Raw genomic sequence first — 54,253 nt, forward strand, 5'->3', positions numbered from 1 at the left:
CCCCGAAGGGCTTCATCGTTCGACTTGCATGTGTTAAGCACGCCGCCAGCGTTCGTCCTGAGCCAGGATCAAACTCTCCGTGAATGTTTTCCCGTAATCGGGATGACACCACGAGAGCGGAACGGTCGGGAGGAATAATCCCGGCCGTTCACAGCGTCCTCGCTGTGTTGCCTGCACGAAACCCGAAGGCCGTACAGGACTTTTTCAAAGGAACCTCCAACTCGCCGAAGCAAGTCGGGGTATCAACATATCTGGCGTTGACTTTTGGCACGCTGTTGAGTTCTCAAGGAACGGACGCTTCCTTTGTACTCACCCGCAGAACAGTGTCTGGGGTTTTCCTCCGGGCGCTTCCCTTCGGTATTTCGTGTTTCCAACCTTACCAGATCCGTTTTCCGTTCCGTTTCCGGTTCGGATTTCATTTCCGGTGGCCGTTGGAGGGCCTTTGCCTTTCGGCGTGTTCACTACTTTAGCGGATCCCCTCCGCAACTCATAATCGAGTTCCTCGAGTTCGAATTCAGGCATGCAAGCACGCTGAATAAGACCCCGCCGAGGGGAAGTTGTTTGGTAGTGGTTGGCCGCTTCCGTGCCGGCAGACTGCCGTGCCCGGTTCAGGCGACTCGGACCACATTACGGAGGGGCCGGGGCCGCGTCAAGTTCGACGGCGTCGGGGCGTGTGGGCCCGATAAGGGCTCACCGTAGGGTCGTTGGCCGTCCAGAAGCGCCACGGATGGACGCCGCCCTCCCCCGCCACTCCTGTACGCGGACCGTTCATGACCTGGTCGGAAGGGGTAGGTGTGCCCGTCAACACGGTGAACGGGGAGTCCGGGTCTCCGCAGACGTCGCTGCCGTCCAGTCGGCGGTCCACGTCAAGGGCGGTGGCCAGGCGTGCGGGGCCTTTGGCCAGTTCCCTGTCCTTTCGGGCCGAGAGTCGACGGGTGCGGGCCAGCTCGGCGCCCTCCGTGATCTCGCCCGCGCGCAGCAGGACCGCGCCGGCCTTGCCCTCCGGACCGCACACCAGATTCATGCAGTGCCACATGCCGTAGGTGAAGTAGACGTACATATGGCCGGGCGGTCCGAACATCACGCTGTTGCGGGCGGTGCGGCCGCGGTACGCGTGTGAGCCGGGGTCGACCTCTCCCGCGTAGGCCTCCACCTCTGTCAGGCGGACCTCGATCGGGCCGTCCGCCGAGTCTCGTACGAGGATTCGGCCGAGCAGGTCGGGGGCGACCTCGAGGACAGGGCGGTCGAAGAAGTCTCGGGTCAGGGGCGTACGGTCAGTGGCCACGATCATGCCGTACGAGCGTAGTACAGGTGGTATCGGAACGTCGGTGGCCTTCGGACCGCTCGGTCGTCAGGGTGATGCGCGGAACCGGGCACGGTCCCCTCGCGTTTGTACGGATCAAGGATGCAAGTCGAGACGAACCACAGGCGGCGGCCTGGGGCAGGAGAGTCATGGGGTTCAAGAAGCTGCTCGCGAGTCTGGGGGCCGGCGGTGCCTCGGTCGAGACCGTGCTGACCGAGGTCAACGTGGTGCCGGGCGGCGTGGTCCAGGGTGAGGTGCGGATCCAGGGCGGGTCCGTGGACCAGGAGATCGAGGGCCTGTCCGTCGGGCTGCAGGCGCGGGTCGAGGTCGAGGGCAACGACCAGGAGACGAAGCAGGACGTCGAGTTCACCAAGGTGCGGCTCGGTGGCGCTTTCACGCTGCGGGCCGGCCAGGTGCACGCGGTGCCGTTCGGCCTGGAGATCCCGTGGGAGACCCCGGTCACGAGCATCGACGGGCAGCAGCTGCGCGGAATGAACATCGGTGTGACCACCGAGCTGGAGATCGCGCGCGCCGTGGACTCCGGCGACCTCGACCCGATCAACGTGCACCCGCTGCCGGCGCAGCAGGCCATCCTGGACGCCTTCATCCAGCTGGGCTTCCGCTTCAAGAGCGCCGACATGGAGCGCGGTCACATCCGCGGTACGCGGCAGAAGCTGCCGTTCTACCAGGAGATCGAGTTCTTCCCGCCGCAGCAGTACCGCGGTCTCAACCAGGTCGAGCTGAGCTTCGTCGCCGACGACCGGGAGATGGACGTCGTCCTGGAGATGGACAAGAAGCCGGGTCTGTTCAGCGAGGGCAGTGACTCCTTCCGCTCGTTCAAGGTGGGTCTCAACGACTTCCAGGGGACGGACTGGGCCGCGTACCTGAACGAGTGGCTGTCCCAGGTCGGCAGCAAGCGGAACTGGTTCTAGGCTCGGGGCGGACAGCAATCAACCAGGAGGTGCCTACGTGACCGAGCTCAAGAGGCCGCCGCTTCCCCATGACTTCCACCCCTCCGTACCGTCCTTCACGGTCGTGAGCGAGGACTTCGAGCCGGGTGCGGTCCTGAAGGACGCTCAGGTCTACGCGGCCGGGAACACCTCGCCGCAGCTGCGGTGGGAGGGCTTCCCGCCGGAGACCAAGAGCTTCGCCGTGACGTGCTTCGACCCGGACGCCCCTACGGGGAGCGGGTTCTGGCACTGGACCGTCTTCGACATCCCGGTCTCGGTGACGGAGCTGCCGGGCGGTGCGGGCAGCGGCAAGTTCGAGGGGCTGCCCGAGGGCGCGGTGCAGGTGCGCAACGACTTCGGGACGAAGGACTTCGGGGGTGCGGCGCCGCCGCCCGGTGACCGGGCGCACCGCTATGTGTTCACCGTGTACGCGGTGGACCAGGAGAAGCTGGGTCCCGACGCGGACGCCGCTCCCGCGTTCGTCGGGTTCAACCTCCGGTTCCACACGCTCGCGCGTGCGCACGTGATCGCCGAGTACGCCGCTCCCGCGGAGAGCTGAGCGGTCGTGCACTGAGCATTCACCGATTGTTTGCCCGCCTCTGGTCATGGAAGTGATCAGAGGCGGGCATTTTTTATTGCGTTGTCCATCTCGGCGTGCCCGGCCAAAGTTGATCCAAGCCCGCCAGGCGGTGGGCCGGTGCATACGGGAGGTGGGCAGGTTGATGCGGGACACGCTGGTGCTGAACGCGAGCTTCGAGCCGCTCTCGACGGTGTCGCTCAACCGGGCCGTCGTTCTGGTGCTCCAGGACAAGGCCGTGGTCGAGTACGCCCACCCCGGGCTCCGTGTGCGCGCGGCGGCGATCGACATACCCGTACCGCAGGTGATCAGGCTCTGCAGGTATGTGCGGGTGCCGTTCCGAAGACAGGCTCCGTGGTCGAGGCGGGGTGTGCTGGTCCGGGACCGGCACCGGTGCGCGTACTGCGGCCGGCGTGCGACGACGGTGGACCACGTGGTGCCGAGGTCGCAGGGCGGCGCCGACTCCTGGCTCAATACGGTCGCTTCGTGCGCCCTGGACAATCACCGCAAGGCGAACCGGACTCCGGACGAGGCCGGGATGCCGCTGCTGCGGCAGCCGTTCGAGCCGACGCCCGCGGATGCGATGCTCCTGTCGCTGGGCAGGGACGAACTGGCGTCGCTGCCCGAGTGGCTCGCCCAGCCGGCCGCGTAGCGGTTCTTCTTCCACTAATCCGGTCTTAGTCGATTAATCCGGTCTCAGTCGATCGTCGGCTGTTCGCGGCGTTCCTTGCCGGACGAACCGCTGCCCGAACCGCCGCCCATGGGGCCGAAGTTGCCGAGGGCGCCGCCCAGGCCCTTGAGTGCGTCGCCGATCTCGCTGGGCACGATCCAGAGCTTGTTCGCGTCGCCCTCGGCAATCTTCGGGAGCATCTGGAGGTACTGGTAGGAGAGGAGCTTCTGGTCCGGGTCGCCGGCGTGGATGGATTCGAAGACCGTGCGGATCGCCTGGGCCTCACCCTCGGCGCGCAGGGCGGCCGCCTTGGCCTCACCTTCGGCGCGCAGGATCGCGGACTGCTTCTCACCTTCGGCGCGGAGGATCTCCGACTGCCGCACACCTTCGGCCTGGAGGATCGCGGCGCGCTTGTCACGGTCGGCGCGCATCTGCTTCTCCATCGAGTCCTGGATGGAGGTCGGCGGCTCGATGGCCTTGAGCTCAACGCGGTTGACGCGGATGCCCCACTTGCCGGTGGCCTCGTCGAGGACGCCGCGCAGGGCCGCGTTGATCTCCTCGCGGGAGGTCAGGGTCCGCTCCAGGTCCATGCCGCCGATGATGTTGCGCAGCGTGGTGACGGTGAGCTGCTCGATCGCCTGGATGTAGCTGGCGACCTCGTAGGTGGCGGCCCGCGCGTCGGTCACCTGGTAGTAGATGACGGTGTCGATGTTGACCACCAGGTTGTCCTGGGTGATCACCGGCTGGGGCGGGAAGGGGACGACCTGTTCACGGAGGTCGATGCGGTTGCGGATCGAGTCGATGAACGGGACGACGATGTTCAGTCCCGCGTTCAGCGTCCTTGTGTAGCGCCCGAACCGTTCGACGATGGCGGCGCTCGCCTGTGGGATGACCTGGATGGTCTTGATCAGGGCGATGAAGACAAGGACCACCAGAATGATCAGGACGATGATGATTGGTTCCATCGTGGCTCCCCGTACCCTTCATGCCTCGGCGTGTGTCCGCGAAATCTCAAAGATCTTGCTGGTCGAGTCTGTCAGACCGCCGTACTGCCCGTGGGGCATTCACATGACGACGGCCGTCGCTCCGTCGATCTCGACGACATCCACTGCCTGGCCCGCCTCGTAGGCACGGTCGGTGTCGAGCGCGCGGGCCGACCAGATCTCCCCCGCGAGCTTGATGCGGCCGCCCGAGCCGTCGACCCGTTCGAGGACGACGGCGGATCTGCCCCTCAACGCGTCGACCCCGGTGGCCAGTTCGGGGCGCTGGGCGCGGTGTCTGGCCGCCACGGGGCGTACGACGCCGATGAGGGCGACGGAAACCGCCGCGAAGACCACGACCTGCAGCACCGTGCCGCCGCCGAGGCCCGCGGTCACGGACGCCGCGACGGCGCCCACGGCCAGCATGCCGAACTCCGGCATCGCGGTCAGTACGAGCGGAATTCCGAGCGCGGCGGCGCCGATCAGCCACCACACCCATGCGTCGATGTCCACGAGGCCATCGTAGGACCGCCGGTCCCCTCGGGGACAGGGCTCCGATCAGCTGAGCGGAAGGCCCGTGGCGGTCCAGCGGTCGTTCCTCTGCTCGACGACCAGCGGGAGGCCGAAGCAGAGGGAGAGGTTGCGGGAGGTGAGTTCGAGCTCAAGCGGGCCCGCGGCGAGGACCTTGCCCTGCCGGATCATGAGGACGTGCGTGAAGCCGGGGGCGATCTCCTCGACGTGGTGCGTGACCATGATCATCGAGGGGGCGATCGGGTCGCGGGCGAGGCGGCCGAGGCGGCGTACGAGGTCTTCGCGGCCGCCGAGGTCGAGGCCGGCGGCGGGCTCGTCGAGGAGCAGCAGCTCGGGGTCGGTCATCAGGGCGCGGGCGATCAGGGTGCGCTTGCGCTCGCCCTCGGAGAGGGTGCCGAACCTGCGGTCCAGGTAGTCGCTCATGCCGAGGCGGTCGAGGAAGGCGCGGGCGCGCTGCTCGTCCACGTCCTCGTAGTCCTCGTGCCAGCCCGCGGTCATGCCGTACGCGGCGGTGAGGACCGTCTGGAGGACGGTCTGGCGCTTGGGCAGCTTGTCCGCCATGGCCATGCCGGCGACACCGATGCGCGGGCGCAGCTCGAAGACGTCCGTGCCGGGCTTGCCGAGGGTCTCGCCGAGGACGGTGGCGTTGCCGGTGCTCGGGAAGAGGTAGCTGGAGGCGACGTTGAGGAGGGTGGTCTTGCCCGCGCCGTTCGGGCCGAGGATGACCCAGCGCTCCCCCTCCTTCACCGACCAGGAGACCTGGTCCACCAGAGCCCGGCCCTCGCGGACCACAGATACGTCCTCAAGCTCCAGTACATCGCTCATGAGCGCGCTGTCTCCCATTGCAGTCTCGGTCGTCGCTCGCGTCGGTAAACGCGGCCCCCGGATAAAACCTACGCCACTGGTCGGACGTTCCTGTCGCGAGCCCGGTCCTTAGGCTGTGTGCATGCTCTCGGAACCACGCTCAGGACGCCTGGCCGCATGGGGAAACGCCCTTTTGGCCGGACTTGTTTCTCCGGATGACGCGGTGCTCGCGATGGTCGGTGACGACGCGGTGCACCGGGTCGAAGGACTGCCCGGGGAGTCGGGCCCGGTCGGGCTCACGCTCGCCCTGGGGCGGCTGCGCTCGCTGGGGGTGACCGGTCTGCGGGTGGCGCTGCCCGCGCCGGGGCATCCGCTCGGGCTGAGCGGCCCGCCCGAGTTCAACGCGCGTGCCCTGGAGGCGGAGGAGGCCGTCGTCGCGTTCGGCGCGCCGTACGGGCTCGTGCCCGAGGTGTACGAGGCGGGGCCCGAGGGCGACGTACACGTGGAGGTCGTCTGGCACTGCCTGCCCGTGCGCGAGGGGCCGCCCGCCGACGTGCCCTCGCTCGGTGAGGCGGAGCGCGAGCTCGCGGAGGCGCTGCGGGAGGCGACGGAGGTGCTGTCCCGGCTCGATGTCGCGGGGTCGGGTCCGGTCGCACAGGCGGCGCTCGACGCGTACCGGGCGCGGGCGGAGCGGGGCCGTGAGGTGCTCGCTCCCGGCTATCCGCCGCGTGCGGTGCGGGTGTTGGAGCTGGCGCAGCGGGTCGGTCTGCTGATCTCGCTGGCGTACGGGAACGGGCACGGCGGGGCCATCAGCGCGTCGGAGATGGCGGCGCGGGTGGAGGCTTTGCGGCCGGTGGAGCGGACCGCGCGGCGGGCGCAGGTGGCCGCGTACGACTCGGCCGTCGAGGAGCGGGAGCGGGGCGGGCGCTAAGAGCGCACCCTCGTCGCGGGCCGCACAACGCGTTGGGCCCCGCGGACCTCAGTGGTCCGCGGGGCCGTGCCGGGACCGGTGCCTCAGCGGTTCACGGTCGCGTTGGCGAAGGCGGGGTTGAGCACGCCCACGACGTTCACGCTGTTGCCGGTCACGTTGACCGGGACGTGGACCGGGGCCTGGACGAGGTTGCCGGAGCCGACGCCCGGCGACTTGGTGGCGGCGCCGTTGGCCTGGGCGTCGGAGGTGGCGGACGCGACTCCGGCGGAGGCGCCCGCGGCGAGACCGGCGGCGACGACGGCCAGGGCGGTCTTCTTGGCGATGCTGTTCATGGAAAGTGCTCCTCCTGCTGACATGGCGACCCCGGCTGCGGGGTCGAAAGGGTGCGCGGCGCGCTGAGGTTGCGGAGAACGGGACCGGCGGCCCGGAACCGGCCGCCCGGGAGCGGCCGGTGGATCGCGGGTGCGGTCAGACGTTCGTGCAGACGTTCCCGAACGTGGGGTTCAGGGCGCCGATGACGGTGACGGTGTTGCCGCACGCGTTCACCGGGATGTGGACCGGAGCCTGGACCAGGTTGCCGGAGACGACGCCGGGAGAGTTCTTGGCGACACCGTCGGCGTGCGCGCCGCCGTGGGCCGAGGCCATACCGGCGCCGGCCGCGACCAGGCCACCGGCCACCATCGTGACGGCGGTGGCCTTCTTCAGGTTCTTCACTTCTACGTTCCTCCTGAGCGGAAACTGCGGCCAGCCGCCGCAGCACGCACTGGAGAACGCCGGAGCACCCGGCGGGATACGCCAATCGGGGGACATCTACACGACGGTATGAATCTCAGTCCGGAAGGCGACGCTCCGTCCGCGGCCCTGTCAGCCCGCCGCACCGTGGCGGACGGCCCAGAGCGCGGCCTGGGTCCGGTCGGCCAGGTCCAGCTTCATCAGGATGTTCGAGACGTGGGTCTTGACGGTCTTCTCGGAGAGGACGAGGGCGCGGGCGATCTCGCGGTTCGAGCGGCCGTCGGCGATCAGGCCGAGAACCTCGCGCTCGCGCTCGGTGAGCGACCCTCCCCTGCCATGGCTGTTGCCCGCCTCCTCCTGGGACAGCAGCGCGCCCGCCACCTCCGGCTGCAGCAGGACGTGGCCCGCGTGGACGGAGCGGATGGCGCCGGCGAGGGCTTCCGGGTCGACGTCCTTGTACACGTACCCCGCGGCGCCGGCGCGCAGGGCCGGGACGACCGTGCGCTGCTCGGTGAAGCTGGTGACGATGAGGACGCGCGCGGGGTTGGCCAGTTCGCGGAGTTTGCGCAGCGCCTCCACGCCGTCCATGCCGGGCATCTTGACGTCCATCAGGACGACGTCCGGCTTCAGCTCCTCGGCCTGCACGACGCCTTCGGCGCCGTCCGACGCCTCGCCGACGACGTCGATGTCGTCCTGGATCTCCAGGAACGTACGCAAGCCCCGGCGGACCACCTGGTGGTCGTCGACCAGCAGTACCCGGATCCCTGTCCTCGTGTTGAGCACGGCGTCAGCCACCGGGGACCTCCATCTCGATCGTTGTGCCCTTGCCGGGCTCCGATTGCACGGTCAGCCGGCCGCCGACCCCGCTCGCCCGGTCGCGCATGGAGACCAGGCCCAGGTGCCGTCCCGCGCGGCGCACGCCCAAGGTGTCGAACCCCGTGCCGTCGTCGGTGACGCGCAGGACGGCTCCACAGCCGCGCTTGTCCAGGGTGACCATGACGTGCTCCGCGCCGGAGTGTCGCAGGGCGTTGTGCAGGGCCTCCTGGGCGACGCGCAGCATGGCTTCCTCCTGCGAGGCAGGCAGGGCCCGCACGCCATGGCTCTCGAAGGTGACCTGTGCGCCGTGCGCGCGGTGCAGCACCTGGATGTGGGTGCGCAACGTGGCGACCAGGCCGTCCTCGTCGAGCGCGGCCGGGCGCAACTCCACGACGGCCGCGCGCAGTTCGTCGGCGGCTTCGGCCGCGAGCACCGCCACCTGCTGCAGTTCGCCCTTGGCCCGGGACGGATCGCGGTCCACGAGGGCGGTGGCGGCCTGCGCGGTCAGGCGCAGCGAGAATAGCTTCTGGCTGACGGCGTCGTGCAGTTCGTGGGCGAGGCGCGAGCGCTCCTCGGCGATGGTCAGCTCACGACTGCGTTCGTACAGGCGGGCGTTGGTGAGGGCGATGGCGGCGTGCTGGGCGAGGATGGAGAGGAGCTCCGTGTCGTCCTCGGTGAAGCCGCAACCGCCCTGGGGCTTGGGGCAGTTCTTGTTGGCGAGGAAGAGTGCGCCGAGCGTCTCGCCGTCGGAGTGGATGGGCACGCCGAGGAAGTCGGACATCTCCGGGTGGGCGGAAGGCCAGCCTCCGAAGCGGGGGTCCTCGCGCACGTCGCCGAGCCGGACGGTCTCGCCCTTCTGCAGCATCGAGGCGAGGATGCCGTGCTGCCGGGGCAGGGGGCCGATGGCCTTCCACTGGTCCTCGCTGACGCCGTCGACGACGAACTGGGCGAACCCTCCGTGGTCGTCCGGGACTCCGAGCGCGGCGTACTCGGCGTCGAGCAGCTCACGGGCCGAGGCGACGATCGTCTTGAGGACGTCGCGCACCTCCAGGTGCCTGCTCATGGCGAGGAGCGCGGAACTCACCGCGGTCAGGCCGGATCGGGGTCCTTGACTCATGGTCACACCGTACCGGCGGGGTGTGACAGTGCGTATCCGACCTGTGGTGGCCTCCACCTAGGCCCCGGGCCCTAGTCCTCCCGGAGGAGGGTGCTCACTGAGAGCGTTGCGTCGGCAACGCGCGGTGAGACTGTTACCGGCCCGATGTGAGCCCGCGCATAGGACCAACGTCACGTACGAAGACCCCTAGTGGATGAGAGTCCCTTTATGGGGCAGGGATCCGGGCCTGCTGCGGGCCTCCCCGTGCCCCCTGATCCACTACCTGGCATCGTACGTCACGTCTTTGCCACTGAATTTTGCGCCCGCTAACAATTGCTCCCGTCGCTCGGCGCCGCGGTCTGACCACCGCGGCGTTTGTGCCGGAGAAGCAATCTGTCCCCCCGCCGGACCAGAGCGACCTCCGCTATTCGAAGAGGTCCATCTCGCATGTCCAAGCACACCACCCCTGGTCATAGTCGCGCTGCCGTGACCAAGACCCAGAAGTTCTCGATCGCCGGAGTCGCCACGCTCGGCGCCGCCGCCCTCGCGTTCTCCCTCGTGCCGGGCAGCGCCGATGCAGGAACCGAGACCCAGAGCCTCGATGCCGCCCCGGTGGCCTTCAAGCAGAACGTCGAGGCCGAGCAGGCCGTCCGCGCCGGTGTCATCAAGCAGCACAGCAGCGCCGACAAGCAGGCCAAGGACGCCGCCGCGAGGGCCGCCGAGGAGAAGAAGAAGGCCGAGGAGGCCAAGAAGGCGGCCGACGAGGCCGCCGCGAAGAAGAAGGCCGAGGACGAGCGCAAGGCCCAGGAGGCCGCGAGCCGCGCCGCCGCCCGCAAGCCGGTCTACGCCAACAACCTCGACGGCTGGATCCGCCAGTCCCTGGACATCATGAAGTCCAAGGGCATCCCCGGCTCCTACGAGGGTCTGCACCGCAACATCATCCGTGAGTCCGCGGGCAACCCGCAGGCCGTGAACGGCTGGGACATCAACGCCATCAACGGCACCCCGTCGATCGGCCTGCTCCAGGTCATCAAGCCGACGTTCGACGCGTACCACGTCGACGGCACGTCCACGAACATCTACGACCCCGTCGCCAACATCACGGCCGCGGCCAACTACGCCGCCGACCGGTACGGCTCGATGGACAACGTGAATGGCGCCTACTGAGCCTTGATCGCCTGATCAATGGACCTCTTCAGCCGAAGCTGAGGCCCACGGACGCCGAAGGGCGGCACCCCGCGCGGGGTGCCGCCCTTCTCGTGTGCCCGTCTCGTGTGCCCGTCTCGTATGCCCGAAGGCCACTACTTGCGCATGACCTCGGGCTCGTGGCGGCGCAGCAGGCGCGCGACCGCGACGCCGCAGATGATGCCGAGCGCGAGCAGGATCGTGATGTTGATGCCCCACTGCGTGGCCGAGTGCTCCCACAGAGGGTCGAGGTCGCCCGGCTTCTTCGGGTCCCACGGCGGCATCAGGTGGCCGAGGTCGAGCGTGGCGCCCGCGCCCGCGATGGCCCAGCGGGACGGCATCAGCCAGGCGAACTGCTCCAGGCCGGGCGAACCGTAGACCTGGAAGAGGACGCCGGTGAAGACGACCTGGACGATCGCGAACATCACCAGGAGCGGCATGGTCTTCTCGGAGGTCTTCACCAGCGAGGAGATGACCAGGCCGAACATCATCGACGTGAAGCCGAGCGCGATGATCGTCAGGCAGATCTCCGCGGCCGGGGGCATGATCAGGCCCTCTTCCGGCAGGTCGCGCGGGGCGAAGCCGATGCCGCAGATGATGACGCCCTGGATGGCCGTGATGACGCCGAGGACGATGACCTTGGACATCAGGTACGCCGAGCGGGAGAGGCCGGTCGCCCGTTCCCGTTCGTAGATGACCCGTTCCTTGATCAGCTCACGTACGGAGTTGGCCGCGCCGGAGAAGCACATGCCGACCGCGAGGATCAGCATGATCGTGCCGGCGTCGCCGTTGAACTTGACCGGCGGTTTCGGCGGGGCCAGGCCGAAGTCGGCGGGGATGACGACGCTGACGATGCCGAGGACCGCGGGCAGTATCACCATCAGGCCCATGAAGCCCTTGTCGGAGGCGATCACCGACACATAGCGGCGGATCAGGGTCCACAGCTGCGAACCCCAGCCCTGCGGCTTCGGCGGCTTCACCGCCTGGGGCGGCGGCATCTGTACGGACTGCGCGGCGACGGCGTCGATGTCCGCGGCGTACATCTGGTAGTGCTGCGAGCCCTTCCAGCGGCCCGCCCAGTCGTAGTCGCGGTAGTTCTCGAAGGCGGAGAAGACGTCGGCCCAGGTGCTGTAGCCGAAGAAGTTCAGCGCTTCCTCCGGCGGGCCGAAGTACGCCACCGAGCCGCCCGGCGCCATCACCAGGAGCTTGTCGCAGATCGCCAGCTCGGCGACCGAGTGCGTGACGACGAGGACCGTGCGGCCGTCGTCGGCGAGGCCGCGGAGCAGCTGCATGACGTCGCGGTCCATGCCCGGGTCGAGGCCGGAGGTCGGCTCGTCCAGGAAGATCAGCGAGGGCTTGGTGAGGAGCTCCAGGGCGACCGAGACGCGCTTGCGCTGGCCACCGGAGAGGGAGGTGACCTTCTTCTCCTTGTGGATGTCCAGCTTCAGCTCGCGCAGCACCTCGTCTATGCGGGACTCGCGCTCGGCCTCGGTGGTGTCCGCGGGGAAGCGCAGCTTGGCCGCGTACTTGAGGGCCTTCTTGACGGTCAGTTCCTTGTGCAGGATGTCGTCCTGCGGGACCAGACCGATGCGCTGTCGCAGCTCGGCGAACTGCTTGTACAGGTTGCGGTTGTCGTAGAGGACGTCGCCCTGGTTGGCGGGCCGGTAGCCGGTGAGCGCCTTGAGCAGGGTGGACTTGCCGGAACCCGAGGGGCCGATGACCGCGATGAGCGACTTCTCCGGGACGCCGAAGGAGACGTCCTTGAGGATCTGCTTGCCGCCGTCGACGGTGACCGTGAGGTGGCGGGCCGAGAAGGAGACGTCACCGGTGTCGACGAACTCCTCGAGCTGTCCGCCGACGAGGCGGAAGGTCGAGTGGCCGACGCCGACGATGTCGTTCGGGCCGATCAGGACCGTCGAGGACTTCGCGATCGGCTGGCCGTTGACGTACGTGCCGTTGTGGGACCCGAGGTCGTGGAGCTCGAAGCGGCCGTCGGGCGTCGCGGTGAACTCGGCGTGGTGGCGCGAGACCTGCAGGTCGGAGACGACGAGCTCGTTCTCCAGGGCGCGGCCGATGCGCATCTTGCGGCCGAGCGCCAGCTGGTGGAACGTCGTCGGGCTGCGATCACCGTAGACCGGCGGGGCCCCCGCGGCGCCGCCGGAATCCGGAGTCTTCTGCGCGTACGCCTCGGACGGGCCGCCCTGCTGCTGGGGCACGTGCGGCTGGTGCGGCGGCTGCTGCTGTTGCTGTTGCTGTTGCGGCCAACCCTGCTGCTGCGCCTGGTACGGGGCCTGCTGGTGGGGTGCGTGCTGCTGGGGTGCCTGCGGCTGAGCGGCCTGCGCGGCCCAGCCGGGTGCCTCCTGCTGGTGCTGCTGTTGCTGCTGGGGCGCGTGCTGCGGTGCGGCCTGCTGCTGGACGGGCTGCGGCTGCTGGGCGTGCTGCGGCGCGGAGACGGCGGCCGCGCCCGCGACGCCGCCGGACACGTTCACCCGCGGACCGTCGGTCGCGTTGCCGAGGTGCACCGCCGAACCCGGGCCGATCTCCATCTGATGGATCCGCTGGCCCTGCACGAAGGTGCCATTGGTGCTGCCGTGGTCCTCAATGACCCAACTGCGCCCGCTCCAGCTGATCGTCGCATGCCGCCAGGAGACCCTGGCGTCGTCGAGCGAGATATCCCCTTGCGGATCACGTCCGAGGGTGTACGGCCTGGACGCGTCGAGCGTCCAGGTCCTGCCATTCAATTCCAGTACGAGTTCCGGCACTCCATGCCCCACTGAGTTGTCCCCCGAGCTAGCCCCCATCGGTGGGGAGTCTAGGGATGTCGAACATCGGGAGGAACTATTTCAGGCGGAGGCCTCTGACCGAAAGTCGGGCCTTGTGAAGACCGCGTACGGGCGTGAAAGGTTGCCCCGTTGACGGGGAAGATACCGCCCCGGAGAGTGGTAAGAGCCCATCAGTGCATACGGATCATGCTCATTCGGCGCATTTCACCCATCGCGTTCCTCAAGGCCATGTGTCCCATGACTTCTGTGAAACGCATGAAACGCCTGCGCCGTGCGATGGGGTGGCGCACCGCGGTTCGGGGGGTTCCTCATGGCTACCGGCGCATACAAAAGTGAAGGTCGGGGCGTTCGTTGGGGCGATGTGCTGCTCTCCGCGATCGCCGCGGTGAGTTGGGCACTGATCGGTATGGCGGGGGCCGCCGCGCTCGGACTGCACCTGCTCGGCGCCGACGAGGTGGGCTCGCTCGGACCGATGACGGCGGCGACCGTCGCGCTGGGCGCAGGAGGTTCGGTCACCCCGTCCGGCGATGTCTCGGCATTCGGTCTGAAGGGCGCCGAGGCGACCACGACGATCGATATCGCGCCACTCGGCGTGGGCCTGGTGGGCGCGCTCCTCCTCGCCCACTTCTTCCTGCGTTCCCTGCGTGGAGCGGGGGTTGTGGTCACCCCCGCCGAACTCGTCGCGCGCGCGGCGGCGGTGATCACCCTCTTCGTGGCGATGCTCGCGGGGCTCGCCTGGGCCGGTCACGACCTCATCACGATCGACGGCGAGCAGCTCGGCGTCGACAAGGGGATCGAGGACGGGCTCGACCGGCTGCCGGGCGGCATCGGCGACAAGCTGCCCGGCGGGATCGGGGACATCGGCGGGCTCCTGCCCGACCGGCTCGGGGATCTGGCGAAGGCGAAGGCGTCGGTCGGGTTCACCGTGGACACCGGCCCGACGCTGCTCGGCGGCGCGCTCTGGGTGGCCGGGGTGCTGCTCATCGCGCTGCTCGCGTCGCGGCGGACTCCGCTCCCCTCCCGCCTCGGCGGACTGCACCGGGTGGTGCGGCCCGCCGCGTCCGCGCTGGTCACGGTGGTGCTTGTGGCGGTCGCCGCGGGGCTCGCCGCGGCGGCGTACGCGATGGCCGGCGACGACCACCCCAAGCGGATCGCGGGCGCCGCGCTCCTCGGGGCGCCGAACGGCGTGTGGCTGGGCGTCCCCGTCGGGCTCTTCGTGCCGTGGGACGGCAAGGCGACGGGCGCCCTCACACGGTTCCTGCCGGACCCGGTGGACGATCTCCTGGCAGGCCCGTCCGACAAGGCGCTCACGCTCGGCAGGCTCGCCGAACTCGACGGCAGGGTATGGCTGTTGGGCGTCGCGGCGGCCGTGATGATGCTGTTCGCGGGGGTGCTGACAGCGGTGCGGACGCCTTGGGTCCGTGGTGCGGTGTCCGCGGCCGGGCTCGCGGGGCGGTGCGGGGTGCGCCTCGGGGCCGTGACGGCGCTCGGGCTTCCCCTCCTGGCATGGCTGACCGAGGTGTCCGCCGACGCCTCGCTCTCCGTCCTCGGCTTCGACGCGTTCGGCGCGGGGATCGAGCTGCACGGGCGGCTGGGGGCGGCGGCGCTGCTCGGGGCGGCGTGGGGGCTCGGGGCCGGGGCGGCGGGGGCGCTCCTTGCGGTGGCCACGGGGGCGGCGGGGGGCCGGGCTTCGGTCCTCGCCGGAGCCGGGGCCGGGGTTGGGGCCGGGGCTGGAGCTGGGGCCGGGGGCAGGGTCGGGGGTCAGGCTCCGGACGAGGCGGTCTCCGGTGTTCCGTACGGTGCCGGGCCGTACGATCCCGGCGCCTCGGCCGGTCCCGGCACCCCTACCGGTCCCGGCACCCCGGCCGCTCCCGGGCCGTACCACCCCGGCGCCCCGCACCGGCCGCCGAACCCCGGCACCAACCCCTATCTGCGGCCGCCCCGGGACCTCTCAGGAGCGCCGACCGAGGTGGGACCGGTCGTGCCGCCACCGTCGCCACCGCCGCCCTCGGCGAAGCGGCCACGCTCCCGCTCGACGGACTGGCCTCCCCCGCCGCCCCCTCCTCCACCGCCACCCGGGCCACGCAGACCACGCTGACCCCGCCACCTCTGCCCTCCGCCCTCCGCCCGCACCGCTAGTGGCCTGCGGGAACGCCTGCCCACAACGGACAGAAGAGGCCACCACGGACAGAAGGGGCGGGACAGGGGCAAGCCGCGCCACGGCGGAACCCGTGCTGTCCGGCACGCGGACCGTGCCCGCGTCCGCGGGGAGCGTGCGGATACCGTAGGGATCACCATGAGTGCCTCGCAGCCCCCTCAGCCCGCCGACATCCCGACGCTTCTCGTCAAGATCTTCGGCAAGGACCGCCCCGGTATCACGGCCGGTCTCTTCGACACCCTCGCCGCCTACTCCGTCGACGTCGTCGACATCGAGCAGGTCGTCACCCGCGGCCGGATCGTGCTGTGCGCGCTCGTGACCGAGCCGCCCGCCGGTCTGGAGGGCGACCTGCGCGCCACCGTGCACAGCTGGGCGGAGTCCATGAAGATGCAGGCCGAGATCATCTCGGGCATCGGCGACAACCGGCCGCGAGGTCTCGGGCGTTCGCTCGTGACGGTCCTCGGCCACCCGCTCACCTCGGAGTCGACGGCCGCGATCGCCGCCCGCATAACGGCCACCGGCGGCAACATCGACCGTATCTTCCGGCTCGCCAAGTACCCGGTCACCGCCGTCGAGTTCGCGGTGTCCGGCACGGAGACCGAGACCCTGCGCACGGCCCTCGCGACCGAGGCCGCGAAGCTCGGTGTGGACGTCGCGGTCGTCGCGGCGGGCCTGCACCGCCGGGCCCAGCGCCTCGTGGTGATGGACGTCGACTCGACGCTCATCCAGGACGAGGTCATCGAGCTCTTCGCCGCGCACGCCGGCTGCGAGGACGAGGTCGCCGAGGTGACGTCCGCCGCGATGCGCGGCGAGCTGGACTTCGAGCAGTCGCTGCACGCGCGGGTGGCGCTGCTGGCGGGCCTCGACGCGTCGGTCGTCGACAAGGTCCGCTCGGAGGTCCGGCTCACGCCGGGCGCCCGCACCCTCATCCGTACCCTGAAGCGCCTCGGTTACCAAGTGGGCGTCGTATCGGGCGGGTTCACCCAGGTCACCGATGATCTGAAGGAACGTCTCGGCCTCGACTTCGCCCAGGCCAACACCCTGGAGATCGTCGACGGCAAACTCACCGGCAAGGTGACCGGCGAGATCGTCGACCGGGCGGGCAAGGCACGGCTGCTGCGCCGCTTCGCCACGGAGGCCGGGGTCCCCCTGGAGCAGACCGTCGCGATCGGCGACGGCGCGAACGACCTCGACATGCTGAACGCGGCGGGCCTCGGCGTCGCCTTCAATGCCAAGCCCGTGGTCCGCGAGGCCGCGCACACCGCGGTGAACGTCCCCTTCCTGGACACCGTCCTCTATCTCCTCGGCATCACCCGCGAAGAGGTCGAGGCGGCGGACATGCACCTGGACTGAGAGCCTGTCTTTGAACCCCCTACGTCGAGGGGCCCGGCACCGCCACGGTGCCGGGCCCCTTTCAGCATGGGAGGGGAAGAGCTACTCGGACGGCGCCCAGTAGTCGACGAGGGTGGCCACGCCGGGCTCCAGCGCCTTCCACGAGCCGGAGTACGTCAGCACGGCGAAGGCGGCGGTGGGGAATCCCCGGCGGTTCAGCCGCTCTCTGGCGTCGCCCGTGGAGTCCCCGGCGAGGACGTCCGTCAGACCCTGGACCGAGGGGTTGTGGCCGATCAGAACGAGGTTCTGCACGTCGTCCGGGATTTCGTTGAGCACGGCGATCAGCTCACCGGGAGAGGCCTCGTACAGCCGCTCCTCATAGACGGTCTTCGGCCGCTGCGGCAGCTCTTGGACGGCGAGCTTCCAGGTCTCGCGGGTCCGGACCGCGCTCGAGCAGAGGGCTTGGTCGAAGGGAATGCCGCTGTCGGCCAGCTTGCGCCCGGCGACGGGGGCGTCCCGGCGGCCTCGATCGGCGAGCGGCCGCTCGTGGTCGGAAACCTGCGGCCAGTCGGCCTTCGCATGCCGGAAGAGGACAATCCTGCGGGGTTCTGCGACGCTCATGCGTCCCAGCTTCGCATGAAACGTGCCATGGGGCGCAGGGAGTTGGTGCGGTCTCCCGCCAGGAGTGACGGCACCGGTGCCGGGGCCTGTGCCGGACGTCCCGTCACGGGGTCCGGCGGGCTCACGGGGCCGCGCGCAGGACCATCGCCTGTATCCGCTCCAGGAGGTTGGTGACGGCCGGGTCGCCGGCCGCGGCATGCGCGTCCACCGGGTTCAGGATGAGCAGGAGCAGGGCCGCGAAGGCGACGGCGGGCAGGGCGATCGCCCACCATGGGAGCTGGATCTCGATGCTGCCGGACTCCGCCGGGTCGCGCCGGGTGTGCGATCGGGCCGACATGCCGCCTCCGTGGTCCTCGAGTGTCCGTGCCGCGTCTTCGCGGGCACAACTCGAAGTTAGGTGGTCGGCGGCCCTCAGCCCATCCGGGGACCCACCCACTTGACCCTGACACTGACCCCCTAGGGGATGGGGGTGCTAGCCCCACCATCGGCGCCACCACCATCGGTGTCACCGCCACCGGCACCACCGCCGACGGCGCCGTCGGCGCGGCCACCGGTGCCGGAACCCGCCCCACGGAGGTCCGTTCGGGTCATCCGCGAGCCCCGGCTCACGGCGAGGCGATGGAGGCGATGATGCCGATGATCACGGTGATGGCCAGCATCGCGCCGAGCACGATGAGCAGTTTCTTCTGGCCGTTCTGGGGGTTCGGGTCGAGGACGGGCATACGGCCAGTCTCGCACCCATTGCCCGTCCCCCCGCCGTCGGGGTCAGGCCGCGGCGGTCCTGGCCGCCACCTCGTCCTCGACCGTGCGGTTGCGGCCCGCGAGGGTGCCGACGACGATCTGCGGCACCATCAGGCCCGCCATGAGGGCGAGCGGCAGACCCCAGCCGCCGCTGTGCTGGTAGAGCACGCCCACGAGGAGCGGCCCGGGGATCGAGATCAGATAGCCGGTGCTCTGCGCGAAGGCCGACAGCTTGGCCACGCCCACGCTGCTCTTGGCCCGCATCCCGACCATCGTGAGGGCGAGCGGGAAGGCACAGTTGGAGATGCCGAGCAGCAACGCCCAGGCCCACGCGCCGACCTCCGGGGCGAGGTAGAGGCCCGCGTAACCGGCGAGGCCGCACGCGCCGAGGACGACCACGACGGGGCCCTGGTTGGTCAGCCGCGTGGCGACCCTCGGGATGACGAAGGCCAGCGGCACGCCCATGGCCATCGTGACGGCGAGCAGCACGCCCGCCTCGCCCGCGGGGACGCCCGCGTCACGGAAGATCTGCGGCATCCAGCCCATCGTGATGTACGCGGCCGTGGCCTGGAGCCCGAAGAAGACGGCGAGCGCCCAGGCGGTGCGGCTGTGGGTGATGCGCAGTCCGGCGTCCTCCTGCCGCACGGTGGCGCTGATGTGCTCCGGGGCCGCGGCGGAGACCGGGCCCCGCTCGCGGACCAGCGGGATCCACGGCAGGACGGCGACGACGGCCAGCGCGGCCCAGACGACGAGTCCGCCCTGCCAGCCCTTGCCCAGCGCGTCGGCCGTCGGGACCGTGAGGGCCGCCGCGAGGGAGGTGCCGAGTGCCAGTGCCATCGAGTACAGGCCCGTCATCGAACCGACCCGGTCGGGGAACCAGCGCTTGACGATGACCGGCATCAGGACGTTGCTGACCGCGATGCCCATGAGGGCGAGCGCGGTGGCGGCGAGGAAGCCCGCGGTGCCGCCCGCGAAGGGCCGGATCAGCAGGCCCGCGGCGATCGCGGCCATGCCGACGCAGACCACCGCGCTGGGCCCGAAGCGCCGGGCGAACCGGGGGGCCATCACTCCGAAGACCGCGAAGCAGAGGGGCGGTACGGAGGTGAGCAGTCCGGCGAGGGTGCCGCTCATGCCGAGGCCGTCGCGCACGTCTTCGAGCAGGGCGCCCAGGCTGGTGATGGCGGGGCGGAGGTTCATGGCCGCGAGGACGATGCCGACGACGACGAGTCGCGTCGCCCACGCGCGCGTGGGGGCCTGTTTCTCCGCGGCCTCTGACCGTACGGGGGGTATCGCTGTCGGTGCTGTCGTCGTCCCGGTTTCCTCACTAGCCATGGAGCCATCATAGAATCATGGGATGATTGGCTGTCCAATCGGAATACGTCACACCCGGCCCTGCGCCCCCGCCCCACCCCGGCTCACCCCGCTCCGCCTCGCCCCGCTCCGCCTCATCCCACCCGCCCCGTACGAAGGAACGTCATGCCGCTGACCACTCCTCGCCGTTCGGCACTCTCCGAGCAGGTCATCACCGAGCTGCGCAACCAGATCTCCTCGGGCGAGTGGCCGGTCGGCTCCCGCATCCCCACCGAGCCCGAGCTGGTGGAGCAGCTGGGCGTGGCGAGGAACACCGTCAGGGAGGCCGTCCGCGCCCTCGCGCACAACGGCCTGCTCGACATCCGGCAGGGCTCGGGCACGTACGTGGTGGCGACGAGCGAGCTCGCGGGCGTGATGCAGCGCAGGTTCGCCGACGCGGACCCGCGCCACATCGCCGAGCTGCGCAGCACGCTGGAGTCGAGCGCCGCCGAGCTCGCCGCGGAGCGCCGTACCGAGCGCGACCTCAAGCAGCTCGACGCGCTGCTCGTGCGCCGCGAGGAGGCCTGGGCGTCGGGGGACGCGGAGGCGTTCGTGACCGCCGACGCGACCTTCCACATGGCCGTCGTTGCCGCGTCGCACAACGACGTCATGACGGCGCTGTACGCGGACCTCGGCGAGGTCCTGCGGGACTGGCTGCGCGAGGACATCGGCGAGGAGCTGACCCCCGAGTCGCACATGGACCACGCCCGGCTGGTCGACGCGATCCGCGTGGGGGACACGGCGGTGGCCGCCGCCGAGGCCGCGGGCTATCCGTTCCTGTGCCGCCCGGAGCGGTTCACCGAACCCGGCGCCGCTGACGCTACTTCTGGTGGCTGACCCAGACCGAGCGGACCTCTTTCCAGCACCGCCCGGAGAGCCGCACCGTCATCGCGGGCCCGGCCTCGACGGGGCGCGAGTCGCTGTCGATGTCCCACCACCGGGCGCACTCCACGTGCAGCCGGACCCGGTCGGTCTCGGGGTAGGGATTGTGGCAGTACGCGACGACGTCGGGGCCCGCCACGCCCGTACGGCACTCCGAGCCGAAGGGCCGGGGCCGGGGCTTGTCCGGCGCCCCGCGCGCGTGGGGCGCTCCCTGCGGCACGCCGCTCGGCGCGGCGACCACAAGAGCGAGAGCCACGAGCACCGCGGCACCGGAAGGACGCACACTCCAGAGTGCGCGCCGCTCCCCCGCCGCCGCCCGGCCAGGGGGCCGTACGGGTGAGGCCCCGCCTCCCGCGCGCTGCGGGGGACGGGGCCTCGAAACGTCCCGTATACCGGGCGAAGTGCCTGGTCAGGCACCCATCATGTGCACGCCGCCGTCGACGTGGATGATCTCGCCGGTGGTCTTCGGGAAGAAGTCCGAGAGCAGGGCGACGATGCCGCGGCCCGCGGGCTCCGGGTCGGCCATGTCCCAGCTCAGCGGGGAACGGGTGTTCCAGATGTCCGCGAGGTCGGCGAAGCCCGGGATGGACTTGGCGGCCATGGAGCCGATGGGGCCCGCGGAGATCATGTTGCAGCGGATGTTCTCCTTGCCCAGGTCGCGGGCGAGGTAGCGCGAGGTCGCCTCGAGGGCGGCCTTGGCCGGGCCCATCCAGTCGTACTTCGGCCAGGCGTACTGCGCGTCGAAGGTCAGACCCACGACGGAGCCGCCGTTCGGCATCAGCGGGCGGCAGGCCATGGTGAGCGACTTCAGGGAGAACGCCGAGACGTGCATCGCCGTGGAGACGTCCTCGAAGGTCGCCTCCAGGAAGTTGAAGGCGCCCTGCGGGGCGAAGCCGATGGAGTGGACGATGCCGTCCAGACCGCCGAGCTCGTCCTTGACCAGGCCCGCGAGGCGGTCCAGGTGCTCCTGGTTGGTCACGTCGAGCTCGATGACCTTGGCGGGCTTGGGCAGCTTCTTGGCGATGCGCTCGGTGAGCGTGGGGCGCGGGAAGGCGGTGAGGATGACCTCGGCGCCCTGCTCCTGCGCGACCTTGGCCGCATGGAACGCGATGGAGGACTCCATCAGAACGCCCGTGATCAGGATCTTCTTGCCGTCGAGAATTCCGCTCATGGTGATCAGTGACCCATGCCCAATCCGCCGTCAACGGGGATGACGGCTCCAGTGATGTACGAGGCGTCGTCGGACGCGAGGAACCGCACCGCGGAGGCGATCTCCTCGGGCTGCGCGTAGCGGCCGAGCGGCACCTGGGCGACGATGCCCTCGCGCTGCTCGTCCGTCAGCACCTTGGTCATGTCGGTGTCGACAAAACCGGGGGCTACGACGTTGAAGGTGAGGTTGCGCGACCCGAGCTCGCGGGCGAGCGAGCGGGCGAAGCCGACCAGACCCGCCTTCGAGGCGGCGTAGTTCGCCTGTCCCGCACCGCCGAGGAGGCCGACGACGGAGGAGATGAGGACGACGCGGCCCTTCCTGGCGCGCAGCATGCCGCGGTTGGCGCGCTTGACGACGCGGAAGGTGCCGGTGAGGTTGGTGTCGAGGACGGACGTGAAGTCCTCCTCGGTCATGCGCATCAGGAGCTGGTCCTTGGTGATGCCGGCGTTGGCGACCAGGACCTCGACGTTCCCGTGCTTCTCCTCGATCTCCTTGTAGGCCTGCTCCACCTGCTCGGGGTCCGTGATGTCGCACTTGACGGCGAGGACACCGGCGTCGGTGAGTTCCTGCGGTGGCTCACCCGAGCGGAAGGTGATCGCGACCTTGTCGCCGGCGTCGGCGAAGGTGCGGGCGATGGCGAGGCCGATGCCCCGGTTTCCTCCGGTGACGAGAACCGAGCGGCTCAACGGATCACCCTTTCGATAGCTGTCTGGTACCTCGAAAACCTATCGGTACCGTCCTCGATACGGAGAATCGACGACCGACAGTGGCGCAGAGGCCCCGCTGTCAGATCCCTACAGAAAGCCCTGACCTCAGCGCCGGGACCCCTGGCCCCCGAGCCGCCGGAGCGACATGATCGGACCCGACCGGTGCCGAAAGCAGGGGAGACACGCGTGCCTCGTTCCATCGATGAAGCCTTCACGGCGCTGCCGTTGCGCGCGCTCGCCGACGCCGCGCTGGCCCGCGCCCGGGCGCTCGGCGCCGACCACGCGGACTTCCGCCTGGAGCGGGTGCGCAGCGCGTCCTGGCGGCTGCGCGACGCCAGACCGTCCGGCTCCAGCGACAGCACGGACCTCGGGTACGCCGTGCGTGTGGTGCACGGCGGCACCTGGGGCTTCGCCTCGGGCGTCGACATGACCATGGACGCGGCGGCGCGGGTCGCGTCCCAGGCGGTGGCGATGGCCAAGCTGTCCGCGCAGGTCGGCAAGGCCGCGGGCACGGACGACCGGGTCGAGCTCGCGGACGAGCCGGTGCACGCGGACCGGACGTGGATCTCCTCGTACGAGATCGACCCGTTCACCGTGCCGGACGAGGAGAAGACGGGGCTGCTCGCCGACTGGAGCGCCCGGCTGCTCGCCGCGGACGGCGTCGCGCACGTGGACGCCTCGCTGCTCACCGTGCACGAGAACAAGTTCTACGCGGACACGGCGGGGACGGTGACCACGCAGCAGCGCGTGCGGCTGCACCCGGAGCTGACCGCGGTGGCGGTGGACGAGGCGAGCGGTGAGTTCGACTCGATGCGGACGATCGCGCCGCCGGCCGGCCGCGGCTGGGAGTACCTCACGGGTACCGGCTGGGACTGGGACGGCGAACTCGCCATGATTCCCGAGCAATTGGCCGAGAAGATGCGGGCGCCGAGCGTCCGGGCCGGCTCGTACGACCTGGTCGTCCACCCCTCCAACCTCTGGCTGACGATCCACGAGTCCATCGGCCACGCCACCGAGCTGGACCGCGCGCTCGGCTACGAAGCGGCGTACGCGGGTACGTCGTTCGCCACCTTCGACCGGCTCGGCACGCTCGCGTACGGCTCGTCGCTGATGAACGTGACGGGCGACCGGACCGCCGAGCACGGCCTCGCGACCATCGGGTACGACGACGAGGGGGTGGCCGCGCAGTCCTGGGACCTGGTCAAGGACGGCACGCTGGTCGGCTACCAGCTGGACCGCCGCATGGCGAGGCTCACCGGCTTCGAACGCTCCAACGGCTGCGCGTACGCGGACTCCCCCGGCCACGTGCCGGTGCAGCGCATGGCGAACGTGTCGCTCAAGCCGGACCCGGGCGGGCTCTCCACGGACGACCTGATCGCGGGCGTCGACCGCGGGATCTACGTGGTCGGGGACCGCTCGTGGTCGATCGACATGCAGCGCTACAACTTCCAGTTCACGGGTCAGCGGGCCTACGCGATCCGCAACGGCCGCCTCTGCGGGCAGGTCCGGGACTTCGCCTATCAGGGCATCACCCCTGAGTTCTGGGGCTCGATGCAGGCCGTCGGAGGCCCTCAGACCTACGTCCTCGGAGGCGCCTTCAACTGCGGAAAGGCCCAGCCCGGCCAGGTCGCGTCGGTGTCGCACGGGTGCCCCACCGCGGTGTTCCGCGGAGTGAACATCCTGAACACGTCCGAGGAGTCCGGGCGGTCCTGACTCAAGTGTTCTGGTGGATCCCTCTTCCCGGTGGTGGGAGGCGGGGGTTGGGAGGAAGACCCCGCCGGTGCCGCGGGCCGGCGCTACGGTGAAGGTGGCGGTCGGCGCTGCACCGTGGATACGACGCGCCGGGTCTGCTCGGGATGACCGAGGGGGAGCCTGTGTGAACAGTGGTGCGACTGTCCAGGAGTTGCTGGGCAGCCTGGATTCGGCGGAGAACGAGGAACAGCGCCGGACATGGGCGGTTGACTGTGCGCACGCCCTGGGACTTGATGGCGTGGCCGTCTCCTTGAGGGGCGAGCTGATCTGGTTCAGCGATCAGACCAGTGCGCGTCTGGAGGATGTGCAGTTCGTCCTGGGGCAGGGACCCGGTCTGCTCCTCCCCGCAGGGACAGAGGCGCGGGAAGTACCCGACCTCGACCGGCTGCTGATGAAGCACTGGCCGCAGTTCGTGCCCGAGGCACGGAAGCTGGGCGTGGCGGCCGTGTTCGTGTGGCCGGTGCGCGTGGGCGCGGCGCCCCTCGGGACGCTGACCGGCTACCGGCGTTCGGTGGGCGCGCTGAGCGAGAAGCAACGGGCGGAGGGGCGGCTCGTGGCCGACACGCTGGCCGCACATCTGCTGGTGCACTGGCCGGAGACGGCCAACGGGCAGGACGGCCCCGGGCACGCGGGAGCGGTGGACCTGCACCGGGCCGAGGTCCACCAGGCCACCGGAGTCCTGAGCGAGAGACTCGGTGTAGCGATGCCCGAGGCCCTCATCAGGCTGCGGGGACAGGCCTACTCCTCCGGCCAGTCCCTGACGGACACCGCCCGCGCCGTGATCCATCGGGAGCTGCCGTGGTGAGCGCCGGGAATTGTGGCCCTTCGGGGCAGCGGGCATCGTCCGAGGGGGATGTGGGAAGAAGGAGCATGAGCAGGGAAGAGCACATTGCACGCACGTTCGTGGAACTGGCCGACACCCTGGTAGCGGGCTTCGACCTCATCGAATTCCTCCAGCAGATGACCGTCCGCTGCACCGAGCTCGGGGACATCACCGATGCCGCGGTCCTCCTCACCCACCCCGGCTCCCCCCTCTACAGTCCCGCGCCCTGCGACCCCGGCATCGGTCTGCAGCGCGTACTGGAAGTGGCCCTTCAGGAGGGCCCGGGCGTGGAGGCGTACCACAGCGCCCGGCAGGTCGTGCCCGACGTCTCGGCCGACGACACGGCCGCGCGCTGGCCGCGGTTGGTCACGCAGGCCCGGCAGGCCGGTTACGCGCCGCCCAGCGCCGTGCCGATGCGGCTGCGCGAGGACAGCATCGGCAGCCTGCTCCTCTTGCACACCGGCGACCGGTCGCTGGCGGCCGACGACCTGCGGCTCGCCCAGGCGCTCGCCGACGCGGCCACCATCGGCCTGCTGCACGCCCGCACCGTCGGCCGGCAGGAGACCGTCAACACACAGCTGCACACCGCCCTGCAGAGCCGCATCACCATCGAGCAGGCCAAAGGCATCCTGGCGGCCCGCCGCAACATCCCCCTCAACCAGGCCTTCGGCGCCATGCGCCGGTACGCACGCCACCACCGGACCCTGCTCAGCCAGGTCGCCCTGGACGTCATCGACGCCGGACTGCTGCCCGACGTACCGCCCGCCCGGCCGGAGTCGGCAGCGGAGGGGTAGGCCCTGGGACAAGCCGCTGATGCCACGGATGCAGCCCCCGTACGGAGAACAGTCGTACGGAGAACAGAGGGGTCTTTCGCCGTGTCCGCGCCCATGGGCGGCTACGCTCACCGGCATGGCTGACCGCGTGCACATAGCGACCGCGACCGTACTGGTCCCGCCACATCCGTGTTCACCGCCGGGCGGTGCCCGCAAGGAGGCCGGCCGATGAGCCCGTCGATGCGCAAGCCCAAGCCCCACGAGATCGTCGAGCGCGCCCTCGAACTGTCCACCGCCGACGGCTGCGTGGTGATCGCCGACGAGGAGTCCACGGCCAATCTCCGCTGGGCGGGCAACGCGCTGACCACCAACGGCGTCACCCGTGGCCGCACCCTCACCGTCATCGCGACCGTCGACGGCAAGGAGGGCACCGCCTCCGGCGTCGTGACGCGCTCGGCCGTGACCGCGGACGACTTGGAGCCGCTGGTGCGGGCCGCGGAGAAGGCGGCGCGCGGCGCTGGTCCCGCCGAGGACGCGCAGCCGCTCGTGACCGGCACCGCCGCGTCCCCGGACTTCACCGAGGCCCCCGCCGAGACCTCCTCCGCCGTCTTCGCGGACTTCGCCCCGGCGCTCGGCGAGGCGTTCGCCCGGGCCCGGGCGGGCGGGCGCGAGCTGTACGGCTTCGCGAACCACAGTCGCGTCTCCAGCTACCTCGGTACGTCGACGGGGCTGCGGCTGCGCCACGACCAGCCGACCGGCACGTTCGAGCTCAACGCCAAGTCGCCCGACCGCACCAGGTCGGCGTGGGCGGGGCGGGCCACCCGCGACTTCAAGGACGTGGACCCGACGGCGCTAGACGCGGAGCTCGCGCGGCGCCTCGGGTGGGCGCGGCGGCGCATCGACCTGCCCGCCGGACGGTACGAGACGCTGCTGCCGCCGACCGCCGTCGCGGACCTGCTGATCTACCAGATGTGGTCGTCGTCGGCCCGCGACGCGGCGGAAGGCCGCACCGTGTTCTCCAAGCCGGGCGGCGCGACGCGCCTGGGCGAGCGGATCGCGGGGCTGCCGCTGACGATGCGCAGCGACCCGCACGAGCCGGGCCTGGAGGCGGCGCCGTTCGTGCTCGCGCACGCATCGGGCGGTGACTCCTCCGTCTTCGACAACGGTCTGCCGCTGGCCGCCACCGAGTGGATCCGCGCCGGTGACCTCGCTCACCTGGTCACCAGCCGGCACAGCGCGGGCCCGGCCGGGCTGCCGGTGACACCGGCCGTCGACAACCTCGTCCTGGACGGCGGCGGCGACCGCTCCCTGGCGGAGATGGTCGCGGCCACCGAGCGCGGGCTGCTCCTCACCTGCCTCTGGTACATCCGCGAGGTCGACCCGGCGACGCTGCTGCTCACCGGCCTGACCAGGGACGGCGTGTACCTCGTCGAGCACGGCGAGGTCGTGGGCGAGGTGAACAACTTCCGGTTCAACGAGTCGCCGGTCGACCTGCTCGGCCGGGCTACCGAGGCGGGCCGCACCGAGAAGACGCTGCCCCGCGAGTGGGGCGACTACTTCACCCGGGCCGCCATGCCCGCGCTGCGCGTCCCGGATTTCAATATGAGTTCCGTCAGCCAGGGCGTATAACCTCGGACCTTGCACTTCCGTGCGACGCACAGGCACACCCAAGGAGACACGAGACCGTGACGGACATCGTCGACGAGCTGAAGTGGCGGGGACTCTTCTCCCTGTCCACCGATGAAGACGCACTGCGCAAGGCGCTCGCGGACGGTCCCGTCACGTTCTATTGCGGCTTCGACCCGACCGCGGCGAGCCTGCACGTCGGGCATCTGGTGCAGGTCCTCACCGTCCGCAGGCTGCAGCAGGCGGGGCACCGTCCGCTCGCGCTGGTCGGCGGGGCCACGGGCCAGATCGGCGACCCGCGGCCGACCGCCGAGCGCACCCTGAACGACCCGGAGACGGTCGCGAACTGGGTGTCCCGGCTGCGCTCGCAGATCGAGCCCTTCCTGTCCTTCGAGGGCGAGAACGGCGCGACGATGGTGAACAACCTCGACTGGACCGCGGGCATGTCCGCGATCGAGTTCCTGCGCGACATCGGCAAGCACTTCCGCGTGAACAAGATGCTGACCAAGGACTCCGTGGCCCGCCGCCTGGAGTCCCAGGAGGGCATCTCCTACACGGAGTTCAGCTACCAGCTCCTGCAGGGCATGGACTTCCTGGAGCTCTACCGGCGGTACGGCTGCGTGCTGCAGACCGGCGGCAGCGACCAGTGGGGCAACCTCACGGCGGGCATCGACCTGATCCACCGCCTGGAGCCGGACGCCACGGTCCACGCGCTCGGCACGCCGCTGATGCTCAAGTCGGACGGCACCAAGTTCGGCAAGTCCGAGGGCGGCGCGATCTGGCTCGACCCGGCGATGACCACGCCGTACGCGTTCTACCAGTTCTGGCTGAACACGGACGACCGGGACGTCTCGACGTACCTGCGGATCCTGTCCTTCAAGTCCCGCGAGGAGCTGGAGGAGATCGAGAAGCAGACCGAGGAGCGTCCGCAGGCGCGTGCCGCGCAGCGCGCGCTCGCCGAGGAGCTGACCACGCTGGTGCACGGCGCGGACCAGTGCGCCGCGGTCATCGCCGCGTCGAAGGCGCTGTTCGGCCAGGGCGAGCTCGCCGAGCTGGACGAGGCGACGCTGGCCGCGGCGCTCTCCGAGCTGCCGCGCGTCGAGGTCGCCGAGCTCGGCCCGGTCGTCGATCTGCTCGCCGAGGTCGGCCTGGTGGCGAGCAAGTCGGCGGCCCGGCGCACGGTCAAGGAGGGCGGTGCCTACGTGAACAACGTGAAGGTCCCCGCCGAGGACGCCGTGCCGGACCGTACGGAGCTGCTGCACGGCCGCTGGCTCGTGCTGCGCCGCGGCAAGAAGAACCTGGCCGCGGTCGAGGTCACGGCCGGCTGACCGGCCCCGCGCACACGAGAGGGCCGGGTCCGTGCGGACCCGGCCCTCTCCGCGCGGTCAGGCCGTTCGTCGGTTGCCCCGGATCATCTTGTACGCCGCGTCACCCAGGCCGACGACGACCACCGCCGCCACCAGCTGCAGCGCGTGGCGGCCCCAGTCGATGCCCTTGGTCTCGTTGATGCCGAACTGCGTCGCGAGCCAGTTGCCCAGGACGGCTCCGATGATGCCGAACACCGTGGTCAGCCAGAGCGGACTGTGCTGCTTCCCGGGCAGGATCGCCTTGGCAATCAGCCCCAGCACGAATCCCACGATGATCGCCCACAACCAGCCCATAGCTGCCTCCTCGTAGCTCTACATGAGCGTTACGGACAGTGTCGTCCGGTCCGCCATACGGCGCATGTCGGGCACCGCCATACGTGGCACGGCGCAGGAGGAGCACCGAGGTGAGGGCTGCCCCGGTCTCGTAGGCTGCGCAGCCGCGGCGTAACGTTGAGCCGGTCGGACCGGGGCACGTCTCAGGGAGAGTCCGGCACAGCGGACAGGGCGGTGGAGCGTGATGCGGAAGCAGAGCAGCGGCCAGGTCTTCCGGATCACGGGGGCCCGGCAGGGTCTCGCGGAGGATGTCCGGGGCAGGCAGCGCCGGTATGTGATCTCCATGTCGGTACGGACCGTGTCCGTGGTGGCCGCGGCCGTGCTGTGGAACGTCGAGCGGCACGTCGCGCTCGTCGCCCTGGTCCTCGGAATCCTCCTGCCGTACGTCTCGGTCGTGATCGCCAACGCCGGCCGGGAGAACATACCGTCCCTGCCGTCGACGTTCGTGCCCGCTCCTTCTCGGCCAATGCTGGCGCCGCCGGTCGCGGCCGGTGCCGCGGAATCCGCCCAGGAAGATCCCCTGGAGCCCTCGCACGACCAGCGGCGGGGCGCCGCGAGCGAACAGAGCTGACCGTCGACGTTGCGCCAAGCTCAAGAAAACCTCAGATCAATCATGTAGTTCCGGTGCCAGTCACCGGGTCCCCCATGACATACTTCGTACGCGCTCCGCATCCCCCGTCGGAGCGACAGACCGACGCCGGGCAGCTCCCCCCGTGGCTGCTCGGCGTCGCCTTGTTGTGAAGCACTTGGACGCGACTGTGAGTGACGAAATCCCCATCTGTTCCGCCAAGGGCTGCCGCGTCGACGCGGTCTGGGTGCTCGCCTGGAACAACCCCAAGATCCATACGCCGGAGCGGCGCAAGACGTGGCTCGCGTGCGAGGAGCACCGCGAGCATCTCGCCCAATTCCTCGGTGTACGCGGCATGTTGAAGGATGTCGTCGCCCTTGAGGAGTGGCGGGCGCGCGAGGCCGACGGCGGCCAGGGCTAGGGTCCTGGCCGGGTAGTGTCCGTCAGCCGCCGATCGCCGACATCGGGCGCTCCGGCTGCAGGAACGACGGGTCGTCCAGGCCCGAGCCCGCCTTCTTGCCCCACATCGCGAGCTTCCAGATGCGGGCGATCGCCTCGTCCGAGCCGTCCGTGGTGTCCTCGGGGGCCGCCCGCAGCGCTCCGCGCAGGTCGGTCTCCTCGGTGGCGAAGAGGCAGGTGCGCACCTGTCCGTCGGCGGTCAGCCGGGTCCTGTCGCAGGCCGAGCAGAACGGGCGGGTCACCGAGGCGATGACGCCGACGCGGTGCGGGCCGCCGTCGACGATCCAGCGCTCCGCGGGTGCCGAGCCGCGCTCCGTGGAGCCTTCCTCGGTGAGCTCGAAGCGGGTGCGCAGGGACTGCAGGATGTCACCGGCCGTGATCATGCCGTCGCGCTTCCAGCCGTGCTGGGCGTCGAGGGGCATCTGCTCGATGAAGCGCAGCTCGTACTCGTTCTCGACGGCCCAGGCGAGGAGGTCGGGGGCCTCGTCGTCGTTCAGCCCCGGCATCAGGACGGTGTTGACCTTGACCGGGGTGAGGCCGGCGTCGCGGGCCGCTTCGAGGCCTTCGAGGACGTCCTTGTGGCGGTCACGGCGGGTGAGTGTCTTGAACACGTCGGGGCGCAGAGTGTCCAGGGAGACGTTGACCCGGTCCAGGCCCGCGGCCTTGAGGGCCTTGGCGGTGCGCTTGAGACCGATGCCGTTCGTCGTCAGGGACATCTTCGGGCGGGGCTCCAGCTGGGCGCAGCGCTCGACGATGCCGACGAGGCCGGGGCGCAGGAGCGGCTCGCCGCCGGTGAAGCGGACCTCGGTGATGCCGAGCCGGGTGACGGCGATGCGCACGAGGCGGACGATCTCGTCGTCGGTGAGCAGGTCGGGCTTGGCCAGCCACTGCAGGCCTTCCTCCGGCATGCAGTACGTACAGCGCAGATTGCAGCGGTCGGTCAGTGATACGCGCAGGTCAGTGGCTACGCGGCCATAGGTGTCAATGAGCACTGCGGCCCCTCCCCGGCGGTTGGTGCTGATGTTCCCGACTGCTTTCGACCTTACGCCAGACCTCTGACAACGCCATGGGCCATTTGCCACGAGGAACGCAGCGGCCGCGTCGTAGGACTCTACGACGCGGCCGCTACGAACGTGTGAACAAATGGCCGTCAGTGGGCTCCGACGCCGGTGAGGGACTTGACCTCCAGCTCAGCGTACTTGCCCTTGTCCGGCTCCTCCTTGGAGAGGAGCGAGCCGAGCCAGCCGAGCAGGAAGCCCAGCGGGATGGAGATCAGGCCCGGGTTCTCCAGCGGGAAGTAGTCGAAGTTCGCGTCGGGGAACATCGAGCTGGGTTTGCCGGAGACGACCGGTGAGAACAGCACCAGGCCGACGGCGGCGACGAGGCCGCCGTAGATGGACCAGAGCGCGCCCTGCGTCGTGAACCGCTTCCAGAACAGGCTGTAGAGGATGGTGGGCAGGTTGGCGGAGGCCGCGACCGCGAAGGCGAGGGCGACCAGGCCCGCCACGTTCAGGTCGCGGGCGAGGGCGCCGAGCGCGATGGAGACGACGCCGATGAAGACGGTCGCCCACCGGGCGGCCTTCATCTCCTCCTTCTCGGTGGCCTTGCCCTTGCGGATGACGTTGGCGTAGATGTCGTGCGCGAACGAGGACGACGAGGCCAGGGTGAGGCCCGCGACGACCGCGAGGATCGTGGCGAAGGCGACCGCGGAGATCACCGCGAGCAGGAGCGCGCCGCCGGTGGAGTCGCCACCGCCGCCGATCTCCATGGCGGTGAGCGGCGCCGCGGTGTTGCCCGCCTTGTTGGAGGCGATGATGTCGCCGGGCTTGAGCAGGGCGGCGGCGCCGAAGCCGAGGATGATCGTCATCAGGTAGAAGGCGCCGATGATGCCGATGGCCCAGTTCACGGACTTACGGGCGGCCTTGGCGGTGGGCACCGTGTAGAAGCGGATCAGGATGTGCGGCAGGCCGGCGGTGCCCAGGACCAGGGCGATGCCGAGCGAGATGAAGTCCAGCTTGGTGGTGCCGCTCGCGCCGTACTTGAGACCGGGCTCCAGGAAGGCGGAGCCCTTGCCGCTGTTGGAGGCGGCGGTGCCGAGCAGGTCGGAGACGTTGAAGTCAAACTTCAGGAGGATCAGGAAGGTGATGAGGATGGTGCCCGCGATGAGCAGGACGGCCTTCACCATCTGCACCCAGGTGGTGCCCTTCATGCCGCCGATGGTGACGTAGACGATCATCAGGACGCCGACGAGGGCGACGATGAGGATCTTGCCTGCGTCGGAGGTGATGCCGAGCAGCAGCGAGACCAGGACGCCGGCGCCCGCCATCTGCGCGAGCAGGTAGAAGATCGAGACGACGATGGTGGAGGTGCCGGCCGCGGTGCGGACCGGGCGTTGGCGCATGCGGTACGCGAGGACGTCGCCCATCGTGTACCGCCCGGAGTTGCGCAGGGGTTCGGCGACCAGGAGGAGTGCCACGAGCCAGGCGACCAGGAAGCCGATGGAGTAGAGGAAGCCGTCGTATCCGAAGAGGGCGATGGCGCCCGCGATGCCGAGGAAGGACGCGGCGGACATGTAGTCGCCGGAGATCGCCAGGCCGTTCTGGAAGCCGGTGAACTGGCGGCCGCCCGCGTAGAAGTCGGCGGCGCTCTTGGTCTGCCGCCCGGCCCACACGGTGATGAAGAGGGTCGCGACGACGAACACCGCGAAGAGGCTGATGATCAGCGTCCGGTGCTCGGAGGCGTCGGTCGCCGCCGCCAGGTCGATGACGGCGGGGTGCGCGTGGCTCATGCGTCGCCCTCCATGCGGGTCTCCATGCGGGACTTGATCGCCTCGCCCTTCGGGTCGAGCTTCGCGGCGGCGTACCGCGAGTAGAACCAGGCGATGAGGAACGTGGTCAGGAACTGCCCGAGGCCGAGGACCAGGGCGACGTTGATGTTGCCGAACAGCTTGGTGCCCATGAAGTCGCCCGCGTAGTTGGAGAGCAGGACGTACACGAGGTACCAGGCGATGAAGGCGATGGTGAGCGGGAAGGCGAACGAGCGGTGTGAGCTGCGCAGTTCAGCGAAGTCCGCGCTCTCCTGCACCTCGATGAACTCCTCCGTGGAGGGCGCGTGGGGAGCGGGTTCTTTTCCTGCGCCACCCTTCGAGGGGGGCGGTGCGTCGGTGGCCACGGAGTCTCCTCGTGGGGCGGGTGGGGTGGGGACGGACAGTTGTTCCATGAGCTCTCGGGCCTCACGTCCGGAGTGACGCGGATCACGTGGGCCACGGATGGCGATGCTAAGGCCACGGGACGTGATCCGACAGGGGGTTGATGTTGCTTCCGTTCTCTGCTCAACGTCCTGCCGGGGCCCGCGACGTGGCCGAACTCCCCCATTTCTTCGGTAAGTCATTGCTGGCCTGGGAGTTTCAGGGTTAGCTTCACCCTGAACCACCCGTCATGTACCTGCCCGAGCACCGGTCGTGTTCGGGCAGTTCCGTTTGCAATTCCGCATGCGGTTCTCGTCTCCGGATGATGTGGAGATCCCATGGCTCATCTGCGTTCCAGACGTCGTACGGCGCTCACCGTGCCGCTCGGCCTCGCCCTCGCCGCCTCGGTCGGCTTCATGCCCGGCTCCGCCACCGCGGCCCCGGACGACTCACCCGCCCCCGTGTCGGCGCAGGCCGCGCAGGACGCCCCCGTCTTCGCGTACGTCGTCAACACCCGTACGGACCCCAGGACGATCGCGTCCGTGAAGCGGGAGATAGCCAGGGCCGGCGGCACCGTCGTCGTCACCCACGAGAAGATCGGCGTCATCGTCGCCCACTCCGCCAATCCGGAGTTCGGCGAGCGGATACGCGGCGTCCGCGGCGTGCAGTCCGCGGGCGCGACCCACACGTCGCCGCTGAAGGCAGCGGGCACCACCGACGACGGCCCGGCGAAGCTCCTCGGCAAGGCCGCGGCCAAGTCCCTGAAGCAGCAGGCCGCGCCGGGCGACGAGCCCATGGAAGCGGACCAGTGGGACCTGCGGGCGATCGGCGCCGACCGGGCGGCGAAGATCAACCCGGGCAGCAAGAAGGTCACCGTCGCCGTGATCGACACCGGCATCGACGACACCCACCCGGACCTCGCCCCCAACTTCTCGGCCGCGCAGTCCGCGAGCTGTGTCGGCGGCAAGGCGGACACCTCGGCCGGGGCCTGGCGCCCGGCGACGAAGGACAGCTACCACGGCACGCACGTGGCGGGCGAGATAGCCGCCGCGCGCAACGGCGTCGGCGTGGCCGGTGTCGCGCCCGGCGTGAAGGTGGCGGGCATCAAGGTCGCCGACCCGGTCGACGAGCTGTTCTACCCGGAGAACGTGGTCTGCGCGTTCGTGTTCGCCGCCGAGCACAGCGTCGAGATCACCAACAACAGCTACTACGTGGACCCGTGGCTGTACAACTGCAAGGACGACCCGGACCAGAAGGCCATCCTCGACGCGGTCAACCGCGCCCAGCTGTACGCCCAGAAGAAGGGCACCCTCAACCTGGCCTCCGCGGGCAACTCCAACCACGACCTGGACTCGGACGCGATCGTCGACTCCTCCAGCCCGGACGACTCCACTCCGGTGCCCCGCACCATCGACCCGCACGAGTGCTTCGACGTGCCGACCCAGCTGCCCGGTGTCGTCACCGTCAGCGCGACCGGCGTGAAGAACCTGAAGTCGATCTACTCCAGCTACGGCAAGGGCGTCATCGACATCGCGGCCCCCGGCGGCGACAAGTTCCAGATCCCGGCCGACACCCCGTCGAAGAACGGCCGCATCCTCTCCACCATGCCGGGCGGCGAGTACGGCTGGCTGCAGGGCACCTCGATGGCCTCGCCGCATGCCGCCGGCGTCGCCGCGCTCATCAAGTCCACGCACCCCAAGGCGGGCCCGGCCGAGCTCCAGCGGCTCCTGAAGAAGCAGGCGGACCGCCTGGAGTGCCCGTCCGCGTACGACCCCGACGGCGACGGCGACATCGACGCGGTCTGCCAGAGCGGTGGCAAGGGCAAGAACGGCTTCTACGGCAGCGGGCTCGTCGACGCGCTCGACGCCGTGAAGAAGAAGTGAAGAGGAGACAGCTCGTGACCAGGTCCCACACCACGGCCGCCGCCTTCCTGCGCTCGCGCCGCGCGCTCGCCCTGCCGCTGGGCGGTGCGATGGTCTGCGCCGTCGCCTTCCTGCCGGGCACGGCGTCGGCGCGACCCGCGGCGCTGCCGGACGCCCCGGCCGCGGCCTCCGCCCCGGCCTCCGCGTCCGACGCCGCCTCGATGAGCTACGTCGTGAACGTCCGTCCAGGCAAGGGCACTTCGGCACGCGTCGAGAAGGCCATCGCCAAGGCCGGCGGCTCCGTCGTCATCGCGTACGACCGCATCGGCGTCATCGTCGTCCACTCGGCGAACCCGGACTTCGCGAAGACGATCCGCAAGGTCAAGGGCGTCGACTCGGCGGGCGCGACCCGCACCGCGCCGCTCTCCGCGCAGGCGGACGACGCCCTGGAGTCGGAGCGGCCGCTGACCGCCGCCGAGGCGAAGGCCGCGGCCGGCAAGGCATCGGCGGGCCAGGACGAGCTGGAGCCCCTGCAGTGGGACCTGCCCGCCATGAAGGCGGACAAGGCGCACGAGATCTCGCTCGGCAGCCGAAAGGTCACCGTCGGCGTGCTCGACTCGGGGGTCGACGACACGCACCCCGACATCGCGCCGAACTTCGACCGCGGGGCCTCGGCGAGCTGCCTGGGCGGCATACCCGTCCAGAAGGGCGACGCCTGGCGTCCGGTGTCCGGCGAGAGCGACCACGGCATGCACGTGGCGGGCACCATCGCCGCCGCGAAGAACGGCACCGGCGTCACGGGCGTCGCGCCCGGCGTGAAGGTGGCGAGCCTGAAGGTGGCCGAGCCCGCGACCGGCATGTACTACACGGAGGCCGTCGTCTGCGGCTTCGTGTGGGCGGCCGACCACGGCGTCGACGTCACCAACTCCAGCTACTACACCGACCCGTGGCTGTTCAACTGCACGACCGACGACGACCAGAAGGCCCTGGTCGACGCGGTCGGCCGGGCGACCAGGTACGCCGAGCGCAAGGGCGCGGTGAACGTCGCGGCCGCGGGCAACGCGAAGACCGACCTCGCCCAGGACGAGATCCTCGACGACTCCAGCCCCGACGACACCACTCCGGTGCCGCGGACCGTCAAGACCAAGGACTGCTTCGACATCCCGTCGCAGCTGCCGGGTGTCGTGACGGTCTCCGCCACCGGCGCGAAGGGCATCAAGTCGTCGTACTCGAACTACGGCAAGGGCGTCATCGACATCGCGGCGCCGGGCGGCGACTCCACCAAGTACCAGCCCCCGCAGGCACCGGCCGTCGACGGCCGGATCCTGTCGACGCTGCCGGGCGGCAAGTTCGGCTACAAGGCCGGTACGTCGATGGCGTCCCCGCACGTCGCGGGCCTCGCCGCACTGGTCAAGTCCACGCACCCGCACGCCTCCGCGGCGCGGGTGAAGGAGCTCATGTACCGCCAGGCGGACCGGATGGCGTGCACCGATCCGTACGACTTCGACGGTGACGGCAAGGTCGACGCGGTCTGCGAGGGCGGCCGGAACAAGAACGGCTTCTACGGCGTGGGCATGGCCGACGCGCTGGACGCCGTGCGCAAGTAGAGCCGCTTCGCGGTGGTTCGGGCCGGGCGGTCGCAGGCCGCCCGGCCCTTCGCGAGCGGCGCGGGAGAGGATGTCGAACCATGTACGAATACAGGGACGGTCAGTTCGTCGGATCCGGCACGCAGGCGTGGGTGGCCTGGCCCGTGCGGCCCCGGTGGCAGTTGATGCTCCGGTTCGCCGCGACCGTGGTGTTCATGCCGTTCTGGATCGCGTTCGGGATCGTGGTCTTCTGCGCCACCCTCGCCATCGGCCTGCTCACCGAGGTCGTCGCCGCCGTGAGCTCCTCGTACGAGAAGGGCTTCGACCGGTTCATGGACAGCGCGATGGGGCGGATCACCACGCTCCCCCGCTGGTGCGTGCTCTGGTCCGAGGCGCGGTACGAGGGGGACACCGAGCACTACCGTGCCGAGGTCGACAAGCAGCTGGCCCGGTGGACCGCCAGGGCCTCGGCCCCGCGCGAGCCCAGGAAGCCGCGGCCGCCCACCGAGTGCGAGATCCCGCGCCGCGTCTACCGCGGTGTCGGCGGCCACTACGTCGTGCGGGCCGCGGCCGCCCAGGGGTGGGAACTGCGGCCGTCGGAGCCGGAGAAGTCGATCAGGCTGTGGTGGTCGGCGGCCTCCGCGCCGGAGGGAACCGCGCACTCGGCCTAGGTGTCCCGTCCGAACCTTTACGTCTGTTCGCAACGGTATTGCGCCGGTTGTCCCTCAGAACTTGCCCGTCGCGGGGCCCCTGGTGAAGATCCTGTGGTGAGCTCCGTACGACCGTCCGTCGAGCCCGGAGGCGACGCCACCAGCGGCATACCGGCCCCCGCCCCCGTCTCGCACCGCGCCCCGCGCCGCCGCCCGTCCGCGGGACGCGCCGCCGCCGTCCTCGTCCTGGTGGTCGTCGCCGCGCTGATTCCCCTGTTCGGCCCCTCGGCGGCGCTGCGCGGCACGGGCGAGGCCCAGGCGCCCGGCACGGCCGTGATCACGTTCCTGCGGGCGGTCCTGTTCGCCGCCCTCTCCGTGCCCCTTGGCGAGGTGTTCGCCGTCCGGCTCGCCCGTCGGGTGCCGGGCGCGCCGCTGAACCGGGCGCCGCGCGGCTGGGCGTCGCAGGCGGCGTGGGCGGGGAGCGCCGCGGCCCTCGGGCTCGCCGCGATCGTGGCCAACGGCAACCTCGTCCCGCGGGAGCTCTCCGACCTGGACATCGGCCGGCTCTACGACACCCGGGACGGCAGGCTCGCCCTCCTGGAGGTGAACGCCTTCATCGTGGCCGCGCTCTGCGCACGCTCACGGCGCCCGGCCTGCGCGGCGCTCCCGCTGGCCGCGGTGATCGTCGCGGAGGCGCTGCGGGCCCACCCTCCGGTGGAGGACTCCCCGCTCGTCGGCAGCGGCCTCACCCTGGTGCACCTGTCGTGCGGCGCGCTGTGGGCGGGCGGCCTGCTGTACGTCCTGCGCCTGCTGCGCCGGTGGCGGACGTCCGCTCCGCAGGAGGCCGCCGCGGTACTGGGCCTCTACGCGCGCGTGGCGGCCGTCCTGTTCGCCGCGATCACGGCGACCGGCGTGTGCAGCACGCTGCGCCGCATGCCGCCGGGCACGGTCGTCGACCAGCTCACCGACACGGCCTACGGGCGCGCCCTGGTCGCCAAACTGCTGCTCGTCGCCGCCGTCGCGGTGCTCGCGCTGCTGGCCCGCCGCCGGCTGCGCCGCACGGCGGACCGCGTATCGGCGTACGTTCCGGCGCGCGCGGAGGTGATCGCGCTGGGCCTCGTCGTGGCGCTCTCGGCGCTGCTCACCGCGGTGCCGGTACCGATCCGCTGGTGACTTCCACCGGGCGCGGTTCCGCGTCGGCGCCGGTCCGGAGCACCGCTCGGGCCAGCAGGAACTGGGCCGCGATGTACGTGATCATGATGGCGAAGTCGGGGCGGGGCACCTGTGGCCAGTCGGCGACACCGGTCGCTATGAGGGTGTCCGAGAGCAGGAACAGTGCCCCTCCGGCGGCCGCCGTGGCACCGAGTGTGGTCGCGCCGAAGGCCATGGCGGTGAGCAGCAGGCTGTAGCCCGCGACCGGGCCCCGCATGTCGGCCGGCAGGTCGGGCCAGAGCAGGGTGACGGTGCCGGCGAGGGCGAGGGCGTACGCGGAGACCAGGCCCGCGCCCCGCGCGCGGGGCGAGCCGGCGCCGCCTCCGTATGCCGCGTACCGCTGGATGTCCCCGTACCGCCTGAAGAGCACGAGGTAACAGACGTGTCCGGCGGCGAAGGAGCCCATTCCGGCGAGGAAGGCGGGCTCGGCGTCGAAGAGCAGGAACGTATCGCCGCCCCAGCCGAAGAGGAGGGCCACGATCAGCAGCCGGGGGCCGCCGAGCGCGGCGGCGTACCCGGCGAGCAGGGGCATGAGCAGCGGCTTGAGGACGGCGTGGCCGGGGCCGGAGTCCGCCAGGAGCGCGACGAGGTCGCCGGCCGCGGCGACGCCGAAGGCGGCGAGCAGGAGCCCCGGCGCCGGCCGGCGCGTCACGCCGCCCGCTCCGGGACGCTCACGCCGGGGGCGGGCACGGCTGACGGGGGCGCCTCGGGGGTCTTCGGCTGCCAGCCCGGGCCGCCGAAGACGCGCCCGGCCCGCTCGCGCCAACCGGTGGCCGCCTTCAGGTCCTTGGCGATGGCCGCGTACTCGTGGGTCGCGACGCGCAGCGGGTTGTACGTGTCGATGTTCTTCGTCAGTCCGTACACGGGGCGGTCGGTCTCGGCGACCCAGGAACCGAACATCCGGTCCCAGATGATCAGGATGCCGCCGAAGTTGCGGTCCAGGTAGCCGCCCTGGGACGCGTGGTGCACGCGGTGGTGCGAGGGCGTGTTGAAGACGTACTCGAAGGGGCGGGGCAGCTTCCCGATGCGCTCGGTGTGGATCCAGAACTGGTAGACCAGGTTGGCCGATGAGCAGAACGCGAGCGCCGCCGGGTGGACGCCGCAGGCGATGAGCGGCAGGTAGAACGGCCACACCGTGAGGCTCGTCCAGGGCTGGCGCAGCGCCGTCGTGAGGTTGAACTTGCGGCTGGAGTGGTGCACGACGTGGCAGGCCCAGAGGATGCGGATGACGTGGTGGCCCCGGTGCGACCAGTAGTAGAAGAAGTCCTGGGCGAGGAGCATCAGCGGGACCGTCCACCACAGGACCGGCACGCGCAGCGGGGTCAGCTCGTAGACCAGCGTGTAGATCGCGACGATCGGGATCTTCCACAAGAAGTCGAAGACGAGGCTGCCGAGCCCCATGCCGATGCTGGTGGCGGCGTCCTTGGTCTCGTACCCCGCGGCGTCGTCGTCGGGATGGATCCGGTGGCTCACGATCTCGACGACGGTCAGCAGCACGAAGGCGGGGATGGACCACAGCACGACATCGGGCAGGTTCGGGGACATGCGTGCACCGTAGAACGGCTATTCGTCCACGACTAGAGGTTGTTACCCACAAGTATTACCGGCGGTACGGGAGCGGTTGTTGGTGATCCTCACCAAACTCCTGGCTTCAAACGGCGAGAATCCCGCCGGTGGGATCTCACACCCCGGCCGCCCGGGCCGGGAGGACCGCACGCGGCACGCCGTCCGGTGCCCTCGGCCACCGCAGGTCCGGGGCGGCGCCCCCGTCACCAGACCCGCACCGACCCTCCCGGCGCGAACACCGGGCTCGTCGCGGCGGCGGGCGGCTCCTTGAGGGGTGCGTCCAGTTCCTGGACCGTGGGTCCCACGCGCGCGGCGATCTTTCCGAGCCGCTCCAGGTCGAAGCCGTAGACGCGGGCCGCGTTGCCGCCGACCATGGCCGCGATCTCCTCTCGCGGGAGGCCCGCGTAGGAGATGCGCAGGCCTTCGCGCGAGTAGGGGTACGTCCCCTCGTCGTGCGGGTAGTCGCTGCCCCACATGATCTTGTCGAGGCCGATCCGCTCGCGCAGGGCCGCCTCGTGGGGCCGCATGAAACTCGCTCCCACGAAGCAGCTCTCGCGCCACACTTCGGAGGGCCCCTTGCCCATCGCGTCGGCGAGGCCCGCGCCGAACTTGGCCTCGGCGGTGTCCGGGGCACCGGCCTTGCGCGCCGCCGCGACGAGCCGCTCGTGGTAGTAGTCCAGCATGTCGAGCACGCCGGGTATCCACCCCGAGCCCTGTTCGGTGAGGACCAGCCTGAGCTCCGGGTGGCGGCGGAAGGCGCCGCCGAAGACGAGGTGCCACAGGGCCCGGTGCGAGAACCACGTCGTCTCGACCATGAACACCGCGCGCGCGGCCGGCTCCTCACCGAGCGGCGGCGAGGCCGAGCCCGCGTGGTGGTTGACCGGCACGCCCAGCTCGGCGCAGGCCGCCCAGATGGGGTCGTACGCCGCCGAGTGGAGCTCGGGCAGGCCGGAGCCCGGCGGTGTGCCGGGCAGCATGAGGCCGCCCGTCAGGCCCGCCGCCACCGACCGGTGGATCTCCTCGACGGCCCGGTCGACGTCGTTCAGGAGGATCTGGAAGACGCCCGCCCTGCGGCCGGGGGCGGCCGCGCAGAACTCCGCGAGCCAGCGGTTGTGGGCGCGCAGGCCCGCCCAGCGCTGCTCGAACTCCTCGCGGGTCGGCGCCGGGGCCATCAGGGACGCCGAGGGGAAGAACGGCGGGATGGTGTTGGGGAAGACGACCTCGGCGACGATGCCGTCCGCCTCCAGTTCGGCGACGCGGCGGTCCGAGTTCCAGTTGCGGTCGGCGGTGTCCGCGAGGAGGTCCTCGTACGGGTTGACGTAGGTGGCCGCCCACGCGTCGAACGCGTCGTAGTGGCGCGACTCCAAGTAGGGCCGGTAGTCCAGGAGATCGGCGCCCGCGTGGCAGTCCGCGGAGATGACGGTGTAGCGGTCCTCGGTCGTGCGCCGTGCGCTCATGTGTCCGCCCCCAGTACCGGGAAGTCGTGGTCGGTCAGCCAGTGGCGGCCCACGTCGCGCGAGCGCGCCCAGGAGGCCTCGACGGCCCGCTGGTCGCCGTCCTGGCCGAGGTCGGCCGGTGTCGGGCCGATGCGGCGGGCCAGCGGCGCGAGTTTCCGCGTGTCGAAGCCGAAGACCTCGGCGGCGGCGAGGCCGAGCATGCGGCGGGTCTCCGCCACCGGGATGTCGTGGAAGGTCTTCCGCAGCCACGCGCGCGTGTCCGGCCAGGTGCCCTCGGGGTGCGGGAAGTCGCTGCCCCAGAGGAGGTTGTCGACGCCGATCTCGTAGCGCTGGGCGAGCTCGCGGCGCTTGGTGTTGGTGGCGCAGACGAAGATCTGCCGGTCGAGGTATTCGTGCGGCGGGCGCTTCAGCTCCGCGAAGGGGGAGAGCTTCTTGCCGCCGTGGGCGCCCAGGTAGAGGCGGTCCATGAACCACAGGAGGTTCGGCAGCCACCAGCAGCCGGACTCCGCGACGCCGAACCTCAGCCCCGGGTGGCGCTCGAAGACGCCGGACCAGAGCATGAACCACAGCGGGCGGGCGGGCCACCACGTCACTTCGGAGACGTAGATCCCGAGGTGGTCGCCATACTCATGGCGGGGCGCCGCCCCGGAGTGCGTGACCACGGGCATCGCGCACTCGGCCGCCGCCGCCCACACCGGGTCGTAACGCCGGTCGTGGTAGGGCGCCTTGTCGACCCACATGGAGGGGATCATCAGCGCGCCGAGCCCGGACTCCTTGGCGCGGTGCACCTCGGCGACGACGCGGTCGACCTCTCCGGTGATGGGCAACAGGGCGACGCCGCAGTGCCGTGCCGCGTTTTCGGCGTGCCCGCCAACGAAGTCGGCGAGCCAGCGGTTGTGCGCCTGGGCGCCCGCCATGCCGAGCTCGGGGTCCTGGTCGCCGGAGAGGCCGAGGCCCACTCCGAAGGGGGCGGCCGTCCGGCTGTCGACGGCGTCCGCGTCGGGGAAGACGACCTCGGCGGCCACGCCGTCGCCGTCCAGTTCCTTGAGGCGCTGCGCGGTGTCCCAGCCGCCGCGCAGGCCCTCTTCGTTGTCCTGGAACCACTTGGCGGCGAAGGCGTCGTTGCGGATGCCGAGCCGAGTCGCCTCCTCGCGGCGGGCGTCGCGCTCGCCGAGGAAGGCGTCGAAGTCCCGGTGGAAGCGGCTGTCGAGGTAGGGCCGGTACTCCTCGGTGGGGAGCCCGGCGTGGCAGTCGGAGGAGATGATCAGGTAGGGGTCCTGGTCGTGGTCGGTCATGGCGTGCCCTTCAGTCCAGAATGAAGCTCTCCAGATACGCCGGGTTCGCGCGCTCTAGCATCGAGCGCGACCTGGCCTCGATCTGCCGGTCACTGTGCTCGCTCTCCGGCAGGAGCCAGAAGCGGCCGGCCGCGATGCCCTCCGCGACGAAGTCCGCGACCTCCTCGACCGGCGTGAACTCCACCTCCTGGCCCGCCTCCCGCATCGCGGCCTCCCACTGGTCGAGGCTGCGGTAAGGGGTCCTGCGGGGGCGGGACTTGGCGTAGCGGCCGGGGCGGTTGCGGTGCGACTCCCAGAGGCCGGTACGGAGCATGTGGGGGCCGGGGAAGAGCACGGAGGCGCCCACGCGCGCGTGCTCCGCCTTCAGGTGGGCGTACAGCGACTCGGTCATCGTCACCACGGCCGCCTTGGTGACCGCGTACACGGAGGCGGTGGGCAGCGGCGCGATGCCGCCGTCCCCGGAGGAGGTGTTGACGACGTGGCCCGGCTCGCCGCCCGCGATCATCCGCGGCACGAAGGCCTGGATGCCGTGGAAGACACCCCAGACGTTGACCTCGAAGGCCCACTTCCAGTCGTTCGGCTCGTGCTCCCACATGCGGCCCTCGGCGCCCGAGCCGACCCCGGCGTTGTTGCACAGCACGTGGACGGCGCCGAACTTCTCGTACGCCTCGTCGGCGAGGGCGAAGACCTGCTCGCGCGTCCCGACGTCGACCACGCGCGCGTGCACCGTCGCGCCGTCCTCCCGCAAGGAGGCCGCCGCCTTCTCCAGGGCGCCCTCCTCGACGTCGGCGAGGACCACCTTCAGGCCGTCCGCGGCGAACCGCCGTGCCATGGCGAGTCCGATGCCGCTCGCCGCGCCCGTGACGACGGCGACCTGTCCCGCGCGCAGCTCCATCTCAGGCGCTCCCCTCGGGCGGCCCGTCGAGGATCTGCGCGGGGTCGTCGTAGCGCTGGTGGATGTAGGGCAGCAGGGACTGGGCGTCGACGCGCTCGACGACGCGGCCCTGCTGGTCGGTGGTCTTCTCGCCGATGGTGATCTCGACGAGGGCGAGCACGGGCAGGTCGGCCACCGGGTCGTACATCGACTCGCGCAGGACGACGTCGCCGGTGACGGCCTCCAGCTTGCGGACCTTCTCGTTGCGTACGCAGTGCACGAGCACCGGGTCAGCGTCGAAGCCCGAACCGTCCACCGCGGGCAGGAACTTGAAGTAGAAGTCGGTCTTCCGGGTCGGCTCGGGCAGCGGCAGGGCGCCGCTGACCGCGCCGCGCACCTCCACGAACGCGATGCCGTGCCGGGCGAGGAAGGCCCGCACCACCAGGCCGTCGCGCTCGACCTCCACCTCGCCGAGCTTCTTCGGCTCGCCGAAGACCTCGCGCCCGCCGATCAGCGCCCGCTCGTGGGTCATCGGCATCACCAGCGGATACCAGCCCCGCACTCCCCCGTGCTCGGCGGCGACGGCGACCGAGCCCGCGCCCAGCGGATAGCCGGGCAGGTCGACCTTGCTGATGTTCGCCCGCACCAGCGGGCGCCCGGTGGGTTTCAGCGGCGGTGGCAGGACCGCGGCGACCGCGTCCGGATCGCTCTCCCAGACGGCCACCACCCCCGTCGACCAGATGTCGGGGAGCTTGGAACTCGCCGTGCGCGCGGCGGCGATCTCCGTCTCGTCGCGCGCTCCGTAGCGAATGCGTGCCATGTCGTACCACCCTTCGTCAGCGCGGAATCGGGTCCGCGGCCGGGACTTGCGGCGGTTCTGTAACACAGTTACAACAGGACTCGTGAAGGGTAAAGAGACAGAGCGCGAAGAAGCGCGGACCCGCCCGTCCAAGGAGGCCCGCGGGCATCTGGACCGGGAGCGGGTTCTCGCCACCGCGGCGCGCCTCGTCAAGCGGCACGGCCCCGAGGCCCTCACGATGCGGGCGCTCGCCGCCGAGCTCGGCACCGCCGTCACCTCGATCTACTGGCACGTCGGCAACCGCGAGTCGCTCCTGGACGCCCTCGTCGAGCGCACGCTCGCCGACCTCGGGGAGATCCGCGCCACCGGCCGCACCCCCGCGCAGCGCGTCGCCTCCGTGGCCCGCGCCCTGCGCCACCAGCTCCTGGACCACCCGCACCTCGTCGCGATGGTCCACGAACGGGGCCTGACGGAACGGATGTTCCTGCCCGCCCAGCGGACCCTCGTGCACGAGGTGCACGGGGCGGGGCTGCGCGGCGCCCGTGCCGCCGATGCCGTACGCGCCGTCCAGGTCCATGTCGTCGGCCACATCCTGGTCGAGCGCAACCGCGAACGCGCCCCACAGCAGCACCCCGGCGAGGAGGAGCTGTGGACGGCGCGGACCGCGGAGGAGGACGGCGCGCTCGCCCGCGCGCTCGCCGGACCGCACGATCCGGCCGCGTTGTTCGACGTCTCCGTCAAGGCTCTGGTGACCGGACTGCTCGGACCGGCGCCCTGACTGTCAGTCGCGGCCCGTATCCTCATGGACCATGCTCGAAGACCGCACGACCGCAGCGTCCGCAGCCCCCTGGCCGGCCGCGTACCCAACGGGGTACGCGGTCGTCGACGTGGAGACCACCGGCCTGGCCCGCGACGACCGCATAGTGTCGGCCGCCGTCTACCGCGTGGACGCCCGGGGCGAGATCGAGGACCACTGGTACACGCTGGTCAACCCCCAGCGCGATCCGGGCCCGGTCTGGATCCACGGCCTCACGACCGCCATGCTCGCCGACGCCCCTCTCTTCGGGGACATCGCCGAGGAGTTCGCCGCCCGCCTCGACGGCCGCGTCCTCGTCGCGCACAACGCCGTCTTCGACTGGTCGATGATCTCCAGGGAGTACGCACGCGCGGAGCGCACCGCCCCGGTGCGCCAGCGGCTGTGCACCATCGCGCTCTCCAAGGAGCTGGCGCTCCCGCTGCCCAACCACAAGCTGGAGTCGCTGGCCGCGCACTTCGGTGTCGAGCAGCGCCACGCGCACAACGCACTGGACGACGCGCGCGTGCTCGCCGAGGCGTTCCGGCCCAGTCTGCTCGCGGCGGCGGGCGGCAATGTCCGCCTGCCGCTCCTGGAGTGCCGGCCGCTCACCGAGTGGTCCGACGGCGCGCCCCGCATCGGCCGCCAGTCGGCGGGCCCGGCGCCCGCCTCCTCGTACCGGCCCGGGAGTTGGCGCCCCTCGCGCAAGCGGCCGCCGTGCCCGCACCCGAACCCGGGGCGGTACGAACCGGGCAAACCGCTCAAGCAGGGCATGCGGGTGGCCTTCTCCGGAGACACCTCCGTGGAGCGCGAGCTCCTGGAGGACCGGGCGGTGGAGGCCGGGCTGCACATCGCGACGAGCGTGTCCCGCCTCACGAGCCTCCTCGTCACGAACGACCCGGAGTCCGGCACCTCCAAGACCGTCAAGGCGCGCTCGTTCGGCACGCCGGTGATCGACGAGGCGGCCTTCGGACAGCTCCTCCAGGACGTGACGCCCGCCACGGAGTCGTAACCGCACAGGCGTTCCTCGACGGGGCACGCCGCCCGGCGTCAGACGGGTGATTGCCGCACGACTCGCCCGCCGACCGCTCGCCCCGCACCGCCGCCGCGCCCCACCCTGTGGCGCATGGCACGTTGCGAGGTCTGCGGAAACGACTACGGCATGTCCTTTGAAGTGCACGCACAAGGTGCGGTGCACGTCTTCGACTGCTTCTCCTGCGCCATCCACCGCATGGCGCCCATCTGCGAGCACTGCCGGTGCCGCATCATCGGCCAGGGCGTCGAGGTGGAAGGCCACTGGTACTGCGGCGCCCACTGCTCGCGCGCGGAGGGGCGGGTGGGCATCGTCGACAACGTCTGAGCCGGTCCCCCGGCGGCCCGGCTCCGCGCTCATCCCGACCCCTCTCCCAGCACCCCACGACCCTGGATGTACGGTCGTGGGGTGTACCGCTTCCTGTTGACCCGGCAGTGGGTGATCCTCACCCTCATCGCCCTCGTCCTCATCCCTGTGATGGTCGAGCTGGGGTTCTGGCAGTTGCACCGTCACGAGCACCGCGTCGCGCAGAACCAGCGCGTCACCGAGGCGCTGGCCGCCGACCCGGTGCCCGCCGAGAAGATCACCTCGCCCGGCCACGAGGTGCCCAAGGCGGACCTGTACCGCCGGGTGAGCGCCAAGGGGACGTACGACACGAAGCACGAGGTCGTCGTCCGCCGCCGCACCAACTCCGACGACGAGGTCGGCTTCCACGTCCTGACGCCGTTCGTCCTGGACGACGGCAAGGTCCTGCTCGTCAACCGCGGCTGGATCCCCGCGGACGGCCCGCAGACCGCCTTCCCGAAGATCCCCGCGGCCCCCAGGGGCGAGGTCACCATCACCGGGCGGCTGAAGGCCGACGAGACCTCCGCGGCCAGCGGCATCAAGAACGTCCGCGGCCTGCCGGACCGTCAGATCATGCTGATCAGCAGCGGGCAGCAGGCCGACAGCCTCGGCAAGCAGGTCCTCGGCGGCTACGTCGAGCAGACCTCGCCCGAGCCGCCCGACAACTCCCCCCAGCTGATCGCCGAGCCCGACCACAGCGGCATCGGCCCGCATATGGCGTACGCGGTCCAGTGGTGGCTGTTCGCCTCCGGCGTGCCCGTCGGCTGGGTCATCCTGGTCCGCAGGGAGCGGCGCGACCGCGCGGCAGCCGCGCAGGCCACCACCGACGATGCCGTGCCCGCCACCGCCTGAACCGGCTGCCCGGCACCCCCGCGGGGCCGGATCACCGCCCGGATTGGCCGGGCCCCTTCCCGGGAAGCCGTTCCCCGTGCATCACCCCATCGAGGACTACGCGCTCATCGGCGACCACCAGACCACCGCCCTGATCGGCAGGGACGGCTCGCTGGACTGGCTCTGCCTGCCCCGATTCGACTCCCCCGCCTGCTTCGCCGCGCTGCTCGGCGACGAGGAGAACGGCCACTGGCGCCTCGCGCCCAAGGGAGCGGGCCCCTGCACCCGCCGCGCCTACCGCCCCGACTCCCTCGTCCTGGACACGGAGTGGGAGACCGAGGACGGCTCCGTCCGCGTCACGGACTTCATGCCGCAGCGCGACCGCGCCCCCGATGTCATCCGCATCGTCGAGGGCCTCAAGGGCACCGTCACCCTGCGCAGCACGCTGCGGCTCCGCTTCGACTACGGCTCGGTCGTGCCGTGGATGCGCAAGAGGGACGGCCACCGCATCGCGGTGGCGGGCCCCGACTCCGTATGGCTGCGCAGCGAACCGGCCGTGCACACCTGGGGCCGTGACTTCGGCACCCACTCCGAGTTCACCGTCGAGGAGGGCGAGAAGGTCGCGTTCGTCCTCACCTGGCACCCCTCGCACGAGCCGCGCCCGCCGCTCGTCGACCCCTTCGAAGCGCTGCGCGACAGCCTGGCCGACTGGCAGGCCTGGACGGCGCGCTGCCACTACGACGGCCCGCACCGCGACGCCGTCGTCCGCTCCCTCATCACTCTCAAGGCCCTCACCTACGCCCCCACGGGCGGCATCGTGGCCGCCCCCACCACCTCGCTCCCCGAGGAGCCCGGCGGCGTCCGCAACTGGGACTACCGCTTCTGCTGGCTGCGCGACTCCACCCTCACCCTGGGCGCGCTCCTCGCAGCCGGCTACTCCGAAGAGGCCGAGGCGTGGCGCGACTGGCTGCTGCGCGCGGTCGCGGGCGATCCGGCCGACCTGCAGATCGTGTACGGCCTCTCCGGAGAGCGGCGCCTGCCCGAGTACGAGCTCCCCTGGCTGCCCGGATACGCGGACTCCACCCCGGTGCGCATCGGCAACGAAGCCGTCGAACAGCTCCAGCTCGACGTGTACGGCGAGGTCGTCGACTCCCTCTCCCTCGCGGACCGTTCGGGCCTCGACACGCCTGCCCACGCGTGGCACCTCCAGCTGTCCCTGCTCGAATTCCTGCACGAGAAGTGGCGGGAACCCGACCAGGGGCTGTGGGAGGTGCGCGGCCCACGCCGCCACTTCGTGTACTCGAAGGTGATGGTGTGGGTCGCCGTCGACCGCACGGTGCGCTCCCTGGAGGAGAACCCGAAGCTGCGCGGCGACGTCGAGCGCTGGCGCCGGCTCCGGGACGAGGTGCACCAAGAGGTCTGCGAGCGCGGCTACGACGCGGCCCGCAACACCTTCACGCAGTCCTACGGCTCCGCCGAACTGGACGCCTCGCTGCTCCTCATCCCGCGCGTGGGCTTCCTGCCGCCCGACGACCCGCGCGTCATCGGCACCATCGACGCGGTCCACGCCGAGCTCGGCCACGACGGTTTCCTGCGCCGCTACAGCGCGGACCAGACAGCCATCGACGGGCTGCCCGGCCAGGAGGGCGTCTTCCTCGTCTGCTCGTTCTGGCTTGCGGACGCCCTGCACATGACGGGCCGCACCAAGGAGGCACGCGAGCTGTTCGACCGCCTCCTCTCGCTCCGCAACGACGTGGGGCTGCTCGCCGAGGAGTTCGACCCGGTGGCCGGCCTGCAGCTGGGCAACTTCCCGCAGGCATTCAGCCATATCGGTCTCGTCAATACCGCCCTCGCGCTCTACGGGGAGAACGCGGGAGGATAGGGGCCATGGATCTTGGACTGAAGGACCGTGTGTACGTAGTCACCGGCGCCACCCGCGGCCTGGGCAACGCCACCGCCCGCGAACTGGTCGCGGACGGCGCGAAGGTCGTGATCACGGGCCGCGACGAGAAGACCGTCGCCGAGGCGGCCGCCGAGCTCGGCGAGCGGGCCGTGGGCGTCGCCGCGGACAACGCCGACCCGGCATCGGCGGCCGCGCTCGTCGCCGCGGCCCGCGAGCACTTCGGCCGCTTCGACGGCGTACTGATCAGCGTCGGCGGGCCCGCCCCCGGCTTCGTCGCGGACAACACCGACGAGCAGTGGCAGGCGGCGTTCGAGTCGGTCTTCCTCGGCGCCGTGCGGCTCGCCCGCGCCGCGGCCGCCGAGCTCGGCGAGGGAGGCGTCATCGGCTTCGTGCTCTCGGGCTCGGTGTACGAGCCGATCGCGGGCCTGACGATCTCGAACGGCCTGCGTCCGGGGCTCGCCGGATTCGCCAAGTCCCTCGCCGACGAGCTCGGCCCGCGCGGCATCCGTGTCCTCGGCGTGCTCCCCGGCCGGATCGGCACCGACCGCATGCGCCAGCTGGACGGTCTCTCCCCCGACCCGGAGGCCACCCGCGCCGCGAACGAGGCGGGCATCCCGCTGCGCCGCTACGGCACGCCCGAGGAGTTCGGTCGCACGGCGGCGTTCCTGCTCTCGCCCGCCGCGTCGTATCTGACGGGGATCATGGTGCCGGTGGACGGCGGCTCGCGCAGCGGCTTCTGACCCCGGCTTCCGACCGCGGCTTCTGGCCGCGCCGGGGATCCGCTGCGGTTTCGGCTGAGAGGGCTCAACTCACGCGTTCGGCGCGGTGCTTGACCCCGCGCAGTCGCACCGTGGCCGGCAGGGTCGCGAGCCCCGCCGAGTCACGGGCGTGCGCGAGGGCCTGGGCGGAGAGCCGGTGCAGCGCGTCGGACGGTGTCGCGTGGGGTTCGAGGACGAGCTCCACGCGCGCCTTCGGCGTGCTGCGCCGCCCGGTCAGGGCGACCTGGGCGCGGTCGACGCCGTCCAGCGCCTCGGCCTCGCCGGCCAGTACGTTCTCCATGGCCCGGCCGCGCAGCAGCGCGCCCTCGCCGTCCCCGGTCTCCACCAGGACCTCGGCGAGACGGTGCCTGCGCAGCTGGGCGGAGAGCCACCAGAGCGCGAGCAGGACGACCACCGCGAGGGCGGCGATGACCGTGGGCCAGAACCAGCCCTCGTCCCGCCAGCGCGCCCGGTCGGCGGCGCTGACCAGCACGTCGTGCCGACCGTCGTGGATCCACCACGAGGGCGGGGACGCGCCGAGACCGACGGCGAGCACGGAGCCGCCGAGGACGAGCAGCGCGAGCCCGGCGAGGGCGAGGACCACGCGGTTGACGGTGCGCAGCATCGCGCTCACCCCTTCCTGCCGGGCCGGGCCACGTGGACGGAGAGGCCGGGGGCCCGCGCGAGACCCAGCTCGTGGATGCCGTCGGTGAGTGTGGTGTCCAGATCGCCGCGTACGTCGTCGAGTTCGCGGAAGTGCGACACAGCGTGCACGTCCACCTTGGAACGCCTCATGCGGACCCGCACCGACTGCACGCCCGGCACGTCCATGGCCCGGTCGCGCAGCACCATCGCGGCCGCGCCGCGGTACAGGCCCGCGCGCACGTCGGAGTGCGTGCGCCGCATCGGCAGGACGGCGCGCTGCCCCGGCGTCACCGCGAGCACCAGGAGCCAGAGCCCGACGAGGGCGGCCACGGCGGCGCCGACGAGCACGGCGGTGTCGTCCAGCGGCCGCTCGCCGAGCTGGTGGGCCAGTTCGCGCCGCCACCGCATCGCCGGATGGTCGGCCCTGACGGCGACGATGTCGTACAGGAGCAGCCCGCAGCCGCCGAGCACAAGGAGCGCGAGCACGGCCGCGGTCACCCGGCGGGCCGACCAGAAGCGGCGGGCCTTCTCCCCCTCGGGGAGCGTGGGCAGCGGCTGGTAGACGGAGGCGGAAGCCGACTGGTCGAGGTCGCTCCCGGCCTGTTCGACGACCGGGAGCGGTTGCGTGCCGCCGCCCTGGGGTTCGCTCATCGGATCCTCCCCTGTGCCGCGGCGCGTACCTGCGCCGAGTGCAGCCGCTCCACCTGGACGGCCACCTCCGGCACGTCCATCCCCGCCAACGCCTTTACCTGCTCGGCGACATGGCGACGCACCGCACCGCACTGACCGCCGATGTCGCAGGGATAGTCCAGTTCGAGGCTGACCCGGATGCGGGCCGCCTCATGGCGGACGGAGACCGTGGCGCGCGGCGGCGGGCCGTCGGGCGGGGCCGCGTCCACCGCCTCGCGGGCCGCCTGCGCGGCGATCTTCGCGACGACCCGGTCGGCGATCCGGGTCGCGCCGCGCTCGCCCGGTGCGACCTGTGCCGCCACCGCTCACCGCCGCCGGTCGCCGCGGCCGCGGAAGAAGTCGCCGGGCTCCAGGTCCCCCTCCAGGAACCTGCCGGCCACGAAACCGATGGCGCCCAAGGCGGCCACCAGCAGGAACGCCCCGAATCCGCCGAAGTATCCGGCGAACCCGAGGGCCATTCCGGCCACCATGCCGATCACGGCCATGCTCATCGTGCGCTCCTTAAGCGGTGCGTCAGCGGTACGTCCTACTGGAGGCGTCCCTGGGACTCGTCGTCGTCCTCGTCGGGCAGTTTCACATCGCTGACGGCGATGTTGACCTCGACGACCTCGAGCCCGGTCATGCGCTCGACGGCCGCGATCACGTTCTCGCGTACGTCCTGTGCGACGTCCGCGATCGATACGCCGTACTCGACGACGATCTCCAGGTCGAGGGCGGTCTGTACCTCGCCGACCTCGGCCTTGACCCCGCGCGAGACGGACTTCGAGCCGCCGGGGACCCGGTCGCGCACGGCCCCGAAGGTCCGTGCGAGGCCGCCGCCCATGGCGTGCACGCCCTCGACGTCGCGTGCGGCGAGCCCGGCGATCTTCTCGACGACGCCGTCCGCGATGGTGGTGCGGCCCCGGCTCGCGGGATCACCGCCGCCCCGTCCCGGCGCGGACTTCGCCGCGCTCTCGTCGGGGGAGTTCTTCTCCAGCGTCTGAGACGCCTTGCGCTGTCCGGTGTCGGTCATCGCCGTCCCGTTCCTTTCGACAGGGGGATCTGCTCCGTCGAATGAGGCTGCTTCTGTGCCCACATTAAGCGCGGCCCCGCGCCCGCGCGCTCGGGATGGGGCAGGCTGAAGCCATGACGGGCGAGGGATGGACCCAGGCGGTACGACGACAGCTGGGGTTCGGCCGTGTGCTGCCACTGGGCGGCGCGCAGGACGGCGCGTGGGTGACGGAATCGGCGGTGGACGCCGCGTTGCGCCAGATGGCTGACGGGGTCTTCGGCGTACGCCTTGGCATCGTCCGCATCGCGTCGGCCCGGCCGGACCGGGTGTACGTGGCGGCGGTGCCGGCCCCGCCAAGCGCGCTGCCGCCGGGGCCGCTGCGGATCACCGCGGAGTTCGCGGCCGCGGCGACCGGTCCGCTCCCCGCGGCGGCGGACCGGCTGCGGGCCGCGCTGAGCGGAGCGGCGGACCAGCTCGGCCTGGTGACCGAGGCGGTGGATCTGAAGGTGACGGCCCTGCTCGACGAGGGCGTCGGCAACCGTCCGGGTGAGGCCCCCGCGCCCCCGAAGCCGCCCGTCGGCGACGACATGAGCGACGGGACGAGCGACAGGCTGGACGAAGGGCCGGACGACGGGCCGGACGAAGATTTGAGCGAAGGGTGGGGCGACGACACGGACGACAAAGACGCGGCCCGCGTCGGGCAGAGCGCCCTGTCCGTGCCCGGAGTGGCCCGGCTGACCGGCGTACTCGGCCGGGCGGTCCACCTCGAGGAGCGTCCGGCGACGGGCGCACTGCCGCGCCGCCACGCGCGCGTGGAGCTCGCGACGGACCCCGGGCACCGCGCTCTGGACGTGGCGCTCGCGGTGCGCGCGGCGGTCGGCGCCGCCCTGCCCGACCACCCGACGGTGGCCGTGCTCGTCACCGAGGTGGGCCGGGAACCGGACCGGGCGGAGCCGGGAGGCCGGGCCTGAAGCGGCCCGTCGTCAGCGGCCCGTCGTCAGTGGCCCGTGGTCCGTCGTCAGTGCAGTGGTCCGTCGTGTGGTCCGTCGTCAGTCGCCGAGGCCCGCGAGGTCGCGCAGACGGCGGCCCTGGGCGGCGCGCTCGGCGACGCGCTGCTCTTCATAGGAGCGGCCGACGGCACCCTGCAGCAGCGCCTTGGTCTCGATGACCGCGTCGCGCGGCGCGGCGATGAGGGCGGCGGCCAGGTCCCTGGCGGTCGCGTCGAGCTGGTCCACGGGCACGACGAGGTTGGCGAGGCCCGTCCGCTCGGCCTCGTCCGCGTGGACGAAGCGCCCGGTGGCGCAGATCTCCAGCGCGCGGGCATAGCCGACGAGCCCCACCAGCGGATGCGTGCCGGTGAGGTCGGGGACCAGGCCCAGGCTGGTCTCGCGCATGGCGAACTGCACGTCGTCCGCGGCGATCCGCAGATCGCAGGCGAGCGCGAGCTGGAAGCCGGCACCGATGGCGTGGCCCTGGACGGCGGCGATGGACACGATGTCGCTCCGCCGCCACCAGGTGAACGCTTCTTGGTACTCGGTGATCGTGGCGTCGAGGAGGCCGTCCTCACCGCGTGCCAGATCGATGAAGGACGGCTCGCCGTCGAAGCCCTCGGGCGTGAACGCCTGCCGGTCGAGGCCCGCGGAGAAGGACTTGCCCTCACCGCGCAGCACCACGACGCGGACACTGCCCGGCAACAGCTGACCTGCCTCCGTCAAC

At 71.0% G+C, this 54,253-nt stretch carries 58 protein-coding genes and 1 rRNA gene (1 of these 59 cut by a window edge); 26 read left to right on the plus strand and 33 right to left on the minus strand.

The genetic code is table 11. The features are described from left to right. Nucleotides 1-84: ribosomal RNA gene (locus ACFVYL_RS02525) — 16S ribosomal RNA — on the minus strand; the annotation flags it as partial. 565 nt (nucleotides 85-649) lie between these two features. Further along, on the minus strand, nucleotides 650-1,291 hold the full coding sequence (locus ACFVYL_RS02530) for a DNA-3-methyladenine glycosylase (RefSeq protein ID WP_389712461.1): 642 nt from the start codon (nucleotides 1,289-1,291) through the stop codon (nucleotides 650-652). A 161-nt stretch (nucleotides 1,292-1,452) separates the two neighbouring features. Here ACFVYL_RS02530 and ACFVYL_RS02535 point away from each other — a divergent pair, with 161 nt between their 5' ends. The 3 genes from ACFVYL_RS02535 (at nucleotide 1,453) to ACFVYL_RS02545 (ending at nucleotide 3,482) form a co-directional block, all read left to right on the plus strand. Beyond that, nucleotides 1,453-2,235 carry a sporulation protein gene (locus ACFVYL_RS02535; RefSeq protein WP_389712462.1) on the plus strand — a complete coding sequence of 261 codons (783 nt, stop codon included), beginning with the start codon at nucleotides 1,453-1,455 and terminating at the stop codon, nucleotides 2,233-2,235. A 37-nt stretch (nucleotides 2,236-2,272) separates the two neighbouring features. Further along, nucleotides 2,273-2,812 carry a YbhB/YbcL family Raf kinase inhibitor-like protein gene (locus ACFVYL_RS02540; protein WP_389712463.1) on the plus strand — a complete coding sequence of 180 codons (540 nt, stop codon included), beginning with the start codon at nucleotides 2,273-2,275 and terminating at the stop codon, nucleotides 2,810-2,812. A 163-nt stretch (nucleotides 2,813-2,975) separates the two neighbouring features. Next, on the plus strand, nucleotides 2,976-3,482 hold the full coding sequence (locus ACFVYL_RS02545) for an HNH endonuclease (RefSeq protein WP_389712464.1): 507 nt from the start codon (nucleotides 2,976-2,978) through the stop codon (nucleotides 3,480-3,482). 44 nt (nucleotides 3,483-3,526) lie between these two features. Here ACFVYL_RS02545 and ACFVYL_RS02550 read toward each other — a convergent pair whose 3' ends face one another. From ACFVYL_RS02550 to ACFVYL_RS02560, 3 genes are all read right to left on the minus strand, one after another. Then, nucleotides 3,527-4,465 carry an SPFH domain-containing protein gene (locus tag ACFVYL_RS02550; RefSeq protein ID WP_389712465.1) on the minus strand — a complete coding sequence of 313 codons (939 nt, stop codon included), beginning with the start codon at nucleotides 4,463-4,465 and terminating at the stop codon, nucleotides 3,527-3,529. A 99-nt stretch (nucleotides 4,466-4,564) separates the two neighbouring features. Continuing rightward, nucleotides 4,565-4,993 carry an NfeD family protein gene (locus tag ACFVYL_RS02555; protein ID WP_389712466.1) on the minus strand — a complete coding sequence of 143 codons (429 nt, stop codon included), beginning with the start codon at nucleotides 4,991-4,993 and terminating at the stop codon, nucleotides 4,565-4,567. Nucleotides 4,994-5,038: 45 nt separating this feature from the next. Beyond that, the gene (locus ACFVYL_RS02560; RefSeq protein WP_389712467.1) at nucleotides 5,039-5,836 is read right to left on the minus strand and encodes an ABC transporter ATP-binding protein; all 798 of its coding nucleotides are present in this window, start codon (nucleotides 5,834-5,836) and stop codon (nucleotides 5,039-5,041) included. A gap of 121 nt (nucleotides 5,837-5,957) precedes the next feature. Between ACFVYL_RS02560 and ACFVYL_RS02565 the strand changes: the two genes are divergently transcribed. Then, nucleotides 5,958-6,746: a hypothetical protein gene (locus ACFVYL_RS02565; protein WP_389712468.1), complete on the plus strand. Its 789-nt coding sequence runs from the start codon at nucleotides 5,958-5,960 to the stop codon at nucleotides 6,744-6,746. 83 nt (nucleotides 6,747-6,829) lie between these two features. On the opposite strand, the gene ACFVYL_RS02570 is transcribed toward ACFVYL_RS02565, so the two are convergent. The 4 genes from ACFVYL_RS02570 to ACFVYL_RS02585 form a co-directional block, all read right to left on the minus strand. Further along, the gene (locus tag ACFVYL_RS02570; protein WP_389712469.1) at nucleotides 6,830-7,078 is read right to left on the minus strand and encodes a chaplin; all 249 of its coding nucleotides are present in this window, start codon (nucleotides 7,076-7,078) and stop codon (nucleotides 6,830-6,832) included. 136 nt (nucleotides 7,079-7,214) lie between these two features. After that, nucleotides 7,215-7,460 (minus strand): chaplin, encoded by a 246-nt coding sequence (locus tag ACFVYL_RS02575; protein ID WP_389712470.1) that lies wholly within the window; start codon nucleotides 7,458-7,460, stop codon nucleotides 7,215-7,217. A gap of 150 nt (nucleotides 7,461-7,610) precedes the next feature. Beyond that, nucleotides 7,611-8,273, minus strand: a complete 663-nt coding sequence (locus tag ACFVYL_RS02580; RefSeq protein WP_389712471.1) for a response regulator — start codon at nucleotides 8,271-8,273, stop codon at nucleotides 7,611-7,613. Further along, the gene (locus tag ACFVYL_RS02585; RefSeq protein ID WP_389712472.1) at nucleotides 8,266-9,411 is read right to left on the minus strand and encodes a GAF domain-containing protein; all 1,146 of its coding nucleotides are present in this window, start codon (nucleotides 9,409-9,411) and stop codon (nucleotides 8,266-8,268) included. The genes ACFVYL_RS02580 and ACFVYL_RS02585 overlap by 8 nt, the downstream gene beginning before the upstream one ends. A gap of 426 nt (nucleotides 9,412-9,837) precedes the next feature. Here ACFVYL_RS02585 and ACFVYL_RS02590 point away from each other — a divergent pair, with 426 nt between their 5' ends. Then, nucleotides 9,838-10,557 (plus strand): transglycosylase SLT domain-containing protein, encoded by a 720-nt coding sequence (locus tag ACFVYL_RS02590; RefSeq protein WP_389712473.1) that lies wholly within the window; start codon nucleotides 9,838-9,840, stop codon nucleotides 10,555-10,557. A 134-nt stretch (nucleotides 10,558-10,691) separates the two neighbouring features. Here ACFVYL_RS02590 and ACFVYL_RS02595 read toward each other — a convergent pair whose 3' ends face one another. After that, entirely contained in the window at nucleotides 10,692-13,337 is a 2,646-nt protein-coding gene (locus tag ACFVYL_RS02595) for an FHA domain-containing protein (protein ID WP_389712474.1), read from the minus strand. A gap of 331 nt (nucleotides 13,338-13,668) precedes the next feature. On the opposite strand from ACFVYL_RS02595, the gene ACFVYL_RS02600 reads away from it, so the two are divergent. Beyond that, on the plus strand, nucleotides 13,669-15,456 hold the full coding sequence (locus ACFVYL_RS02600; protein WP_389712475.1) for a streptophobe family protein: 1,788 nt from the start codon (nucleotides 13,669-13,671) through the stop codon (nucleotides 15,454-15,456). Between the two features lie 198 nt (nucleotides 15,457-15,654). Next, the gene (serB, locus tag ACFVYL_RS02605) at nucleotides 15,655-16,869 is read left to right on the plus strand and encodes a phosphoserine phosphatase SerB (protein WP_389712476.1); all 1,215 of its coding nucleotides are present in this window, start codon (nucleotides 15,655-15,657) and stop codon (nucleotides 16,867-16,869) included. Nucleotides 16,870-16,950: 81 nt separating this feature from the next. Here serB and ACFVYL_RS02610 read toward each other — a convergent pair whose 3' ends face one another. The 4 genes from ACFVYL_RS02610 to ACFVYL_RS02625 all read right to left on the minus strand — a co-directional run bounded on the left by ACFVYL_RS02610 (nucleotide 16,951) and on the right by ACFVYL_RS02625 (nucleotide 19,542). Further along, complete coding sequence (locus ACFVYL_RS02610) at nucleotides 16,951-17,469, minus strand: SixA phosphatase family protein (RefSeq protein WP_389712477.1); 519 nt, start codon at nucleotides 17,467-17,469, stop codon at nucleotides 16,951-16,953. Between the two features lie 121 nt (nucleotides 17,470-17,590). Next, a complete protein-coding gene (locus ACFVYL_RS02615; RefSeq protein ID WP_389712478.1) occupies nucleotides 17,591-17,806 on the minus strand; it encodes a hypothetical protein in 216 nt (71 codons plus the stop codon). 268 nt (nucleotides 17,807-18,074) lie between these two features. Further along, a complete protein-coding gene (locus ACFVYL_RS02620) occupies nucleotides 18,075-18,191 on the minus strand; it encodes an SGM_5486 family transporter-associated protein (protein WP_107059069.1) in 117 nt (38 codons plus the stop codon). 43 nt (nucleotides 18,192-18,234) lie between these two features. Next, complete coding sequence (locus ACFVYL_RS02625) at nucleotides 18,235-19,542, minus strand: CynX/NimT family MFS transporter (protein ID WP_389712479.1); 1,308 nt, start codon at nucleotides 19,540-19,542, stop codon at nucleotides 18,235-18,237. 144 nt (nucleotides 19,543-19,686) lie between these two features. Here ACFVYL_RS02625 and ACFVYL_RS02630 point away from each other — a divergent pair, with 144 nt between their 5' ends. Then, entirely contained in the window at nucleotides 19,687-20,397 is a 711-nt protein-coding gene (locus tag ACFVYL_RS02630; protein ID WP_389712480.1) for a FadR/GntR family transcriptional regulator, read from the plus strand. Here the strand turns inward: ACFVYL_RS02630 and ACFVYL_RS02635 are convergent. From ACFVYL_RS02635 to fabG, 3 genes are all read right to left on the minus strand, one after another. Continuing rightward, nucleotides 20,381-20,704 carry a hypothetical protein gene (locus tag ACFVYL_RS02635; protein WP_389712481.1) on the minus strand — a complete coding sequence of 108 codons (324 nt, stop codon included), beginning with the start codon at nucleotides 20,702-20,704 and terminating at the stop codon, nucleotides 20,381-20,383. The genes ACFVYL_RS02630 and ACFVYL_RS02635 overlap by 17 nt on opposite strands. Before the next feature lie 147 nt (nucleotides 20,705-20,851). After that, entirely contained in the window at nucleotides 20,852-21,613 is a 762-nt protein-coding gene (fabI, locus tag ACFVYL_RS02640; RefSeq protein ID WP_389712482.1) for an enoyl-ACP reductase FabI, read from the minus strand. Nucleotides 21,614-21,618: 5 nt separating this feature from the next. Further along, entirely contained in the window at nucleotides 21,619-22,338 is a 720-nt protein-coding gene (gene fabG / locus ACFVYL_RS02645; protein ID WP_389712483.1) for a 3-oxoacyl-[acyl-carrier-protein] reductase, read from the minus strand. A 207-nt stretch (nucleotides 22,339-22,545) separates the two neighbouring features. On the opposite strand from fabG, the gene ACFVYL_RS02650 reads away from it, so the two are divergent. The 5 genes from ACFVYL_RS02650 (at nucleotide 22,546) to tyrS (ending at nucleotide 28,661) form a co-directional block, all read left to right on the plus strand. Further along, nucleotides 22,546-24,072 (plus strand): TldD/PmbA family protein, encoded by a 1,527-nt coding sequence (locus ACFVYL_RS02650; protein ID WP_389712484.1) that lies wholly within the window; start codon nucleotides 22,546-22,548, stop codon nucleotides 24,070-24,072. A 163-nt stretch (nucleotides 24,073-24,235) separates the two neighbouring features. After that, nucleotides 24,236-24,916 (plus strand): ANTAR domain-containing protein, encoded by a 681-nt coding sequence (locus tag ACFVYL_RS02655; RefSeq protein ID WP_389712485.1) that lies wholly within the window; start codon nucleotides 24,236-24,238, stop codon nucleotides 24,914-24,916. A 65-nt stretch (nucleotides 24,917-24,981) separates the two neighbouring features. After that, nucleotides 24,982-25,728 carry an ANTAR domain-containing protein gene (locus tag ACFVYL_RS02660; RefSeq protein ID WP_389712486.1) on the plus strand — a complete coding sequence of 249 codons (747 nt, stop codon included), beginning with the start codon at nucleotides 24,982-24,984 and terminating at the stop codon, nucleotides 25,726-25,728. A gap of 207 nt (nucleotides 25,729-25,935) precedes the next feature. Continuing rightward, entirely contained in the window at nucleotides 25,936-27,336 is a 1,401-nt protein-coding gene (locus ACFVYL_RS02665; RefSeq protein WP_389712487.1) for a metallopeptidase TldD-related protein, read from the plus strand. A gap of 56 nt (nucleotides 27,337-27,392) precedes the next feature. Further along, nucleotides 27,393-28,661: a tyrosine--tRNA ligase gene (gene tyrS / locus ACFVYL_RS02670; protein WP_389712488.1), complete on the plus strand. Its 1,269-nt coding sequence runs from the start codon at nucleotides 27,393-27,395 to the stop codon at nucleotides 28,659-28,661. A 57-nt stretch (nucleotides 28,662-28,718) separates the two neighbouring features. Here the strand turns inward: tyrS and ACFVYL_RS02675 are convergent, their stop codons facing one another. Further along, nucleotides 28,719-28,994: a GlsB/YeaQ/YmgE family stress response membrane protein gene (locus tag ACFVYL_RS02675; RefSeq protein WP_389712489.1), complete on the minus strand. Its 276-nt coding sequence runs from the start codon at nucleotides 28,992-28,994 to the stop codon at nucleotides 28,719-28,721. 223 nt (nucleotides 28,995-29,217) lie between these two features. Here ACFVYL_RS02675 and ACFVYL_RS02680 point away from each other — a divergent pair, with 223 nt between their 5' ends. Further along, entirely contained in the window at nucleotides 29,218-29,604 is a 387-nt protein-coding gene (locus ACFVYL_RS02680; protein ID WP_389712490.1) for a DUF3099 domain-containing protein, read from the plus strand. Nucleotides 29,605-29,791: 187 nt separating this feature from the next. Next, nucleotides 29,792-30,022, plus strand: coding sequence for a hypothetical protein (locus tag ACFVYL_RS02685; protein WP_389712491.1), 231 nt, complete (start codon nucleotides 29,792-29,794; stop codon nucleotides 30,020-30,022). Between the two features lie 22 nt (nucleotides 30,023-30,044). On the opposite strand, the gene moaA is transcribed toward ACFVYL_RS02685, so the two are convergent. The 3 genes from moaA to ACFVYL_RS02700 all read right to left on the minus strand — a co-directional run bounded on the left by moaA (nucleotide 30,045) and on the right by ACFVYL_RS02700 (nucleotide 33,231). Then, a complete protein-coding gene (gene moaA, locus ACFVYL_RS02690) occupies nucleotides 30,045-31,052 on the minus strand; it encodes a GTP 3',8-cyclase MoaA (RefSeq protein ID WP_389712492.1) in 1,008 nt (335 codons plus the stop codon). Nucleotides 31,053-31,210: 158 nt separating this feature from the next. Beyond that, entirely contained in the window at nucleotides 31,211-32,848 is a 1,638-nt protein-coding gene (locus tag ACFVYL_RS02695) for a cation acetate symporter (protein WP_389712493.1), read from the minus strand. Further along, on the minus strand, nucleotides 32,845-33,231 hold the full coding sequence (locus ACFVYL_RS02700) for a DUF485 domain-containing protein (protein WP_389712494.1): 387 nt from the start codon (nucleotides 33,229-33,231) through the stop codon (nucleotides 32,845-32,847). The genes ACFVYL_RS02695 and ACFVYL_RS02700 overlap by 4 nt, the downstream gene beginning before the upstream one ends. Before the next feature lie 354 nt (nucleotides 33,232-33,585). On the opposite strand from ACFVYL_RS02700, the gene ACFVYL_RS02705 reads away from it, so the two are divergent. The 4 genes from ACFVYL_RS02705 (at nucleotide 33,586) to ACFVYL_RS02720 (ending at nucleotide 38,518) form a co-directional block, all read left to right on the plus strand. Then, nucleotides 33,586-35,130, plus strand: a complete 1,545-nt coding sequence (locus ACFVYL_RS02705) for a S8 family serine peptidase (RefSeq protein WP_389712495.1) — start codon at nucleotides 33,586-33,588, stop codon at nucleotides 35,128-35,130. An 89-nt stretch (nucleotides 35,131-35,219) separates the two neighbouring features. Then, nucleotides 35,220-36,716 carry a S8 family serine peptidase gene (locus tag ACFVYL_RS02710; protein WP_389712981.1) on the plus strand — a complete coding sequence of 499 codons (1,497 nt, stop codon included), beginning with the start codon at nucleotides 35,220-35,222 and terminating at the stop codon, nucleotides 36,714-36,716. An 80-nt stretch (nucleotides 36,717-36,796) separates the two neighbouring features. Then, nucleotides 36,797-37,366, plus strand: a complete 570-nt coding sequence (locus ACFVYL_RS02715; protein WP_389712496.1) for a hypothetical protein — start codon at nucleotides 36,797-36,799, stop codon at nucleotides 37,364-37,366. A 147-nt stretch (nucleotides 37,367-37,513) separates the two neighbouring features. Next, nucleotides 37,514-38,518: a CopD family protein gene (locus ACFVYL_RS02720; RefSeq protein WP_389712982.1), complete on the plus strand. Its 1,005-nt coding sequence runs from the start codon at nucleotides 37,514-37,516 to the stop codon at nucleotides 38,516-38,518. Here the strand turns inward: ACFVYL_RS02720 and ACFVYL_RS02725 are convergent. The 6 genes from ACFVYL_RS02725 to ACFVYL_RS02750 all read right to left on the minus strand — a co-directional run bounded on the left by ACFVYL_RS02725 (nucleotide 38,487) and on the right by ACFVYL_RS02750 (nucleotide 44,569). Then, nucleotides 38,487-39,209 (minus strand): lysoplasmalogenase, encoded by a 723-nt coding sequence (locus ACFVYL_RS02725; protein ID WP_389712497.1) that lies wholly within the window; start codon nucleotides 39,207-39,209, stop codon nucleotides 38,487-38,489. The genes ACFVYL_RS02720 and ACFVYL_RS02725 overlap by 32 nt on opposite strands. Beyond that, on the minus strand, nucleotides 39,206-40,102 hold the full coding sequence (locus ACFVYL_RS02730; RefSeq protein WP_389712498.1) for a sterol desaturase family protein: 897 nt from the start codon (nucleotides 40,100-40,102) through the stop codon (nucleotides 39,206-39,208). The genes ACFVYL_RS02725 and ACFVYL_RS02730 overlap by 4 nt, the downstream gene beginning before the upstream one ends. A 224-nt stretch (nucleotides 40,103-40,326) precedes the next feature. Next, nucleotides 40,327-41,580, minus strand: coding sequence for an amidohydrolase family protein (locus ACFVYL_RS02735; RefSeq protein ID WP_389712499.1), 1,254 nt, complete (start codon nucleotides 41,578-41,580; stop codon nucleotides 40,327-40,329). Continuing rightward, nucleotides 41,577-42,875: an amidohydrolase family protein gene (locus tag ACFVYL_RS02740; protein WP_389712500.1), complete on the minus strand. Its 1,299-nt coding sequence runs from the start codon at nucleotides 42,873-42,875 to the stop codon at nucleotides 41,577-41,579. The genes ACFVYL_RS02735 and ACFVYL_RS02740 overlap by 4 nt, the downstream gene beginning before the upstream one ends. Nucleotides 42,876-42,885: 10 nt before the next feature. After that, a complete protein-coding gene (locus ACFVYL_RS02745) occupies nucleotides 42,886-43,770 on the minus strand; it encodes an SDR family NAD(P)-dependent oxidoreductase (protein ID WP_389712501.1) in 885 nt (294 codons plus the stop codon). A gap of 1 nt (nucleotide 43,771) precedes the next feature. Next, entirely contained in the window at nucleotides 43,772-44,569 is a 798-nt protein-coding gene (locus ACFVYL_RS02750) for an acetoacetate decarboxylase family protein (protein WP_389712502.1), read from the minus strand. 82 nt (nucleotides 44,570-44,651) lie between these two features. Here ACFVYL_RS02750 and ACFVYL_RS02755 point away from each other — a divergent pair, with 82 nt between their 5' ends. The 6 genes from ACFVYL_RS02755 to ACFVYL_RS02780 all read left to right on the plus strand — a co-directional run bounded on the left by ACFVYL_RS02755 (nucleotide 44,652) and on the right by ACFVYL_RS02780 (nucleotide 50,193). Then, the gene (locus tag ACFVYL_RS02755) at nucleotides 44,652-45,326 is read left to right on the plus strand and encodes a TetR/AcrR family transcriptional regulator (protein WP_389712503.1); all 675 of its coding nucleotides are present in this window, start codon (nucleotides 44,652-44,654) and stop codon (nucleotides 45,324-45,326) included. Between the two features lie 31 nt (nucleotides 45,327-45,357). Beyond that, on the plus strand, nucleotides 45,358-46,353 hold the full coding sequence (locus ACFVYL_RS02760) for a DEDDh family exonuclease (protein ID WP_389712504.1): 996 nt from the start codon (nucleotides 45,358-45,360) through the stop codon (nucleotides 46,351-46,353). A 114-nt stretch (nucleotides 46,354-46,467) separates the two neighbouring features. Then, nucleotides 46,468-46,701 carry a hypothetical protein gene (locus ACFVYL_RS02765; protein ID WP_150166323.1) on the plus strand — a complete coding sequence of 78 codons (234 nt, stop codon included), beginning with the start codon at nucleotides 46,468-46,470 and terminating at the stop codon, nucleotides 46,699-46,701. 81 nt (nucleotides 46,702-46,782) lie between these two features. Then, on the plus strand, nucleotides 46,783-47,571 hold the full coding sequence (locus ACFVYL_RS02770) for an SURF1 family protein (protein WP_389712505.1): 789 nt from the start codon (nucleotides 46,783-46,785) through the stop codon (nucleotides 47,569-47,571). 76 nt (nucleotides 47,572-47,647) lie between these two features. Continuing rightward, entirely contained in the window at nucleotides 47,648-49,432 is a 1,785-nt protein-coding gene (locus tag ACFVYL_RS02775; protein WP_389712506.1) for a glycoside hydrolase family 15 protein, read from the plus strand. A 5-nt stretch (nucleotides 49,433-49,437) separates the two neighbouring features. After that, nucleotides 49,438-50,193: an SDR family oxidoreductase gene (locus tag ACFVYL_RS02780; RefSeq protein WP_389712507.1), complete on the plus strand. Its 756-nt coding sequence runs from the start codon at nucleotides 49,438-49,440 to the stop codon at nucleotides 50,191-50,193. Between the two features lie 64 nt (nucleotides 50,194-50,257). Here the strand turns inward: ACFVYL_RS02780 and amaP are convergent, their stop codons facing one another. From amaP to ACFVYL_RS02805, 5 genes are read right to left on the minus strand one after another with little or no spacing between them, the layout of a single operon-like run. Then, on the minus strand, nucleotides 50,258-50,836 hold the full coding sequence (gene amaP / locus ACFVYL_RS02785) for an alkaline shock response membrane anchor protein AmaP (protein ID WP_389712508.1): 579 nt from the start codon (nucleotides 50,834-50,836) through the stop codon (nucleotides 50,258-50,260). A 5-nt stretch (nucleotides 50,837-50,841) separates the two neighbouring features. Beyond that, the gene (locus tag ACFVYL_RS02790) at nucleotides 50,842-51,507 is read right to left on the minus strand and encodes a DUF6286 domain-containing protein (protein WP_389712509.1); all 666 of its coding nucleotides are present in this window, start codon (nucleotides 51,505-51,507) and stop codon (nucleotides 50,842-50,844) included. Continuing rightward, nucleotides 51,504-51,848, minus strand: a complete 345-nt coding sequence (locus ACFVYL_RS02795; protein WP_389712510.1) for a hypothetical protein — start codon at nucleotides 51,846-51,848, stop codon at nucleotides 51,504-51,506. The genes ACFVYL_RS02790 and ACFVYL_RS02795 overlap by 4 nt, the downstream gene beginning before the upstream one ends. A gap of 3 nt (nucleotides 51,849-51,851) precedes the next feature. Beyond that, nucleotides 51,852-52,037 (minus strand): hypothetical protein, encoded by a 186-nt coding sequence (locus ACFVYL_RS02800; protein ID WP_355818703.1) that lies wholly within the window; start codon nucleotides 52,035-52,037, stop codon nucleotides 51,852-51,854. Nucleotides 52,038-52,072: 35 nt separating this feature from the next. Continuing rightward, nucleotides 52,073-52,558 carry an Asp23/Gls24 family envelope stress response protein gene (locus ACFVYL_RS02805; protein ID WP_389712511.1) on the minus strand — a complete coding sequence of 162 codons (486 nt, stop codon included), beginning with the start codon at nucleotides 52,556-52,558 and terminating at the stop codon, nucleotides 52,073-52,075. Nucleotides 52,559-52,671: 113 nt separating this feature from the next. Between ACFVYL_RS02805 and ACFVYL_RS02810 the strand changes: the two genes are divergently transcribed. After that, on the plus strand, nucleotides 52,672-53,508 hold the full coding sequence (locus tag ACFVYL_RS02810) for a nucleopolyhedrovirus P10 family protein (protein WP_389712512.1): 837 nt from the start codon (nucleotides 52,672-52,674) through the stop codon (nucleotides 53,506-53,508). A gap of 78 nt (nucleotides 53,509-53,586) precedes the next feature. Here the strand turns inward: ACFVYL_RS02810 and ACFVYL_RS02815 are convergent, their stop codons facing one another. Then, nucleotides 53,587-54,253 carry the 3' portion of an enoyl-CoA hydratase/isomerase family protein gene (locus tag ACFVYL_RS02815; protein WP_389712513.1) on the minus strand. The gene runs 137 nt beyond the window's last position, so the window shows 667 of its 804 coding nt (coding positions 138-804); the start codon falls outside the window, past its right edge; it ends in the stop codon at nucleotides 53,587-53,589.

The sequence above is a fragment of the Streptomyces sp. NPDC058308 genome, from assembly GCF_042880275.1.
Taxonomy (GTDB): Bacteria; Actinomycetota; Actinomycetes; order Streptomycetales; family Streptomycetaceae; genus Streptomyces.

Coding starts and splice junctions, on each gene's coding strand:
- ACFVYL_RS02530 (WP_389712461.1), bottom strand. CDS start 1,291: ATGATCGTGGCCACTGACCGTACGCCCCTGACCCGAGACTTCTTCGAC.
- ACFVYL_RS02535 (WP_389712462.1), top strand. CDS start 1,453: ATGGGGTTCAAGAAGCTGCTCGCGAGTCTGGGGGCCGGCGGTGCCTCG.
- ACFVYL_RS02545 (WP_389712464.1), top strand. CDS start 2,976: ATGCGGGACACGCTGGTGCTGAACGCGAGCTTCGAGCCGCTCTCGACG.
- ACFVYL_RS02550 (WP_389712465.1), bottom strand. CDS start 4,465: ATGGAACCAATCATCATCGTCCTGATCATTCTGGTGGTCCTTGTCTTC.
- ACFVYL_RS02560 (WP_389712467.1), bottom strand. CDS start 5,836: ATGAGCGATGTACTGGAGCTTGAGGACGTATCTGTGGTCCGCGAGGGC.
- ACFVYL_RS02565 (WP_389712468.1), top strand. CDS start 5,958: ATGCTCTCGGAACCACGCTCAGGACGCCTGGCCGCATGGGGAAACGCC.
- ACFVYL_RS02570 (WP_389712469.1), bottom strand. CDS start 7,078: ATGAACAGCATCGCCAAGAAGACCGCCCTGGCCGTCGTCGCCGCCGGT.
- ACFVYL_RS02585 (WP_389712472.1), bottom strand. CDS start 9,411: ATGAGTCAAGGACCCCGATCCGGCCTGACCGCGGTGAGTTCCGCGCTC.
- ACFVYL_RS02590 (WP_389712473.1), top strand. CDS start 9,838: ATGTCCAAGCACACCACCCCTGGTCATAGTCGCGCTGCCGTGACCAAG.
- ACFVYL_RS02600 (WP_389712475.1), top strand. CDS start 13,669: ATGGCTACCGGCGCATACAAAAGTGAAGGTCGGGGCGTTCGTTGGGGC.
- serB (WP_389712476.1), top strand. CDS start 15,655: ATGAGTGCCTCGCAGCCCCCTCAGCCCGCCGACATCCCGACGCTTCTC.
- ACFVYL_RS02610 (WP_389712477.1), bottom strand. CDS start 17,469: ATGAGCGTCGCAGAACCCCGCAGGATTGTCCTCTTCCGGCATGCGAAG.
- ACFVYL_RS02615 (WP_389712478.1), bottom strand. CDS start 17,806: ATGTCGGCCCGATCGCACACCCGGCGCGACCCGGCGGAGTCCGGCAGC.
- ACFVYL_RS02620 (WP_107059069.1), bottom strand. CDS start 18,191: ATGCCCGTCCTCGACCCGAACCCCCAGAACGGCCAGAAGAAACTGCTC.
- ACFVYL_RS02625 (WP_389712479.1), bottom strand. CDS start 19,542: ATGGCTAGTGAGGAAACCGGGACGACGACAGCACCGACAGCGATACCC.
- ACFVYL_RS02630 (WP_389712480.1), top strand. CDS start 19,687: ATGCCGCTGACCACTCCTCGCCGTTCGGCACTCTCCGAGCAGGTCATC.
- fabI (WP_389712482.1), bottom strand. CDS start 21,613: ATGAGCGGAATTCTCGACGGCAAGAAGATCCTGATCACGGGCGTTCTG.
- ACFVYL_RS02660 (WP_389712486.1), top strand. CDS start 24,982: ATGAGCAGGGAAGAGCACATTGCACGCACGTTCGTGGAACTGGCCGAC.
- ACFVYL_RS02665 (WP_389712487.1), top strand. CDS start 25,936: ATGAGCCCGTCGATGCGCAAGCCCAAGCCCCACGAGATCGTCGAGCGC.
- ACFVYL_RS02675 (WP_389712489.1), bottom strand. CDS start 28,994: ATGGGCTGGTTGTGGGCGATCATCGTGGGATTCGTGCTGGGGCTGATT.
- ACFVYL_RS02680 (WP_389712490.1), top strand. CDS start 29,218: ATGCGGAAGCAGAGCAGCGGCCAGGTCTTCCGGATCACGGGGGCCCGG.
- ACFVYL_RS02695 (WP_389712493.1), bottom strand. CDS start 32,848: ATGAGCCACGCGCACCCCGCCGTCATCGACCTGGCGGCGGCGACCGAC.
- ACFVYL_RS02705 (WP_389712495.1), top strand. CDS start 33,586: ATGGCTCATCTGCGTTCCAGACGTCGTACGGCGCTCACCGTGCCGCTC.
- ACFVYL_RS02710 (WP_389712981.1), top strand. CDS start 35,220: ATGGTCTGCGCCGTCGCCTTCCTGCCGGGCACGGCGTCGGCGCGACCC.
- ACFVYL_RS02715 (WP_389712496.1), top strand. CDS start 36,797: ATGTACGAATACAGGGACGGTCAGTTCGTCGGATCCGGCACGCAGGCG.
- ACFVYL_RS02730 (WP_389712498.1), bottom strand. CDS start 40,102: ATGTCCCCGAACCTGCCCGATGTCGTGCTGTGGTCCATCCCCGCCTTC.
- ACFVYL_RS02735 (WP_389712499.1), bottom strand. CDS start 41,580: ATGAGCGCACGGCGCACGACCGAGGACCGCTACACCGTCATCTCCGCG.
- ACFVYL_RS02740 (WP_389712500.1), bottom strand. CDS start 42,875: ATGACCGACCACGACCAGGACCCCTACCTGATCATCTCCTCCGACTGC.
- ACFVYL_RS02745 (WP_389712501.1), bottom strand. CDS start 43,770: ATGGAGCTGCGCGCGGGACAGGTCGCCGTCGTCACGGGCGCGGCGAGC.
- ACFVYL_RS02750 (WP_389712502.1), bottom strand. CDS start 44,569: ATGGCACGCATTCGCTACGGAGCGCGCGACGAGACGGAGATCGCCGCC.
- ACFVYL_RS02760 (WP_389712504.1), top strand. CDS start 45,358: ATGCTCGAAGACCGCACGACCGCAGCGTCCGCAGCCCCCTGGCCGGCC.
- ACFVYL_RS02765 (WP_150166323.1), top strand. CDS start 46,468: ATGGCACGTTGCGAGGTCTGCGGAAACGACTACGGCATGTCCTTTGAA.
- ACFVYL_RS02780 (WP_389712507.1), top strand. CDS start 49,438: ATGGATCTTGGACTGAAGGACCGTGTGTACGTAGTCACCGGCGCCACC.
- amaP (WP_389712508.1), bottom strand. CDS start 50,836: ATGCTGCGCACCGTCAACCGCGTGGTCCTCGCCCTCGCCGGGCTCGCG.
- ACFVYL_RS02790 (WP_389712509.1), bottom strand. CDS start 51,507: ATGAGCGAACCCCAGGGCGGCGGCACGCAACCGCTCCCGGTCGTCGAA.
- ACFVYL_RS02800 (WP_355818703.1), bottom strand. CDS start 52,037: ATGAGCATGGCCGTGATCGGCATGGTGGCCGGAATGGCCCTCGGGTTC.
- ACFVYL_RS02805 (WP_389712511.1), bottom strand. CDS start 52,558: ATGACCGACACCGGACAGCGCAAGGCGTCTCAGACGCTGGAGAAGAAC.
- ACFVYL_RS02810 (WP_389712512.1), top strand. CDS start 52,672: ATGACGGGCGAGGGATGGACCCAGGCGGTACGACGACAGCTGGGGTTC.